Here is a 56,755-nt window from a genome sequence, read left to right as displayed (position 1 = left end):
CACCTTGCCGATCACCCGAGCTTCGCGGAACGCGACCTGTCATCCATGCGGCGTGGCAACCTCTACCCGATCATGGCGCCCGACACCCGTCCGGCCGATCCCGAGCTGCGGCACAACATGCTTGGGCTGACCGAGGCTGGCAGCGTCGTGCTGATCGGCGCCGACGAATCCGACCAGCCCGAGCGGCGGCGGGGGTCCTTCGGCCAACCGGCGCCGGGATTCCAGACCATGATCGTCGACCCGGACACCGCGGGCGTCTGCGCCGTCGGTGAGGTCGGCGAATTGTGGCTGCGGGGGCCATATCTGATGCAGGGGTACTACGGGCGCAGTCGGGAGGACTGCTTCGACGCCGACGGTTGGTTCCACACCGGAGATCTGGTGCGCGCCGACGCCGAGGGTTACCTGTTCTTCGTCGGCCGGCTCAGCGCGATGATCAAGACCGCCGGCGCCAACGTCTCGGCCGCCGAGGTCGAAAAGGCCATCGCCAAGCTGGGACTGGTGGCCCACGTCGTGGGCCTCCCGGACGCGGAGCGCGGCGAGGTGGTGGCCGCCGTCGTCGTCGCGCCCGATCTCGACGCAGCGGCGCTGCGGGAGCGGCTCAAGACCGAGCTGTCCGCCTACAAGATTCCCAGGCGCTACGTCGCCGTGTCCCCGGCGGACGTGCCGCTGCTGTCCAGCGGCAAGGTGGATACCCGGCGACTGAAGATGCTGTTCGATGCCTGACACCATCGACCGGCTGCTGCGACGGCAAGCCGCCCGCCACGGCGCCAAGCCGATGGTCATCGATCCCGCCCACCGTGTCGGCTATCGCGAACTCGATTCGACCACAGCCGATTTGGCGGCCGTGTTCGTCGAGGCCGGTGTGGTCAAGGGCACTCGGGTCGCCTTGATCATGCCCAACAGCACCGAGTGGGTGCAGATCGCGATCGCACTGACCCGCATCGGCGCCGTGCTGGTTCCGTTGAGCACGCTGCTGCGGGCGGGTGAGCTCGTCGCCCAGCTACGGATGGCGGCGGTGCAGGTGCTGGTGAGCGTGCGGGAATTCCGCGGTCACCGTTACCTGGATGATCTCGCGCCGATAAGCCGAGCCGAACTCCCCGCGCTGCGCGAGATCTTGCCGGCCGACCGGATCGCGGGGCTGCCCGCCGGCGACCGCGCACGCGGGGTCGCCGATGCCATGACCGCAACGGTCAGGCCGGCGGACACGTTGGCCATCATGTTCACGTCGGGCAGCAGCGGGGCGCCCAAGGGCGTGGTGCATTCGCATGGCAACGCGCTGGGCGCGGTGCGGTCGGGCCTCGCCGCGCGTTGCATCACGCCCGATACCCGGCTCTATCTGCCAATGCCGTTTTTCTGGGTCGGCGGATTCGGCAGCGGCATCCTGTCCGCTCTGCTGGCGGGCGCCACCCTGGTGACCGAGGAGTCACCGCGACCCGATACGACGTTGCGCCTCTTGGAAGCCGAGCGGGTCACGTTGTTCCGCGGCTGGCCGGATCAGGCGGAAACACTCGCGCGGCAAGCGGCCGGCGCCGATCTCTCGGCACTGCGACCGGGCAGCCTCGAGGCCCTGCTCCCGCTGGATATGCGCTCTCGACCCGGCGCGCGAGCCCGATTATTCGGCATGACAGAGGCGTTCGGCCCATACTGCGGCTACGCCGCCGATACCGACATGCCGTCGACCGCGTGGGGAAGCTGCGGAAAGCCGTTCCCCGGCATGGAGGTTCGCGTCGTCGACGCCGACACCGGCGTCCCCGTTGCGGCGGAAACCGTTGGCACCATCCAAATCCGGGGGCCGCACACGTTGCGCGGCATCTGCCGCCGCACCCGGGAAGACGTGTTCACCGCCGACGGCTTCTACCCCACCGGCGACCTCGGCCGCCTCGACGAGCACGGATTCCTCTTCTACCACGGCCGATCCGACGACATGTTCAAGGTCAGCGGCGCCACCGTCTACCCCGCCGAGGTGGAGCGGGCGCTGCGCGCCATCGACGGCGTCGAGCAGGCCTACGTCACCAATGTGCCCGGCGCCAAGGGGGAACGGGTGGGCGCGGCGGTGGTCTGCCGCATGCCTACCGCCGACCAGCTGCGGGCCGCGGCCCGTGAACTGCTGAGCGCCTTCAAGGTGCCCACGGTGTGGCTGCTGCTCGCCTCCGACGACGACGTACCACGCGGGGGCACCGGCAAGGTCGACGTTCGTCGGTTGCGGGAGATGCTGGCCGAAGTCGGCCAGGAACCACTCACCTGATCCGGGGCAGCGGGACGCGGTCACCGACCTCGCCGTTGTCGTCGCGCAGGGCGGGGCTCGCCAATCCCTCGCGCAGCAACCACCTTGCCAATTCCAGGGTTTCGGCGATTTCGGGCTCCGACAGCCTTAACCCCTCGGGCTGCAGACGCAGCGCGATCACGCCGTTCCACGCTCCCCACAGATAATTGGTCAGGCGTATCGAATCGACCGGGCGCGCCTCTCCGGCCGCGATCGCGTCGTCGATTTGTGCGGCGAACCGGCGCAGCAGCTCACCGACACGGTCGCGGATCGCCGCCTCGGGACCGTCGGCACCGGAAAGCGGTGCCGTGCCCGGATTTCGGTAGGCCAGGAAGTGGAACGCGCCCGGGTGGTCCAGGTGAAAACGCAGGTACGCGTCCCCGCCGGCGAGGACGCGCTGCAACGGCGTCATCGTCGCGTCTTCGCTGCGCGCCATGTATTCGGCGAACAGCTCCAGCGATCGGTCGACGAGGTGCAGGTAGACGCCGCGCTTGCCGTCGAAATGCGTGTAGATCGACCCGACCGACACGTCGGCGGCCGCCGCGATCTCCTCGATCCGCGCACCGTCGTAACCTTCGCGGCTGAACACGACTTCAGCGGCATCCAGGATCACGGCCCGGGTGCGGGCGCGTCGGCGTTCACCACGCGCAGCCGCGCCGGCGCTCGGTGCGGGACGAGGAACGGCGGACACGCGCTCAGGATAGGCCAGCGAGTAGATTGAAAGTCAATTCACAAAATGAACGCTCTTCCAAAATACTCGGCGGCGTGGCATCCTCACCCTATGGACGAGCGCACAGATGTCGTCATCGTCGGGAGCCGCTGCTCGGGAAGCGCCGCGGCCATCGCCTTCTCGCGACGCGGGCGCAATGTCATCGCGCTCGACGGCGCGTCGTTTCCGTCAGACACCCTGTCCACCCATCTGTTCTTCCCTCATCATTGGGCCGAACTGGAAGCGTTGGGCGCGTACGACCGCGTGCGCGAACTCGGCGCGCCCTTGCACACCCGCGCGGGACTCGGGGCTCCCGGAGTGGATGTGGTCGGCCGGTTCGATACGTATCTCGGCCACACCGCGGGCAGTTGCGTTCGCCGGCCCGGGCTGGACCTCGCCCTGGTCGAGACCGCACGCGAGGCCGGAGCCGACGTCCGCGAACGCACCCGGGTCACCGATCTCCTGCATGACGCGAGCGGTCGCGTTACGGGAGTTCGATACCGCCGACGCGACGGCGCCGAGGGCACGATCACGGCCAAGCTGGTCGTCGGTGCCGACGGCAGGCGCTCCACGGTCGCACGGATGGTCGGCACCACCGAGCACCACCGGTGGGACAACCAGCGGATGATGGCGTACGCCTATTTCGAGGATGCGCGCGACGACCTGCGCAACTTGGCCATGCAGTGGCGTTACGGCGACGATCTTGTCACCGTGTTCCCTTGTGACGGAGGGCAATTAATCGCCCTGCTGATGCCGCCCGTCGCCCGCGCCGAGGAGTTCCGCGCCGATTCCGAGGCCGCCTTCCTCGACGCCGTCCGGCGGGTACCGCCGTTCTCCGATCGCTTGCGCGGCTGCGAGCGCGTCGGCAAGGTTCGGGTCTCCTACACGCATCCGTCGTACTTCCGGCACTCACAGGGACCGGGCTGGGCGCTGGCCGGCGACGCGGGCCACTTCAAGGATCCGGTGACCGCGCAGGGCATTCGGGACGCGCTGCGGTTCGGCCGGCTCTTGGGCGTGACGGCGGCGGCCCACCTAGACGAACCCCGCGCCCTCGATGCGGCCCTGGTTGCCTGGGAGAACGATCGCGACGAACAATGCCTGCCGATGTATCAGTGGGCGAACCTGCTCGGCCGCGACGACGCGGTATCCCCGATCGAGGACGCGGCGTACCGGTGGTTCGCCCGGCGGCCTGACGGGGCAACGCAATTGCTCGACGTATTCTCTCGAAACCGGGCACCGACAAGCGTTTTCACGGCGCCGCGGGTCATTCGCTGGGTATTCGCCGCCGCACGGACGCCCGGCGTGGACCGTCGACAGCTCTGGCGCACGGTGCGCAGGGACGTGCGCCGCGAAGTCGACCGCATGGTCGAGCGGCGCTTGTTCGATCGCCGTCGTGCCGCGTCTGCCCGCAAATTCCTGGCGTCGCCAATGCGCGGGACGGTCGCCGACGATCCCATAGCATCGCTGGACGTGCAGTCGGCCTGATCCTTCAGGGCTTCAAGGATTTGTTGAGAATCCCCCAAGGTCTTTCCTCAAGCATTTATCAACCATTCGGCCGCCACGGGCGGCGGCCGCCGCGGAGGAAAGACTTATGTGGACTCGTTTTGTACTCATGCCCGGATGGGCACGTACGCTAGCAGGCGCCTGCGGCTACGGCGTCGTCGACGCCATGGCCTGGCACGGGCCGTCGGTCGACGCGTGGCGCGTCGCGGGCGTCGTGACTTTCGGTCTCCTGCTGGGCTTGTGCACCGACAGCTCGCACATCGTCTGCACCACCGCGCTCGACGGGCTTAGCTCGCAGCAGCGCTCGGCGGCCATCGATGCAAGCCTGCGCGGACCCGCGCCGGCGGACCCGGCCGTGCGCGAAGCGGCCAGCCGCATCGCGGATCGTCGGGCCTATTCGACCGGGTTCTGGAAGTCGAACTGCCTGGCGCTGCTGCTCTTGATGGCCGTCGCCGCCGGCCTCGGTTTGGCGTTGGGCACCTGGCCGCCCGGCCTGGATCGTGACGACTTGATATGGGGGACAACCGTTCTAGGCGTCCTGGCGGCGAGCTGGTACATCGCCCAAGGCGCGAGCCGCCGTCTTCAGATACTCAGGTGACAACTGAATTGGACCTTATCCGGTCATAGGAACCGACGAAGACCTCGACACGGCATTGCCGGACGCTCAGCGGTAACCGTTGAGGCGCATGAGTGTTTCCCTAACGATGGCATCGAGCCTGCGTCGGTGGCCACGAGCCTGCGGTGCGGGCCGGTATTTCTCCATCCGATCCGAAGGCCCTGTGCGCAGTCTCGGTGCGAGATTGCAGTGCCCTACGCCGACTGGCCGCCGTCGGCCACCACGCCACGCGCCGTCAGGTGCCCGATCAGCGGCACCGCGCCGGCCGCGAGATGCTCCGACATGGCGGCGCGGGCGAGCTTGTCGTCGTGTATCTCGAGGGCTGCCAGGATGCGCCGGTGGTCCTTGAGCGACTGGTCGGACCAGCCTTCGATCGCCGGGAACACCGACTCCGGTGCGTAGCGGGTGATTTGGGACATGAGCTGGGCGAGCTTCGGTGAGTCCGCGGCGACGTTGATGGCGCGGTGGAACTCGTGGTTGAGGCGAACGGTGCGCTCTTCGTCGCCGTCGGCGTAGGCCCGCTCCAGCTGGGCCTGAATCTCCTTGAGGCCGTGCAGCTGGTCGTCGGTGATGTTGACGGCGGCCCGGGCGGCCAGCTCGCCGCCGACATGAGCCTGCACGTTCGCGACGTCGGCGAGGTCCCGCTCGGTCACCGGTAGCACCACGAAGCCGCGGTGCGGCTGCTGGGCGATCCAACCTTCGGCCCGCAGCGCGAACAGCGCCTCGCGCACCGGGGTCACGCTGATCCCCAACTCGGCGGCCAACTGGTCCAGCCGAATGTACTGTCCCGCCGCGTAACTGCCGTCGAAGATCCGCTTGCGGACAAAACGCGCGACGTCCTCGGAAAGCTGCGGCCGAGCGGCGAAATCCGGGGCAGGCGGGGTTGCCACGGCGTCACACCCGGTATTCGGCGAGCAGCCGCTTGCTGATGATCTGCTTCTGGATCTCGCTGGTGCCCTCGCCGATCAGCAGGAACGGCGCGTCGCGCATCAACCGCTCGATCTCGTACTCCTTGGAATAGCCGTAACCGCCGTGAATCCGGAAGCTTTGTTGCGTGACCTCCGCGCAGCATTCACTGGCAAGGTATTTCGCCATACCGGCTGCGACGTCGTTGCGCTCGCCGGAATCCTTTAGCCGCGCCGCGTTGACCATCATCAGGTGTGCGGACTCGACCTTGGTTGCCATTTCGGCGAGCTGGAACGCGATGGCCTGGTGCTCGGCGATCGGCTTGCCGAACGTGTGGCGCTGCTGGGCGTAACGCACCGCGAGCTCGAAGGCGCGAATGCCGACCCCACAGGCGCGGGCCGACACGTTGACCCGGCCCACCTCGATGCCGTCCATCATCTGGAAGAAGCCCTGCCCGGGCGCGCCGCCGAGGATGTCGTCACCGTCGGCCTGGTAGCCGTCGAAGATGAGCTCGGTGGTGTCGATGCCCTTGTAGCCCAGCTTGTCGATTTTGCCGGGGATCAGCAGCCCCGGCGCCACCTCGCCGAAACCCGTTGGCTTCTCGATGAGGAAGGCCGTGAGGTTGCGGTGCGGCTTGTCCGCACCCTCGTCGGTGCGCACCAGCACGGCGACCAGCGTCGAACTGCCGCCGTTGGTCAGCCACATCTTCTGGCCGTTGATGGTGTACGTGCCGTCCGGGTTCCGTTGCGCGCGGGTGCGGATCGCGGCGACGTCGGAACCGAGCTCCGGCTCCGACATCGAGAAGGCGCCGCGGCATTCCCCGGTCGCCATCCGCGGCAGGAGGCGCTGCTTCTGCGCGTCGGTGCCGTGCTGGCGCAGCATGTACGCCACGATGAAGTGGGTGTTGATCACCCCGGAGATGCTCATCCAGCCGCGGGCCAACTCCTCGACGCACAGCGCGTACGTGAGCAGCGACTCTCCCAGCCCCCCATACTCTTCCGGAATCATCAGCCCGAACAGACCCATCTCCCGCATCTGGTCGACGATGGCCTGCGGGTAGGTGTCGTGCCGCTCCAGTTCCGGCGCGTTCGGAATGATCTCCTTGTCGACGAATTGCCTTACCGTGGCGATGATCTCGGTCTGAAATTCGGACAGGCCGAGTGTCTGGGCGAGTTTGGTCATGGGCGGTTGCCTCCGATCGTTTTCGCGGCCGACAGGCGCGCGAGGTCGGCGTCGGTCAAGCCCAGGACTTCGGTGAGCACGTCGGCGGTGTCCTGACCCAGCGCGGGCGCGGCGGCGGCGGCGGGATGGACGCCGTCAAAGGCGGTCGGCAGGCCGGGCGCCAGGTAGTCGCCGACACCCGGTTGATGCAGACGGGAGAACAGCGGATTGGCCGTCACTTTCGGGCCGCCGGCCGTGTCCGCGAACGTGCGGTAGCGCTCGAACAGGACGGTGGTGTTCGACAGTGCCGCATCGATCTCGTCGGCCGAATGGTCCGCGAACCACGTGCCGAACAAGCCGGACAGCACGTCGCGATAGCGGTAGCGGTCACCCTCGGAACCGAAGTCCACGCCCAAGGCGTCGGCCAGCGCCTTTACCGCCGCACCGGTGCCGGTGATGTCGACCAGGTCGCGAAAGTGCCGTCGCGTCAGGAGGACAACCATGAATCTGGCCCCGTCCCGGCTGGCGAAGTCCTGCCCGTACTGGCCGTAGATGGAGTTCCCCAACCGCTCGCGCTGGGTCCCGTTCACCTGCGGTTCGGTCAGCAGGCTGAGGTTTCCAGCGGTGGCCAGGGCGACATCCTCCAGCGCCAGGCTGATCCGTGCGCCCGCCCCGGTCTGGTCGCGACGGTGCACGGCGGCGACCACGGCCAGCGCGGCATACAGGCCGCAGGACACGTCCCACGCGGGCAGGACGTGGTTGATCGGGCCCGCATGACTGGCGGGGCCCGTGACGAGCGGGTATCCGATGCCGGCGTTGACCGTGTAGTCCACCCCGGTGGAACCGTCACCGCGGCCCAGCAATTGGACGTGGATGAGGTCGGAACGCTGCGCGGCCAGCAGCTCGTGGCTCAGCCAGGGCAGGACCGCGTTGGTGACGACGATGCCGCCGCCTTGCACGATCAGCCGCTGCACCAACTCCTGACCTTCGGGTGCGCGCAGATCGACGGTAGCCGAACGCTTTCCCTTATTCAGGCCCGTCCAGTAGATCGACGTGCCGTCGGCCGATAACGGCCAGCGCTGGGTGTCCGAGGCGCCCCCGATCGGGTCGATGCGGATCACCTGCGCGCCGAGTTGGCTCAGCGTCATCCCGCACAGCGGAGCGGCGACGAAGCTGGACACCTCGACGACGCTGACCCCGGCCAGCGGTTCCATGTCTAGGAGACCCGCTCGAAGACCGCGGCCAGACCCTGGCCGCCGCCGATGCACATGGTCTCCAACCCGTACCGCGCCTGCCGACGGGTGAGCTCGCGCGCCAACGAAGCCAGCATTCTGCCGCCGGTCGCACCCACCGGATGCCCCATCGAGATGCCAGAGCCATGCACGTTGGTCCGGTCGTGGTCGGCGGCGCCGAAGTTCCACTCCCGCATCACCGCAAGCGCTTGCGCGGCAAAGGCTTCGTTGAGTTCGATGACGTCGATGTCGCTCAGCTGCAGGCCCGCCTTGGCCAGTGCGACCTCCGTCGCGGGCACCGGGCCGATGCCCATGATGTTGGGCGCCACCCCCGCCGACCCCCACGAGACCAGGCGCACCAGCGGCGTCAGGCCGAGCTGTTCCGCCTTCTCCGGCGTCGTCACCACGCACATGGATGCCGCGTCGTTCTGCCCGCTGGCGTTGCCGGCGGTGACCGTCGCCTCCGGATCCTGCTTGGCCAGAACGGGTTTAAGCTTGCTCAGCGACTCCACGGTGGTGTCTGCGCGCGGATGCTCGTCGGTGTCGACGATCTCCTCGCCGTGCCTGGCGGGCACCGCGACCGGAATGATCTCCTCCGCCAGGATGCCGTTCTTCTGCGCGGCCACCGCTCGCTGGTGCGAACGGACCGCGAGTTCGTCCTGCTCCTGACGGGAGATGCCGTACTGGCGGCGCAGATTCTCGGCCGTCTCCAGCATTCCGCCCGGCACGGGATAGTGGCGGCCGCCGGCCGTGGTGCGCCCGCGGGCCAGGCCGTCGTGCACCTGGACACCGGAACGCGCTCCGCCCCAACGCATGTCGGTCGAGTAGAACGCGACGTTGCTCATGCTTTCGCAGCCGCCGGCGATCACCAGGTCGTTGTCGCCACTGGCCACCTGCAGACCGGCCTGGATCACCGCCTGCAGCCCCGAGCCGCACCGACGGTCGACCTGCATGCCCGGAACCGTCACCGGCAGGCCGGCATCCAGGGCAACCACGCGCCCGATCGCCGGCGCCTCACTGCTCGGGTAGCAGTGCCCGAGGATGACGTCCTGCACCGCGTCGGGCGCCAGCCCGGTCCGCTCGAGCAGTCCCTTCAGCGCGGCGACACCAAGGTCGACGGCGGTTTGCGACTTGAACATTCCGCCGTACCGGCCGATCGGCGTCCGGACCGGCTCACAGATGACGACCTCACGCATTTTGGCTCCCTTTGCCGTGCCGAGCAGACGCAAAAGCTCCCCAATTCGGCAGGAATTGGGGACTTTTGCGTCTGCTCGGCGTGAAACTCATAGGTGGCGGCCGCCGGTGATTTCCATGACGGTGCCGGTCATGTACGACGAGAGATCCGACGCCAGGAACAACGCGACGCTGGCGACCTCACTGGGCTCACCGGCCCGCCCCATCGGCACCTCGGCGACCTTCGAGTCCCAAATGCGTTGTGGCATGGCCTCTGTCATCGCCGAGCGGATCAAGCCCGGGGCGATGGCGTTGACCCGGACACCGAGGTGCGCAAGTTCCTTCGCGGCGGCCTTGGTCATCCCGACGATGCCGGCCTTGGCCGCCGAATAGTTCGTCTGCCCGATCATGCCGACCTTGCCCGAGACCGACGACATGTTCACGATCGCGCCGTGCTTCTGCTCGCGCATGATCGCGGCGGCCAACCGGGTCCCGTTCCACGTCCCCTTCAGGTGCACGGCGATCACCTGGTCGAACTGCTCTTCGGTCATCTTTCGCATCGTCGCGTCACGGGTGATGCCGGCGTTGTTGACCATGATGTCCAGGCCGCCGAAGCGGTCGATGGCGGTCTTGATCAGGGCGTCGACCTCGTCGGCCTTGGTCACGTCGCACTGCACGGCGACGGCCACGTCGTCACCGCCGAGTTGCTTGGCTGCGACCTGGGTAGCCTCGAGATTGACATCCCCGAGCACCACCCGCGCGCCCTCGGCGATGAATCGCTCCGCAATGGCGTATCCGAGGCCTTGCGCCCCACCCGTGACGACCGCGGTCTGACCGCTCAACAGAGACATTTGGCTCGCGCACCCCTATCTGTCTTGGCTCCCCGACGGGCACCTCAGTTCGAATATCATATTTCATATAGGATTCTGGGCGGCAACCACCCCATGGATGGAGCAAGTGAATGACGACCGCCGACGCCCGCCCCGATAGCTCCGAAGTCACAGACGACGATTTCCAGGAGATCCTGGCCGCGACCCGGCACTTCGTGCGCGACGTGGTGGTCCCCCGCGAGCAGGAGATTCTGGACGAGGACCGGGTGCCCGACGACCTGCGGGATCACGCCAAGAAGATGGGCCTGTTCGGGTACGCGATTCCGCAGGAGTGGGGCGGCCTCGGGCTGAATCTCATGCAGGACGTGGAACTCGCGATGGAGCTGGGGTACACCTCGCTGGCGCTGCGGTCGATGTTCGGCACGAACAACGGCATCGCCGGGCAGGTTCTCGTCGGGTTCGGCACCGACGAACAGAAGGGGCGTTGGCTGGAGCGCATCGCGTCGGGTGATGTCGTCGCTTCCTTCGCGCTGACCGAACCCGGCGCCGGGTCGAACCCGGCCGGGCTGCGCACGAAAGCCGTTCGCGACGGCCAGGATTGGGTGCTCAACGGCCAGAAGCGATTCATCACCAACGCGCCCGTCGCCGGGCTGTTCGTGGTTTTCGCCCGCACCCGGCCCGCCGACGACGAGGGCCCCGGCATCGCCGTTTTCCTGATTCCCGCGGACGCCGACGGTGTCAGCGTCGCCGCGAAGGACGCCAAGATGGGCCAGGAGGGCGCCTGGACCGCCGACGTCAGCTTCGACGACGTCCGGGTGGGCGACGACGCGCTGGTGGGCGGCAGCGAGGACGTCGGCTACCGGGCTGCGATGACGTCGTTGGCGCGCGGCCGCGTTCACATCGCCGCGCTCGCCGTGGGCGCGGCCCAACGCGCGCTCGACGAGTCCGTGACCTACGCCGCCACCGCGACGCAGGGCGGCGCCCCGATCGGCAGCTTCCAGTTGGTGCAGGCGATGCTCGCCGACCAGCAGACCGGCGTGCTGGCCGGCGGGGCGCTGGTACGCGATGTCGCGCGCAAGTGGGTCACCGGCGAGGATCGCCGGATCGCGCCATCGGCGGCCAAGCTGTTCTGCACCGAGATGGCCGGCCGGGTCGCCGACCTTGCGGTGCAGATCCATGGCGGCAGCGGGTACATGCGGGGCGTCCCCGTGGAGCGCATCTACCGCGACGTTCGGCTGCTGCGGCTATACGAGGGCACCAGCGAGATTCAGCGCCTGATCATCGGGGCGAACCTGGTCAAGTCCGCACAGCGCTGACCGCGGGGTGGATCCGGCGCGATATACGCGCAACCGCGGATGTTTGTGGCCGTTCACGCACGCATGCTGACTAGCATGAGCGAGATCGAGGGCCAGGCGGACCTTCCGTCACTGGACTGGAGCGACGCGGCGATGAACGAGCCCCTGCCGACCGGGACCGTCACATTGCTGCTGGCCGACGTGCAGGGTTCGACGCAGCTGTGGGACTCCCGGCCCGACGAGATGACCGCCGCGATCGCCGTGCAGACCCATCTCACGCATGTCTACGCGAAGCTCGGGGTGACATCGCGGGTGCAGCTGGTCCACGAAGCGCACCGCCACGACTGAACGTCAACCGATCAGGTCGAGTGTGCCCAGATCGCGGATCGCCCGGCAGCCGCGGGTGAGCATGGTCAGCACCATGTCGTCGCCGCGCTCGGTGCCCGCGGCGAACGCGAACCCCAGCGCCGAGATCATCGGTGCCTGCGGCACGCCGAGACGATAATCGCGCCAACAGGTTTCGCGGTCGTAATCCGTTACCCCGTATTCGGTCAGCGCGCGGTGGTACTCGCCGACCAAGCCTGCTTCGACGGATGCCCGCAGCTGCGGATCCAGGCTGGTCGCGGTGAAGTAGGCGAGATCGCGGGCCGGGAGGCCCACGCCGAGCGTCTGCCAGTCGACGATGCTGACCCGCGTCCGTTCGGGGTCAAACAGCATGTTGTCCAGGCGGTAGTCGCCGTGCAGTAGGGCGAACCGGTCCCGCTCGGCGAGCAGCCACGGTGTCACCAAACCCATCGTCGCGGTGAACGTATCCCGGTCTTCGGCGCTCATCCGGTCACCGAGCTTGTCCAGCGTGATGTCGGCGCTCATCTTCGCCACCTCGCCGAGGCCCTTGGCGGAGTCCTCGTCGGGAAGCCCGAACGCGATGGCGGAGAAGTCCAGCCACACTGGATCACGCCAGCTGGGCGCGTGCAGGCCGGCCAGCGCCCGCACCGCGAGCAGCGCCTCCCTTTCGCCGCAGCCCGCGATCTGGTCACCTTGCACGGCCGGCGCCTGGTCGGCGAGCAGCAGCGCGAAGTTCATTGCGTCGTCGCTGATTTCGCAGTAGTAGCACTGCGGCGTCGGCACCTGCACCTTGTCCGCGACGGAGGCGTAGAAGGCGCATTCGCTGCGATACCCGAAGACGACCCGGTCGCGGACCGTGTCGTCCTGCGCGGGCAGCTTGATCACGAACGTCGACGGAAGGTCCCCCGCATCGGTGACGTAGCCGGCGGTCACCCGGTAGGTGGCGCCCGTCTGGCCGGTGCCGATGGGCGCGACGGCGACGTCGGCTACCTCGACCGAGTGGCCTCGCTGGCTGAGCGCCGCCGACAACCACTCGACCGTCACATCGGTGGGGTATCGGGGAATCGACACGACGGCGGACACGGTGCCTCCCAGCCTCGATACGTGGACCCGTGGGCCCGATTCGACGGGTCAACTGTAAGGCATACCGCATCCGCCGTCGGGACGCGACCTCCTGCTATTGCCTATGAGGCCTTCTGCAGTTCGCGCATGGCGGTGCGCAGGCCGCGACGCTTTCCGGTGTCGGGGTCGACGAAGCTCTCCCGCATCCCTTCGCGGACGCGAAACTTCAACTCGGAATGAGTCTCCGGGGCGTCTTCGGACGTCGCCTTGAGCAGCTTGTCGGGCAGGGCGAGTTTCAGGATCGTCCAGAACGACTGCCAGTACTGCCGGCCCAGCGATCCCGTGGTGTACGGCAGGTCGTACTTCTCGCACAGTTCGCGCACCCGCACCGAGATCTCCGCGTAGCGGTTGCTGGGCAGGTCCGGAAAGAGATGGTGCTCGATCTGGTAGCACAGGTTGCCGCTGACGAACGCCATCACCGGGCCGGCGTTGAAGTTCGCCGAACCCAGCATCTGGCGCAGGTACCACTCCCCCTGCGTCTCGTTCTCGAACTCCTCGGCGGTGAATTTCTCTGCGCCGTCGGGGAAGTGGCCGCAGAAGATCACCATGTAGGACCAATAGTTGCGGATCAGGTTGGCGACCGCGTTGGCCTTCAAGGTCCGCTTCCAACCGCGGCCAGCCAAGGCGGGAAACACGATGTAGTCCTTGCCGACCTGTTTGCCGACCTTTTTGCCGATGACGCGCAGGTCCTTACGGACCTCGGCCCACGACTTCTCGTGTTTGCGGACTCTGGAAAGCTCCAAGCCGTGGGCGGCGACCCCCCACTCGAAGAGGGTGCCGAGCAGCATGTTGTAAATCGGGTTGCCCAACATCCACGGCGACCAGGGCTCGTCGCGGGTGACGCGCATGATGCCGTAGCCGACGTCGTCGTCCATGTCGACGACGTTCGTGTACTTGTGGTGGATGAAATTGTGCGACTTCTTCCAGTGGACGCTGGGCGAGGTCGTGTCCCACTCCCATTCGGTGGAGTGGATCTCCGGATCGTTCATCCAGTCCCATTGCCCGTGGGTGATGTTGTGCCCGAGTTCCATGTTCTCGATGATCTTGGCCATGGCGAGCATCCCTGTCCCGGCCAGCCACGCGTACCGGTTCCGGCTGGCGAACAGAGCGGCGCGGCCACCCGCGGCCAGTGCACGCTGCAGCTGGATGGAGCGGCGGATGTAGCGGGAGTCGCGATCCCCGCGGGATTCTTCGATGTCCTCGCGGATCGCGTCCAGCTCACGCGCGAGCTGTTCGACGTCTTCGGTGGTCAGGTGGGCGTATTCCTTGATGTCTGTGATAGCCATCTTGATTCCTCCTCAGATCTTGATGGTGCAGTCGCCGGACGCGGTGGAGATGCAGGTATTGATGCGATCGCCCTCGCCGTGCTCGGTCCCGGACCGGAAGTCGCGCACATGCCCCGATTCGAGCGGTAGCACGCAGGTCTGGCAGATGCCCATCCGGCACCCGAAGGGCATTTGGATGCCGACCTGTTCTCCGGCTTCCAAAAGAGATGTGGCGCCGTCGATTTCGACGGACTTATCGGATATCGAGAAGGTGACGGTACCGCCTTCGCCACCCTTGTCGGTGGCCGCGATGGTGAACCGCTCCAGGTGCAGCTGGTCCTCGAGATCCGCCTCTTTCCAGGACTTTTCGGCGTCATCCAGTAGCGCGGTCGGGCCACACACCCACGCCGGGCGATCGTGCCAGTCGGCGACAATATCTTTCAGTTTGCCGAAGTCGAAGTGGCCGTCGGTTTCGGTCATCTGCAGGTGCAGCCGATAGTTCGGCTTGCCGCTGTCCAGCTCGCGCAGCTCGTCGTGGAAGATCACGTCGTCGGCTTTGGGCGCCGAGTGGATGTGCACGATGTCGGGGTCGTGGCCGCGAGACTTCAGCGTGCGCAGCATCGCCATGACGGGGGTTATCCCGCTGCCCGCGGTGATGAAAAGCACCTTCGCCGGCGGCGGATCGGGCAGCGCGAAGTCCCCCTTGGGAGCCGCCAAGCGCACGATGGTCCCCGGTTTCACACCCTTGACCAAGTGCGTCGACAGAAAGCCCTCGGGGGTGGCTTTGACGGTGATCGTGATGTTCTTGTTGTCGCGCCGCGGGACCGACGTCAGGGAGTACGAACGCCAATGCCACCGACCGTTGACGCGCAACCCGATCCCGACGTACTGCCCCGGGTCATACTTACCGGTAAAGCCCCACCCGGGTTTGATCGTCACAGTCGCGGAGTCTTCAGTTTCCGGGTGTACACCGACGATCAGGCCGCGCAGTTCGCGGGCGGACCACAGCGGGTTGATTAATTTGAGGTAGTCGTCGGGGAGCAGCGGCGTGGTGGCGCGCGCCGCGAGGCCGCGCGGCACGTTAACCCACGGCGTTGACGCAGTTTGGACGCCTTTGGCGGGCGCCTTGCTCCACTGCATGAGGCTGCGAAGTGTCGTACCCATCGTTCTCCAAGCTGTTGGTCGGGGATTGTGTGGCTCGTGTAAAGCACGGTCCCTCACCGGCTTCCCGATTGCACCGTTCGATAAACACTTGTTCGCCGAGTGTGTGCACGCCGCTCACGCAGGCGCGCGCCGACTGCTACGGGTTGTTCTGCATGACGCATTGCACAACGCCGTTGGCGTAGTGCGGTTCGAATCCCATCTGCGCGACTTTGCGAGCCTCTGCGGCTGGCGAAGCGCCATTCTGCAGATCCTGCTCGACTAGTCCGGCCAGGTACTTATTGTTCGGATCGGCGTCGTGGAGCCGCAGTCCCGCCATGTTCACTACGCAGCGGGTGTAGCCGTCATAGTCGGCGTGGGCGGGCGGAGCCCCCGTCAACAAGATCGAAGCGAATGGCAGGGCGGCAAGGGCGGTGGCGTAAACAGGGCGCATGCCCGTGAATACCCAGCGCCGACGTCAATAACTCCTGGCAGACAGAATAAAATGCGGGATTTTTGCCGGTCCCAAAACTAGCCGTTTCAGAGGGACGGCGGGTGCAGGTGCTTACGATAGGCACTCGAAGAAGGGGGAGTCACATGTCCGATCGGGCATCGTTGCGACGGGTCATCGGCGGCCTGGTGTCCGCTGCATTCGTGGTGGGCGGGGCGGCGGCGTTGTCGGCGCTGCAGCCGCCGTCGGCCTGGGCCAACGGCGTGCACTGCATCCAGGTCGCGTACGAACCCGGCCCCTGGGGGTCGGAGCCAGGCATATACAAGAGCTGCACCGATGACGCGGGGCGTTGTGTTGCTCCCCCTGACGGCTCGCACGACGCATGTCCCTACATGCATCGTCCGAGGTAGGGAACGGCTGCGATCGAATAAGTGCGGGCGGAGGGACTCGAACCCTCAAGCTCTTGCGAGCACCGGCACCTAAAGCCGGCATGTTTGCCAATTTCATCACGCCCGCGGCGATGCGATCTTAGCGCGCCGCCCACGCATCGCTTGTCGGCGCCGAAGGCCTGACCGGTACCGTCGTGGGGTGTCCAGTACCCGTCGGCGCAGGCCCGCAATGATCGCGTTGGTGATCGTCGCGGCGTGCGGGTGCCTGGCCCTGGGCTGGTGGCAGTGGACCCGGTACCAGTCGGCGTCGGGTACCTTCCAGAACCTGGGCTACGCGCTGCAGTGGCCGCTGTTCGCGTGGTTCTGCGTCTACGCGTACCGCAAGTTCGTCCGCTACGAAGATGCCGGGCCGCAGCCTGGGCAGAGCGACGCGATCACCGAAATACCCGCCGGGTTGCTGCCCGAACGTCCCAAGCCGGCGCAGCGGCCGACCGACGACCCCGCCCTGCGGGAGTACAACGCCTACCTGGCCGAACTCGCGAGGAACGACTCGGAAAAGGAGAACAGGACCACCGCATGAGCACACCCGAGACGCCGGAGGCAGCCGCGACGGTCTTCCCCGTCGAAAAGATCCGCACCGCGCTGCGCGGCTACCGAATCATGGCGTGGGCGACGGGCATCTGGCTGATCGTGCTGTGCGGCGAGCTCGTGTCGCACCTGGCCTACCACCATGAGGTCCCCTGGATCGGGCTCGTGCACGGCTGGGTGTATTTCGTGTACGTGCTGGCCGCCTTCAACCTTGCGGTCAAGGCACGCTGGCCGATCGGCAAGAGCCTCGGCGTGCTGCTCGCCGGCACCATCCCGCTGTTGGGCATCGTCGTCGAGCACTTCCAGACGCGAAACGTCAAGCAGCAGTTCGGGCTTTAATCGGCCAAAGCCCGACCGCTCGAGGAAGAGGGATTTACAGAGCTAGGCTGTAATGCCTTGCTTGCGGGCTGATCGGAACGAACGGTGTGGCAGGTCGCAGAATCCGGAGGCTGAGGCGCCGTGGCAGTCTCGGCGGCCGCAAACGCCGCGTCGATGATCGCGACGAGATCCCCCTCGTCGGTCTGTGCCCAGGTTTCCAATGCGGTCACAAATACGGCAACTGCGACTGCCGCATGGACGGTCACCACCAAATCGGTTTGGGCTAGACCATTCCGTCGCGCGAGGGAACGCGCGAACAGGTCGCGGGTGTCATCCGTCGTGGATTTCACCTGCCACGCCCGCAGCTCGGGTGTACTCAACATGAGACGAACGCGCGCAAGAATTCTGTGGCGGTCGGTCGGCAGGATGGCTGCGAAACTGGCGGACAGCGCGGCGCCGATCGCGGTGAGTGGTGACTCGTGCGATGGTCGGGCGACGATGAGTTCCTCGATCATCGGGTCGTACTCACGCGTTTGGACGACGTTTTCCTTGCGGGGGAAGTATCGGAAGAACGTCATATGCGACACGCCGGCGGCCGCGGCGATGTCTTCGACCGTTGTGTTGTCGTAGCCGTTTTCGGCGAACAGGCGTAACGCGTGTTCCTGGATCGCCCTGCGGGTGGCCGCTTTCTTGCGGCTGCGCCAGTCGTCGTTCGTCATTGCGCCGACACCGTGTTCACGGCGGTCGGACGCCCGAGAGCGGTGTCGAGCCACGCTGCAAGCAGGCGGGGGTCGGATCCGCGCCACGCGAGATGCCCATCAGGCCGCACCAGAAGGGCGTCGCTGTCATCGAGGTCGTGGCCGGGTAGGACCGCGACGTCACCGAGTCGAGCCTTCGCGACGGCACCCAGCGTGTCTGGGCCGAGCAGGGCCCAACCGGGGCCGAGCAACGTGTACAGCCGCGCCACATCCCCGTTCTCCCCGGTGAATTCGGCGTCCGGCACCCTGTCACCCGGACGAAGTCCAGGCGCGCGCAGTCGCCGCGTGCTTCCGAGCGGCCCCCTGCGATAGGTCACGGACAACTGCGAGGCCTTGTCCGCGATATGCCGCTGCACCCATCGCCGACGCAGCATCGGCAGCATGGCGCGATCGCGGATCAGCCGCGTCATGAGCCCGGTGCCGGCCAGGATTTCGGTGACGTCGGCTGTGCCAGACAACACTTCCGCCGCGATCGGGCGCCGCTCGGCCTGGTAAGTATCGAGCAGTTCCTCATGTGCATGCCCGCTCACTACGAGGGCGAGCTTCCACGCGAGGTTCTCGGCGTCGCCGATTCCGGTGTTCAATCCCTGAGCACCCACGGGACTGTGCACGTGGGCGGCGTCACCGACGAGTAGCAATCGGCCGCGCCGGTACGCGTCGGCCAGCCGGCGGTGTATGCGAAAGGACGACGCCCACGCAACCGATCGGACGACACCGCTCCCGTGCTGCGCCAAGCCGGCCTCGAATTCACCGACGATGTCCTCTGGCGCCGGTTCGGCGAGATCCGCTCCGGCCGCAGGAGCCATCAGCCGCCACACGTCGTCGCCCGGCAGAGGAAAAGCTCCCAGCAGACCCGTCGGACCGGCAAAGAACACCACGGCGTCTCTGGGGCTGTCGAGGTCGGCGCAAACGTCGGCGATGATGAGCCGTTCGGCCATCGGTACGCCCGGGAAGTCGATGCCCGCGGCTTTGCGCACCGCGCTGTGCGCCCCATCGGCGCCTATCACCCAATCGGCATGGATGACCGTTCCATCGGCGAGTTGCACCGAAGCGTGCTCGTCGGCGTCTTCGACACTCACGACGCGCTGGTTCCACTCCACGGTTCCGCCAACATCGGTGAGGCGGTTGCGCAGCGACGCCTCGATGTCCGCCTGCGAGATGATCACCGGGTTGGCGGGCCCTGACCGGCTCGCGTTGACCCACGACAGCTCTGTCGGCCGGCGACCGTTGATCCGAAATATCGAGCGCGACAACGGCACAGCGGTCTCCCGCAAGTTGCCGAGGGCACCGACCCGATCGAGCACCTCGATACCGCGCGGCTGCAAACCCAACGCTCGTGATGTGGTTGCCGGCGCGGGGGCGGCATCGAAGGTCCGGACGTCGACGCCGGCCGCGCGGAGCGCCGATGAGGCCACCAAGCCACTGGGACCCGCGCCGACGACGACGACCGCACACTTCGATTCTCCTAACATGTTATTACGCTAACATGTTAGTAGGATAACATTTAGTGACTTCACGCCTCGGAAAGCTCGGCCAGCGCCCGCAGCGCCGGCACCAGCAGCGCCAGCGCGCGGCCCCGGTGCGATATCGCGTCCTTCTCCTGCGGGCTCAGCTGCGCTGCCGTGCGGTCGTAGCCGTCCGGGACGAAGACGGGGTCATAGCCGAAACCGCCGTCGCCGCGAGCCTCGCGGGCGATCGTGCCCGGCCACTCGCCGCGCACGACGACCTCGCCAGACCCCGACACGAGCGCGCAGGCGGACACGAATGCCGCACCGCGCCGCCCGTCGGGCACGTCACCTAACTGCGCCAACAGCAATGCGGTGTTGGCGGCGTCGTCGCCGTGGCGGCCGGACCAGCGCGCCGACAGCACGCCCGGCATGCCGTTCAGCGCGGCCACCGCCAACCCGGAGTCGTCGGCCACCGTCGCCACACCCGTCGCGGCGAACCCGTCGCGCGCCTTGGCCAGCGCGTTGTCCTCGAAGGTCGCACCCGTCTCGGGCGCCTCGTCGAACGGCGGCACGTCGTCCAGCGACACCAGCGTCAACCCCGACAGGCCCGCGCCGTCGAGCACCCGGCGCAACTCGGCCAGCTTCTTGCGGTTGCGGCTGGCAACCAGCAGCTGAGTGCCCACGATCATCCCCTTTCGTGCCAGCCCGAGCGTAAAGCCCACACGCCGGCCACACCATGCGCCCACGGCGCTAGGCAGGGTGATCACGAGGAGGGGTTCGTGCTCCACTTTCGCTGCGCCGCCGGGGGATAACGGCCCAAATCTCACGGCTATGGAAAGTCATTCCGGATTTGGACACCGAGAGATCTTTCATCGATTCGGTCACCAAAGGGCCGAATGAGAAATCCATTCAGTTCCTATTTCGGAGCGACCAGCGACCTTAGCTTCCGAACGCCTTCGGCGGCGGCGGCCCCTCCGGCAGCACCCCCGGATACGGCAGCTCCAGCGCTTCGCGCTGCGCGACGAACAGCTTGTCGCAGGCCTCGAGCGCCATATCGAGCATCTTGTCCAGCGTCGAACGCGGGAACGTCGCGCCCTCGCCCGTTCCCTGAATCTCTACCAGGGTGCCGGTGTCGGTGGCGACGACGTTCATGTCGACCTCGGCGCGCGAGTCCTCCTCGTAGGGCAGGTCCACGCGCACCCGTCCGCCGACGACGCCGACGCTGACCGCCGCGATCGCGCACGACAACGGCCGGGGGTCCGACAGCTTGCCGGCCGCCGCGAGGTAGGTCACCGCGTCGGCCAACGCGACGTAGGCGCCGGTGATGGCCGCAGTGCGGGTGCCGCCGTCGGCCTGCAGCACGTCGCAGTCGACGGCGATCGTGTTCTCCCCCAATGCCCGCAGGTCGATGCACGCCCGCAGCGACCGGCCGACCAGCCGGCTGATCTCCTGGGTGCGCCCGCCGACGCGGCCCTTCACCGATTCGCGGTCGGACCGGGTGTGGGTGGACGACGGCAGCATCGCGTACTCCGCGGTGAGCCAGCCCAATCCGGATCCCTTCCGCCAGCGCGGCACGCCCTCAGTGACGCTGGCTGTGCACATCACCTTGGTGTGGCCGAATTCGATCAGGACTGAGCCCGCCGGGTGGTCGGTGAAGCCGCGGGTGATGACCACGGGGCGAAGCTCGTCGTCAAGCCGGCCGTCTTCTCGTTTGGACACGAGCCAACCCTAGCGAGGGAACGACGCGTTCAGATGCGCGGGACGTCGAAGGTCTCGCCGCACACCACCGCGTGCACCGGGCCGTCGAATTCCGCCTTGGCCTCGCTGATGACGTCCTCGCGCGAAGTCCACGGCGGGATGTGCGTCAGCAGCAGTTCGCGGACACCCGCGTCCTTGGCGGCGCGGCCCGCCTCGGTGCCCGAAAGATGCAGCGCGGGTGGGCGTTCCGGTGAGTGTGTCCAGGAGGCCTCGCACAGGAAGACGTCTGCGCCGCGCGCCAGGTCGACGACCTGCTCGCAGGCGCCGGTGTCGCCGCTGTAGACGAGCGACGCGCCGCTGGGGTCGGTGATCCGCAGGCCGTACGACTCGGTGGGGTGGGCCACCACCCGCGGCACGATGGTCAGCGCGCCGATGGTCACCGGTTCACCGTCGACCCAGTGGTGCACCTCGAAGATGTCCGAGCAGTCGTCGATCTCGCCGCCGTACGGTGACGACGCCGCGCCCAGCCGCGACCAAGTGTCGCTCGGGCCATACAGCAGCGCCTTGCCGTCGGGCTTCGACGGGTGGTAGCGACGCCATACGAACAGCCCCGGCATGTCGAGGCAGTGGTCGGCGTGCAGGTGCGAGAGAAGCACGTGCACCGAACCCGGGTCGGTGTACCGCTGCAGCGCGCCGAGCACACCCCCGCCGAAGTCGAGAACAAGGGGCGGGGTGTCAGGCGCCCGGACCAGATAACCGGACGCAGGCGAATCCGGACCGACGACGCTACCCGAGCAGCCGAGCACGGTTATTCGCACGGACACTACTGTGCCATGCCCGATACGTGGATAGGGAAAACATGGCCCATTCGGTTTGCAGAATCTCTTCGCAGGGCTTATCCAACCCGTGTGTGATGAACGGGTTGCACGCCCGTCACGGCGGGCCCGAGGAATCGCGCCGCGAGTTTGGTGAACGCCTCGGGGTCGCCGGTCGCTTCGAACACCCTCGTGGCGGGGGACGCGTCATGCGGGCGCAGCAGGTCCCGCTCGGAGAGCACGCGCAGTACCTCTTTGGCGGTCTCCTCGGCGCTGGAGACCAGAGTGACGTTGTCGCCCATTGCCAGTTGGATGAGCCCGGACAGCAGCGGGTAGTGCGTGCATCCCAACACCAACGTGTCGACCTCGGCCCGCTGCAACGGCTCCAGATACCCCTCGGCCAGTCCGAGGACCTGCCGGCCGCTGGTCACGCCGCGCTCGACGAAGTCGACGAACCTGGGGCAGGCCACCGCGGTGATCTCGGTGTCGCGGGCGGCGGCGAACGCGTCCTGGTAGGCGTGCGAGGTGATGGTCGCCTGGGTGCCGATGACGCCGATGCGCCCGTTGCGGGTGGCGGCGACGGCACGGCGCACCGCCGGCAGGATGACTTCGACGACGGGCACGTCGTAGCGCTCGCGCGCGTCCCGCAGGCACGCCGCCGACGCCGAGTTGCACGCGATCACCAGCGCCTTGACGCCGCGGCCGACCAGGTCGTCACCGATGGCCAGGGCGTGCGCGCGGATCTCGGGGATGGTGAGCGGGCCGTACGGTCCGTTGCCGGTGTCGCCGACGTAGACGATGTCCTCGTCGGGCAGTTGGTCGATGATGGCGCGGGCGACGGTCAGTCCGCCGACGCCGGAGTCGAATACCCCGACGGGCGCCAGCGGCGAGGTCATGCCTTCACGGCCCTCTTCCGCTCGCGCGCCTTACGTTCGGGGCCGGACAGTAGATACGCCGCGATCACCCCTGCGATCGCCCCGCACAGGTGGCCCTGCCATGACACGCCACCGCACTGGTGCAGCACGGGCATCGCGCCGAGCAGCACACTGCCGTAGGCGACCAGCACCACTAGTCCGACGACGATGTGTGACAGCTTTCGGACGAACAGCCCGAACACCAGCAGGAAGGTCAGCCAGCCGAAGATTAGGCCGGAGGCCCCGATGTGGTCGGTCGGCCCGCAGCTACTACCCATGTTGCCGATGAGCCAGGTGCCGAAGCCACCGAGGATCCAGATGATCGCGGTGGCCCAGACGAATCGCGACATTCCGAGCAGTGTCATCAGGAACCCGAGCACCAGCATCGGGACGGTATTGGCGATCAGATGTGCCCAGTTGGCGTGCAGCAGCGGCGCGAAGATGATCCCCGACAGACCGTCTTCGGTCAGGGGTTTGATGCCGTTCTCGTCCAGCCGGTATCCGCCGATCTGGTCGATCAGCTCGATGAGGTACAGCAACGCGACGAAGGTGACGATCGTGGCGCCGCCAACCACCCACTGGGGCCGCTTTTGCGTCGCCGGCAGCTTGCCCGACCGATTCATGTGGCGCCGCTCCTGTTCATCGCCCCGCTCGGATCCAGGCTACCTGCACAGACGATGTCCGCCAGGGACCTATGTGCCGCCGAACGCTCCGGGGAGCACACCGCGGTAGGTCGGTATCCCGGCCACGGACTCGGCGGCCAGCACGCCGGCCAGCACCGCGCGGGCCAGGCAGTCGGTGGCCGCCGCGCCCACCGCGGTGACCAGCGCGGTCTCCGGCGACAGCGCGGCCGGCGTCTGGGGCGACGGCGGCACCTCCACAGCGCCGGTCGCGAGCGCGTAGATGGTGTCGCCGTCGAGCGGCGTGTGCGCCGGGCGAATGGTGCGCGCCAGGCCGTCGTGGGCGGCGATCGCGACGCGCCGGCACGCCGCCGGGCTGAGCGCCGCGTCGGTGGCGACCACGCCGATCGTGGTGTTCAGCGCGCTCAGCGGGGACGGCAGCCCGGCGAACGCAGCGATCTGCTCGGCCGGCGGCGGCGTCAGCCCGAACTCGTCGATCAGGTATGCCATCCAGGGCAGGCCGGTGTCCGGGTCGGCGACTTCACCCGCGGCGTTGGCGACGACGACCGCGCCGACGGTGACGCCCGACGGCAGCGTCGTCGACGCCGTCCCCACACCCCCCTTGAGCACGCCGGCCCGCGCGCCCACGCCGGCGCCGACCGTCCCTAGCGCCACGGCCTCATCCGCGGCCTCCGCGGCCGCGTAGCCGAACTCGGCCGTCGGCCGGCAGTCCCAGCCGCCGACGGGCAGGTCGAAAATCACCGCACCCGGCACGATCGGCACCACGCCCGCCCCCATCGCCACGCCGCGGTCGTGTTCCTCCAGCCAGCGCATGACGCCGTCGGCCGCGGCCAGCCCGTAGGCGCTGCCGCCGGAGAGCAACACGGCGTCGACGAAGCGCACGCTGTTCGCCGGGTCGAGCAGGTCGGACTCGCGCGTTCCGGGCGCGCCGCCGCGGCAGTCGACCGCGCCGACGGTCCCCGGCGGTGTCAGCACGACGGTGGTGCCGCAGGCCCAGCCCGCGCCGATGGACGCATCCGGGTCCAGCCGCTGATAGTGGCCGACCCGGATGCCGCCGACGTCAGTGATGGAATTCATCGGGCCGCCATCAGGATCGTCCGCGTCCCATCAGCACCAGGACCAGGTACTCCTGCAACACGGTCAGCCACTGGTAGACGTCGAGGTGCGCCGCCAGCGGATGGTCGGCGGGCAGCCGCTCCGGACCCTGCGGGCCGATCTCGAGCAGCACCCCCAGCGTCAACCGCAGGTCGTTGACCGCCGCGATCCAGGCGTTGGCGGTCTCTTCGGTCAGCTCCAGCCGGCCGCCATTAACGGGAACAGTGTCCAACAGTTGCTGCGCGGCAACGCGTTTAGCGTCGATGATCTCCGGTTCGTGCAAGCTGCGCAGCGCGGAGTTGAGGCTGTCGGGGTCGTCGAGTCCGGTATTCCCGTCGTCGGACTTGTGGAAATCGGGTAGCAGCCGACGCAGCATCGGGTCCGGCGGCGGCTCGGTGTTGCCGGTCTTGATCCCGGTGATCTCCTCGAGTTCGTCTGACGGCGAGGATGATTGGCGTTCGTCGAGCAGGTCGATCATCGCGGTGACCAGGTTCTTCAACAGCGCAGCCTCGTGCGCGGCCAAGGCGGACCGAAAACGGGGACCGTTGGCGGTCTCGACGCGCTTCCATTTGCGCACAGGGAATCCCGGATACCCTCGGATCTACCGGTCCTGCTGCATCGTTGCCCACAACCCGGCGGCATGCAGCTTGGACACGTCAACTTCCATGGACTCTCGACTACCCGCCGACACCACGGCCTTACCCTCGTTGTGCACTTGGAGCATCAACTTGGTGGCATGCGGCTCGCTGTAACCGAACAACTTCTGGAACACGTACGTCACATAGGTCATCAAATTGACCGGGTCGTCCCACACGATCGTGACCCACGGACTGTCCGTGACGTCTACCGGTGCGGCCTCGCGTTGCCCGGTACTGCCCGGCTTCGACTTCGGCTCAGTGGGCGCTGACGCAGCAACCATGGCCCCTAGGATACCGAGCCGCCATCCGCCCCGAAGCGAACCGATACGGTTTGCGGTGTGAACGAGCCGTCCTGGGCGGGTCTGCTGACCGACAAGTACGAGCTGACCATGCTCGCGGCCGCGCTGCGCGACGGCACCGCCGAGCGTCGCACGACGTTCGAGGTGTTCGCCCGCCGCCTGCCCGCCGGTCGGCGGTACGGGGTGGTTGCCGGCACCGGTCGGCTGCTGGAGACGTTGCCGCAGTTCAGGTTCGACGACGAGGCGTGCCAGTTGCTGGCGGACTTCTTGGACCCGGACGCGCTGCATTACCTGCGCGAATTTCGCTTCGGCGGCGACATCGACGGCTACGCCGAGGGCGAGCTGTACTTCCCCGACTCCCCGATCCTGTCCGTGCGCGGCAGCTTCGCCGAGTGCGTGGTGATCGAGACGCTGGTGCTGTCGATCTTCAATCACGACACCGCGATCGCGTCCGCGGCGGCGCGGATGACCAGCGCCGCAGGCGAACGGCCGCTGATCGAGATGGGCTCCCGGCGCACCCATGAACACGCCGCGGTGGCCGCCGCTCGGGCCGCCTACATCGCCGGCTTCGCCGCGTCGTCCAACCTGGAGGCCCAGCGACGCTACGGCGTGCCCGCGGAGGGCACCGCCGCGCACGCGTACACGATGCTGCACACCCATGCGGACGGCCCGGATGAGTTGGCCGCATTTCGCGGACAGGTCGACGCGCTGGGCGCCGGCACCACGCTGCTGGTGGACACCTACGACGTGACCACCGGCGTGGCCAACGCTGTGGCCGCAGCCGGCGCGGCGCTCGGCGCCGTGCGCATCGACTCCGGCGAGTTGGCGGTGCTGGCCCGACAAGTGCGTGCGCAGCTCGACGGCCTGGGGGCGACCGGGACCCGCATCGTGGTGTCCGGAGATCTTGACGAGTTCTCGATCGCCGCGCTGCAGGCCGCGCCGGTAGACACCTACGGGGTCGGCACGTCGCTGGTCACCGGCTCGGGCGCGCCGACCGCCAACATGGTCTACAAGCTGGTCGAGGTCGACGGCATTGCGGTGCAAAAGCGCAGCAGCCACAAGGAATCCCACGGCGGCGCCAAGCAGGCGCTGCGGGTGTCGCGGCCGACGGGGACCGTCACCGAGGAGATCGTGCACCCGGCGGGCCGGCCACCGGACACCGCGGGACAGTGCCGGGTGTTGACGACGCCGCTGGTCCGCGGGGGGCGGGTGGTGGCCGCCGGCGACCTGGCCGCCGCGCGGGAGTTGGTGGCGGCCGGGCTGCGCAGCCTGCCGTGGGAGGGGCTGAAATTGGCGGCCGGCGACCCCGCCATTCCGACGACGACGATTCCGCGCTGACTGGGCTACCGTCAACCTCGTGTCCGGTGCCCAGTCCGTACCGCAGCTGCTGGCCACCGCCGTGGCCGCGCTCGGCGGCAGCGAACGCCGCGGTCAGCAGGAGATGGCCGCCGCGGTGGCCCAGGCTTTCGACACCGGCGAGCACCTGGCCGTGCAGGCCGGCACCGGCACCGGCAAGTCGCTGGCGTATCTGGTTCCCGCGATCGTCCGCGCCGTCAACGACGAGGCGCCGGTGGTCGTGTCGACGGCGACGATCGCGCTGCAGCGCCAGCTCGTCGATCGCGACCTGCCCCGACTGGCCGACGCCCTGGCTGCGGCGCTGCCCCGGCGTCCGCGGTTCGCGCTGCTCAAAGGGCGCCGGAACTACCTGTGCCTGAACAAGATCCACGGCGGTGGGGCCGACGCGGAGGACGACAGGCCGCAGGAGGAGCTGTTCGACCCGGTGGCTGCCACCGCGATGGGCCGCGACGTGCAGCGGATCACCGCCTGGGCGTCGACAACCGAGACCGGTGACCGGGACGACCTGAAGCCCGGGGTGCCGGACCGGTCCTGGTCGCAGGTCAGCGTCTCGGCGCGGGAGTGCATCGGCGTGGCGCGGTGTCCGTATGGCTCCGAATGCTTTTCGGAACGGGCGCGCAGCCGCGCCGGCCGCGTCGACGTCGTCGTCACCAACCACGCGCTGCTGGCCATCGACGCGGTCGCCGACTCGGCGCTGCTGCCCGAGCATGCGCTGCTGGTGGTCGACGAGGCGCACGAGTTGGCGGACCGGGTCACCTCGGTGGCCACCGCGGAGCTGACGTCGGCAACCCTGGGTGCCGTAGCGCGACGCATCACCCGCCTGGTCGGTCCCGAACTGACCCAGCGCCTCGAGGCGGCCTCCACCACCTTCGGCTCGGCGATCCACGACGCCCAGCCCGGCCGCATCGATTACCTCGACGACGAACTCGCGACGTACCTGACCGCGCTGCGCGACGCGGCGAGCGCGGCGCGGTCAGCCGTCAACACCAGCAGCGACTCCCAGGCTGCCGCGGCGCGCGCCGAAGCCGTTGCGGCGCTGGGCGAGATCTCCGATACGGCGGCGCGGATATTGGCGTCGTTCGGCCCCGCCATCCCCGATCGCACCGATGTCGTGTGGCTGGACCACGAGGACAACCGGGGCTCGCCGCGGGCGGTGCTGCGGGTGGCGCCGCTGACGGTGGCCGAGCTGCTCTCCACGCATGTGTTCTCCCGGTCGACGACGGTGCTGACGTCGGCGACTCTGACCATCGGCGGGTCTTTCGACGCGATGGCCGCCGCGTGGGGCCTGACGTCCGACCAACCCTGGCGCGGGCTCGACGTGGGCTCGCCGTTCCAGCACGCCAAGTCGGGAATCCTTTACGTCGCAGCGCATCTTCCGCCGCCGGGCCGTGACGGCACGGGCTCGGCCGAGCAGCTGGACGAGATCGCCGAGCTCGTGACCGCCGCCGGCGGGCGGACCCTGGGGCTGTTCTCGTCGATGCACGCGGCCCGCACCGCCGCCGAGGCCATGCGCGACCGGCTGTCTACCCCGGTGTTGTGCCAGGGCGACGACAGCACCTCGACGCTGGTCGAGCAGTTCACCGAGGACCCCGAGACGTCGCTGTTCGGCACGCTGTCGCTGTGGCAGGGCGTCGACGTGCCCGGACCGTCGCTGTCGTTGGTGCTGATCGACCGCATCCCGTTCCCCCGGCCCGACGACCCGCTGTTGAGCGCACGGCAACGCGCGGTGGCCGCGCGCGGTCAGAACGGCTTCATGGCCGTCGCCGCGAGCCACGCCGCGTTGCTGCTGGCGCAGGGGTCGGGCCGGTTGTTGCGCCGCGTGACCGACCGGGGCGTGATAGCGGTGCTCGACTCCCGTATGGTCACCGCGCGCTACGGCGGCTATCTGCGGGCCTCACTGCCGCCGTTCTGGCAGACCACCAACGCGGCGCAGGTCCGCGCGGCGCTCGAGCGGCTGCGCACCGCCCCCGACTAGCCCCGGCCGCCAGAGTCCTCAAATCGCAGGATATTGCCGTGATTTGGCCCACTTTGGGGCGGCTCACGCTCGGCGGTCAGGCCAGCGTGACCAAACCCAACTCGTTGCTGTCGGCGAGCATCGGATGGCACGGCAGCACCCGCACCGTGTAACCGACCGCCCCGGCCAGCGGCAGCGGCGTCGTCGTCGAAAAGACCTGACTTCCGCCTTCGGCGGTACCCGTGTACGACATCCCCACGGTCACCGGATCCACCAGCGTGTCCCCGGCGTCGACCCGGCCCAGCACCGCCTGCACCGTCACCTCGTCGGGCGCCAGGCCGGCCAGCTGCACGGTGGCGGTCAGCGTCAGCTTCGAACCCAGCAACGGAGTGTCCGGCAGGCCGGTGCTGTCGACGTCGGTGATGTCGATGTTGGGCCACGCTTCCTGCGCGCGGCGGCGATAGGCGGAGAGTTCCCGGGCCGCCGCGAACGCGTCGTCTTCGCCCGGGGCGACGGTGCGGCGCAGCGACTGGGCCGCCGGCAGGTAGTAGTGCTCGACGTAGTCGCGAACCATCCGCGACGCCAGCACTTTCGGCCCGAGCGTCTGCAGCGTGTGCCGCACCATCGCGATCCACCGTGGCGGCAGCCCGTGCTCGTCGCGTTCGTAGAACTTGGGCACTACGGCGTGCTCGAGCAGGTCGTACAGCGCGCTGGACTCCAGGTCGTCACGCCGCGCCTCGTCGGTCACACCGGTGGCCGACGGTATCTCCCAACCGTTTTCGCCGTCGTACCACTCATCCCACCAGCCGTCGCGAATGGACAGGTTGAGCCCGCCGTTGAGCGCGCTCTTCATGCCGGAGGTGCCGCACGCCTCCAGCGGCCGCAGCGGGTTGTTCAGCCAGACGTCGCAGCCCCAGTACAAATGCCGGGCCATGGACATGTCGTAGTTGGGCAGAAAGGCGATGCGGTGGCGCACCTGCGGCCTGTCGGCGAAGCGCACGATCTGCTGAATCAGAGCCTTTCCGCCGTCGTCGGCGGGATGCGACTTCCCGGCGACGATCAGCTGGATCGGCCGCTCGTTGTTGAGCAGTAGCCGTTCCAGCCGGTCGGGATCGCGCAGCATCAGCGTCAGCCGCTTGTACGTCGGCACCCGGCGTGCGAACCCGATGGTGAGCACGTTCGGGTCGAAGGCCTTTGCGATCCAACCCAGTTCGGCGTCCGCAGCGCCGCGCTCGACCCAGGACTCACGCAGCCGCACCCGGACGTCGTCGACCAGCAGCGCTCGCAGCTGCGAGCGGATCCACCACAGGTGGCCGGGGTCGACCTCCTGCAACCGCAGCCAGACGCCGGGATCGGCGAACGAGTCCGAGCCGGCCAGCTCGCGCCCGAGCTGCAGCCACTGCGGCGCCGCCCAGGTGCGCGCGTGGACGCCGTTGGTGATCGATCCGATCGGCACCTCGTCGGGGTCGAACCCGGGCCACAACTCGTTGAACATGACGCGGCTCACCCGGCCATGCAGCAACGAGACGCCGTTGGCCCGCTGCGCGAGCCGCAGGCCCATGTGCGCCATGTTGAACTTGGTCGGATCATCCTCCGCCCCCAGCGCGAGAATTCGGTCGGCCGGCACCCCCGGCAGCAGCGTGGATATCCCGTCGCCGTCGTCGTCGAAATACTCCTGCACCATCTCGAGCGGGAACCGGTCGATGCCGGCGGGCACCGGGGTGTGGGTGGTGAACACGGTGGAAGACCGCACCACCGTCAGCGCAGTGTCGAAATCCAGCCCCGCTTCGGTGATCAGCTCGCGGATCCGCTCCGCGCCCAGGAACCCGGCGTGCCCCTCGTTCATGTGGAATACCTCGGGCGCGGGCAGCCCCTCCAGCGCGGTGTACGCGCGGATCGCCCGCACCCCGCCGACGCCGGCCAGGATCTCCTGGCGGATGCGATGCTCCTGGTCACCGCCGTATAGCCGATCGGTGACGCTGCGCAGGTCGTGCTCGTTCTCGGGCACGTCGGAATCCAGCAGCAGCAGCGGAACCCGACCCACCTGCGCGACCCACACCCGGGCCCGCAGCTGCGCGTCCTCCGGCAGGGTCAACTCGACCAGCACCGGCGCGCCGCCGGCGTCGGTCAGCAACCGCAGCGGCAGGCCCTGCGGGTCCAGGGAGGGGTACGTCTCCTGCTGCCAGCCGTCCGCGGTCAACGACTGGCGAAAGTAGCCGGACCGGTAGTACAGCCCGACCGCGATCAGCGGGACACCCAGATCGGACGCGGACTTCAGATGATCGCCGGCCAGAATCCCAAGCCCGCCTGAGTAATTGGGCAACACCTTGGCGACACCGAACTCCATCGAGAAGTACGCGATGCCGGTGGGCAGGGCGGTCGGAAGCTCGGCCTGCTGCTGGTACCACAGCGGCCGAGTCAGGTAGTCGTTGAGCTCGGCTGCCAGCGCATCGAGGCGACCAAGAAAGCCTTGGTCGAGCGCCAGTTCGTCCAGTCGCGCCGGCTTGACCGCACCCAGCAGCTCGACCGGGTCGAAGCCGCAGCGCGCCCACAGCGCCGGGTCGATGGCCTCGAACAGGTCCTGCGTCGGTTTGTCCCAGGACCATCGCAGGTTGGTGGACAACTGTTCGAGGGCGGCGAGTCGCTCGGGGAGGTGAGAACGGACCGTAAATCGACGGAGGGCTTTCACCGTCATGAGCTTACTGAGAACCCCCGGGCCGGGAAGCCGAACTATCCGCGGTCTACCTCGCGGTGTGTGGCCAGCCACTAGGGTGGGTATCGGTTAGTTGTTGGGTTTCGCGTAGTCAGAGCGGGGGCGCAACGAAGCTTCCCGGCGAGAGGGAGTCCCCTGCCGAGAGGAATTCCCGACGGCAGGAGTTCCCACGGAGTTTCCCGACGAGAGGCAGTCCGCGAGGTAGCACACGCGGCTGGCCCCACACATCGGAACGGAACGGAGTAGTCGGTGCCCGGTCGTGTCGAGATCGATAACGTCGCGCCCGTCGTCTCGTGTGGCGCGTATCCCGCCAAGGCGGTGGTCGGCGAGGTAGTCCCCGTCAGCGCGGCGGTCTGGCGGGAAGGTCATGAGGCGGTGGCGGCGACGCTGGTCGTGCGCTACCACGGGCCGCGCTATCCGCAGGTGGCCGAGATGCGCCGGATCAAGGCGGTGCAGGCTCCGGAGGTGGCTCCGGACGCTGTCGCGCCGGATACGGCGCGGGTGAAGCCGCTGCTGCTGCCGATGACCATGGGTTTGGAGCCGTACGTTTTTCACGGCCAGTTCACACCGGACAGCGTCGGGTTGTGGACCTTCCGGGTCGACGGCTGGGGTGACCCGATCCACACCTGGCGGCACGGGTTGGTGGCCAAGCTGGAGGCCGGTCAGGGCGAGAAGGAGCTGTCCAACGACCTGCTGGTGGGCGCGGCGCTGTTCGAGCGCGCCGCGACGGGTGTGCCCCGCGCGCAGCGCTGGCCGCTGCTCGAGGCCGCGGCGGCGTTGCGCCGGCCCGGGGATCCGGTCACCCGGTCCGCGCCGGCGCTGACGGGCGACGTCGACGAGATCCTGACCGCCTATCCGCTGCGCGACCTGGTCACCCGGGGCGAGCAGTTCGGCGTCTGGGTGGATCGGCCGCTGGCCAGTTTCGGCTCGTGGTACGAGATGTTTCCGCGGTCGACCGGCGGCTGGGACGCCGACGGCAACCCGGTGCACGGTACGTTCGCCACCGCAACCGCGGAGCTGACGCGGATCGCCGAGATGGGCTTCGACGTGGTGTACCTGCCGCCGATCCATCCGATCGGTAAGGTGCACCGCAAGGGTCGCAACAACAACCCCACCGCCGAGCCCGGGGATGTCGGCTCGCCCTGGGCGATCGGCAGCGACGAGGGCGGCCACGATGCCGTGCATCCGCGCCTGGGCACCATCGACGACTTCGACGACTTCGTCGCGGCGGCGCGCGCTCTCGGCATGGAAGTGTCCCTGGACTTGGCGCTGCAGTGCGCCCCCGACCACCCGTGGGCCCGCGATCACCGGCAGTGGTTCACCGAACTGCCGGACGGCACCATCGCCTACGCGGAGAACCCGCCGAAGAAGTACCAGGACATCTACCCGCTCAACTTCGACAACGATCCGGCGGGCCTCTACGACGAGGTGCTGCGCGTGGTGCGGCACTGGATTGACCACGGCGTCAAGTTCTTTCGCGTCGACAATCCGCACACCAAACCGCCCGACTTCTGGGCCTGGCTGATCGGTCAGGTGAAAGCCGTCGACCCCGACGTGCTGTTCCTCTCCGAGGCCTTCACCCCGCCGGCCCGCCAGTACGGCCTGGCCAAGCTCGGCTTCACGCAGTCCTACAGCTACTTCACCTGGCGGACGGCCAAGTGGGAGCTCACCGAATTCGGCAACGACATCGCGGCGCTGGCCGACTTCCGGCGGCCGAACCTGTTCGTCAACACCCCCGACATCCTGCACGAAGTGCTCCAGCACGGCGGCCCGGGCATGTTCGCCATCCGCGCAGTGCTGGCGGCGACCATGAGCCCCGCTTGGGGGGTCTACTCCGGCTACGAGCTCTTCGAGCACCGCGCCGTGCGGGAAGGCAGCGAGGAGTACCTGGACTCGGAGAAGTACGAACTGCGGCCCCGCGACTTCGCCGGCGCGCTCGCCGAGGGCAGGTCACTGGAGCCTTTCATCACCAGGCTCAACGCAATTCGCCGCCTGCATCCCGCCCTGCAGCAGTTGCGCACGATCCATTTTCACGGCGTGGACAACGACGCGCTGCTGGCCTACAGCAAGTTCGACCCGGCCACCGGCGACTGCGTGTTGGTGGTGGTCACCCTCAACGCGTTCGGACCCGAGGAGGCCACGCTGTGGTTGGACATGGAGGCTTTGGGTATGGAGCCCTACGAACGGTTCTGGGTGCGTGACGAAATCACCGGCGAGGAATACCAATGGGGGCAATCCAATTACGTTCGTCTGGACCCGGGGCGTGCCGTCGCGCACGTCATCAACATGCCATTAATACCGGAAGAATCCCGAATCACGCTGCTGCGCAGGAGGTGAAGGCACCATGAGCAGAACTGACCAACTCGCCGGGACGCACCTGGCGCCGGAACCCGGCGACGTGGCGCGTCTGGCGGCCGGCGCGCACCACAATCCGCACGGCATCCTGGGCGCCCACGAGTACGGGGACCACACCGTCATCCGGGCCTACCGGCCGCACGCGGTCGACGTCGTCGCCCTGGTCGGTGACGAGCGATTCTCGTTGCAGCACATCGAATCCGGGCTGTTCGCCGTGGCGCTGCCGTTCGTCGACCTGATCGACTACCGCCTGGAAGTGCGCTACGAGGGCGCCCCCGCGCACGTCGTCGCGGACCCCTACCGATTCCTGCCCACCATGGGCGAGGTCGACCTGCACCTGTTCGCCGAGGGTCGCCACGAGCGGCTCTGGGAGGTGCTGGGCGCGCATCCCCGGTCGTTCGAGACGCCCGACGGCGTGGTCACCGGTGTCTCGTTCGCCGTGTGGGCGCCGAACGCCAAGGGCGTCAGTCTGATCGGCGAGTTCAACGGCTGGACCGGCAACGAGGCCCCGATGCGGGTGCTGGGCTCCTCCGGCGTCTGGGAGCTGTTCTGGCCGGGCTTCCCCACCGACGGCCTGTACAAGTTCCGGGTGCACGGCGCCGACGGCGTGGTCACCGAACGGGCCGACCCGTTCGCCTTCGGCACCGAGGTGCCGCCGCAGACCGCGTCGCGGGTGACGGTGAGCGACTACACCTGGGCCGACGACGGCTGGCTGGCGCGACGCGCGCGGGGCAACCCCGTCTTCGAGCCGATGAGCACCTACGAAGTCCACCTCGGCTCGTGGCGACCAGGCCTGAGCTACCGCCAACTCGCCCGTGAACTGACGGATTACGTTGCCGAGCAGGGATTTACCCACGTCGAGCTGTTGCCCGTCGCCGAGCACCCCTTCGGCGGGTCGTGGGGCTACCAGGTCACGTCGTACTACGCGCCCTCGTCCCGGTTCGGCACACCCGACGAGTTCCGGGCGTTGGTTGACGCCCTGCACCAGGCCGGCATCGGGGTGATCGTGGACTGGGTGCCCGCGCACTTCCCGAAGGACGCATGGGCGCTGGGCCGGTTCGACGGCACCCCGCTCTACGAGCACTCCGACCCCAAGCGCGGGGAGCAGTTGGACTGGGGCACTTACGTGTTCGACTTCGGCCGCCCGGAGGTGCGCAACTTTCTGGTGGCCAACGCCCTGTACTGGCTTGAGGAGTTCCACATCGACGGCCTGCGGGTGGATGCGGTGGCGTCGATGCTCTACCTGGACTATTCGCGGCCAGAAGGCGGCTGGACGCCGAACATCTACGGCGGCCGGGAAAACCTGGAGGCGGTGCAGTTCCTGCAGGAGATGAACGCCACCGCCCACAAGGCGGCACCCGGCATCGTCACCATCGCCGAGGAGTCGACGTCGTGGCCCGGGGTGACCCGCCCGACCAACCTTGGCGGCCTTGGCTTTTCGATGAAGTGGAACATGGGCTGGATGCACGACACGCTCGACTACGTCAGCCGCGATCCGATCCACCGCAGCTACCACCATCACGAGATGACCTTCTCGATGCTCTACGCCTTCAGCGAGAACTATGTGCTGCCGCTCAGCCACGACGAGGTGGTGCACGGCAAGGGCACGCTGTGGGGGCGGATGCCGGGCAATAACCACGCCAAGGCCGCCGGCCTGCGCAGTCTGCTCGCCTACCAGTGGGCGCACCCGGGCAAGCAGCTGCTGTTCATGGGCCAGGAGTTCGGCCAGCGGGCCGAGTGGTCCGAGGAGCGTGGCCTGGACTGGTTCCAGCTCGACGAACACGGTTTCTCCAACGGGGTGCAGCGACTGGTGCGCGACATCAACGGCATCTACGGCAGCCACCCGGCGCTGTGGAGTCAGGACACCACGCCGGAGGGCTATTCCTGGATCGACGCCAACGATTCCGGCAACAACGTGCTGAGCTTCCTGCGGCATGGCAGTGACGGCTCGGTGCTGGCCTGCGTGTTCAACTTCTCCGGCGCCGAGCACAGCGGCTACCGGCTCGGCCTGCCGCTTGCGGGCCGTTGGCGCGAGGTGCTCAACACCGACGCCACGGACTACAACGGCTCGGGGATCGGCAACCTCGGCGGCGTCGACGCGACCGCGGACCCCTGGCATGGCCGTCCGGCATCGGCGGTGCTGGTGCTGCCCCCGACGTCGGCGCTGTGGCTCGAGCCCGAGTAACGCCGGCGATCCCCGCGAGCAGACGCGAAAGCCCCTCATTTTCCGCACGAAATGGGGGCTTTTGCGTCTGTTGGCGCTAGTAAAGCGCGTTGGCGAGGTTGCGGCGACCGACGATGACCTCGGGATCGGCGGGGTCGAACAGCTCGAACAGCTCGATCAGGCGGGTCCGCACCCGGGTGCGGTCGTCGCCGGATGTGCTGCGCACCAACGTCGTCAGCCGCTCGAAGGCGGCCGTCACATCCTGATTGAGGATCTGCACGTCGGCGGCGGCGAACGCGGCCTCGATGTCGTTCGGCGCGGCGTCGGCGACCACGACGGCATCGGGGCGCTGCGAGGTCGCGCGCGTGAGGAATTCGATCTGCCGGATCGCGCCCTTGGCCTCCACGCTGCCCGGGTTGGCGTCCAGAATGGCCTGATACGACACTCGCGCGGCCTCGAAGTCGCCGACCTCGAGCTGCTGGCGGGCCTGGGCGAGCTCGGGGTCGACCTCCGCCGCGTCCTCGTCCCCACCCGGGCCCCGGAGCTTGCCGGCCGTCGCCGACAGCAGCGAGTCCAGCCAGCGTCGCAGCTGCTCGGCGGGCTGCACACCCTGGAAACTCGATACGGGCTGACCGGCGGCCAGCGCCACGACCGTCGGCACCGCGTCGACACCGAAGATCCGCGCCACCCTGGGCGCCTCGTCGACGTTGACGGTCGCCAGCGACCAGCTGCCGTTGTCCTCGGCGGCCAGGCCCGACAGCGTGTCAACCAGGTCCACGCACGCATCGCTGCGCGGCGACCACAGCGCCACCACGACCGGCACTTCGTCCGACCGCATCAGCACTTCCGCTTCGAAGTTGGCTTCGGTGACCTCGGTGGTCTGCGGGCCTGCCGGCTGCGCCGACGCTGCCCGGGCGGCAGGGGCACTCGCCGTAGCATTCTGCTGGGCTCGCTGCTTGAGGCCGGACAGATCGACCGCACCGGCCATCGCAGGCCCGATCGGGGGTCGCGGACGCGTCACGTGCTCAAGTCTGTCACGTCGCGCCGCCGCGCGATCCACCCGGTGGCGCCGAGGCCAGCGAGCCTCCGCAGCCGCGCGAAAGCCGCTGCTCAAGCGCCGGATATGACCGAAATCACAAACGTCTCGCGACGTCCGTTCGCAGCAAAGTTACCGGCCGGAAAGTTACCGACGAGTTCGAAATCGCTTAGCCCGCGCGCAGAATCAGCGCGTCGCCCTGGCCGCCGGCCCCGCACAGCGCGGCGACGCCGTAGCCTGACCCGCGGCGCGCCAACTCGAGTGCCACGTGCAGCGTGATCCTGGCCCCCGACATGCCGATTGGATGCCCGACGGCGATCGCGCCGCCGTTGACGTTGACGAGGTCGGGGTTGATGCCGAGCTCGCGGGTGGAGGCCAGCGCGACGGCCGCGAACGCCTCGTTGATCTCCACGACATCGAGCTGGTCGACCGAGATCCCCTCGCGTCCCAGCGCCTTCTTGATCGCGTTGGCGGGCTGCGACTGCAGCGTGGAGTCCGGTCCGGCGACGACGCCGTGCGCACCGATCTCGGCCAGCCACGTCAGCCCCAGTTCCTGGGCCTTCTGCTTGTTCATCACCAGCACCGCGGCGGCGCCGTCGGAGATCTGGGAGGCCGACCCCGCCGTGATTGTGCCGTCCTTGCGGAACGCGGGCTTGAGTCCGGCCAGTGACTCCGCTGTGGTGTTCGCCCGGATCCCCTCGTCCTCGGTGAACTGCAACGGATCCCCCTTGCGCTGTGGGATGTTCACCGGCACCACCTCGTCAGCGAAGACGCCGTCCTTCCACGCCGCGGCCGCTTTCTGGTGCGATCCGGCGGCGTATTCGTCCTGCTCGGCGCGGGTGAACTTGTCCGCGTCGTTGCGCTGCTCGGTCAGGGCGCCCATCGGCTGGTCGGTGAACACGTCGTGCAGCCCGTCATAGGCCATGTGGTCCAAAACCTTGACGTCGCCGTACTTGTAGCCCGCGCGGCTGTCCATCAACAGGTGCGGCGCCTTGGTCATCGATTCCTGGCCACCGGCGACCACCACGTCGAATTCGCCCGCCCGAATCAGCTGGTCAGCCAGGGCAATCGAGTCGATTCCGGACAGGCACATCTTGTTGATGGTCAGCGCCGGCACGTCCCAGCCGATGCCTGCCGCGACCGCCGACTGCCGGGCCGGCATCTGGCCGGCCCCCGCGGTCAGCACCTGGCCCATGATCACGTACTCGACCAAATCGGCGGCCACTCCCGCCTTTTCCAGCGCCCCCGCAATCGCGATCGCGCCGAGGTCGCTGGCCGAGAAATCTTTGAGGGAGCCCATCAATTTCCCTATCGGGGTGCGTGCCCCAGCAACGATCACCGACGTCGTCATGACTACCTCCTAGGCTCGTGCGGAAGGCGGATTCGACCTACCGGAGAAGCGCAATCTCGATCGCCAGGTTACCGTTGTGTGATGACGACCGATCAAGTTGACGCCCGTCACGTGCTTGCCACCTCTTTGGTCACCGGGCTCGATCACGTCGGGATCGCGGTCGCCGACCTCGACGCTTCCATCGAGTGGTACCACGACCACCTCGGCATGATCCTGGTCCACGAAGAAGTCAACGACGACCAGGGCATCCGCGAGGCCATGCTGTCCGTGCCGGGCACCTCGGCGCAGATCCAGCTGATGGCCCCGCTCGACGAGTCGTCCGTGATAGCAAAGTTCTTGGACAAGCGCGGTCCGGGCATCCAGCAGCTGGCCTGCAGGGTCAGCGATCTCGACGCCCTCTGCCGGCAATTGCGCTCGCAGGGTGTCCGCCTGGTGTACGACGCCCCGCGGCGCGGCACCGCCAACTCACGGATCAACTTCATCCACCCCAAGGACGCCGGCGGGGTCCTGATCGAGTTGGTCGAGCCGGCTCGCTAAGACCACCGTCGCGTCGGGCCGCGGTTAGCGCGATTCGTCCAGCACGGCGTGTGCCAGTGCCGCCGGTCATCTGCGGCCTCCGGCGACTCCGTTGGCCAGACCACCACATGCGCGATGCCGGAACGAATCTCGTGGTCGCAGCCCGGGCAGCGATAGGTCTTTACGGCGCGGGCCGCGGCGATCGGGCGCACTTCGTACTCGAAGCCGTCGGGTCCGGTTTCCAGCCGACGCACGCCCAGCGACAGCGGCGCGGGCGGCGTCCCGCGGGGCGGTCTGCGGCGCCGGGGCATCCGGCAAGTTTAGGGCTTCACCCGGCGCGCCCTACGCGAGGGCGCGCGCGGCTCAGAACAGCCGGTACTCGTCGCTGTCCATCCCGCGCATCTTGTCGTAATCCAGTGTCAGGCAACGGATCCCGCGGTCGGTGGCCAGCGTGCGGGCCTGCGGCTTGATCTGCTGAGCGGCGAACACGCCCTTGACCGGCGCGAGCACGCTGTCGCGGTTGAGCAGCTCGAGGTAGCGGGTGAGCTGTTCCACCCCGTCGATCTCGCCGCGCCGCTTGATCTCCACCGCGACGGAGCCGCCTTGTTCATCGCGGCACAACAGGTCGACGGGCCCGATCGCGGTCATGTACTCGCGGCGCACCAGCGTGTAGCCCTCGCCCAGCAGCTGGACGTGCTCGGCCAGCAGCGCCTGCAGGTGCGCCTCGACGCCGTCTTTGACCAGCCCCGGGTCCACGCCCAGGTCATGGCTGGAGTCGTGCTCGATCTGCTCGACGGTGATGCGCAGCTGCTCGCCCGCCCTGTTCTCCACCACCCAGACCGGCGCGGACTCGCCGGGCTCTTCGGTGGTCCAGCACGGCGGGCTCATCCAGTTCAACGGCTTGTAGGCGCGGTCGTCGGCGTGCACGCTGACCGACCCGTCGGCCTTGAAAAGCAAGAGCCGGCGCGCGGAAGGCAGGTGCGCGGTCAGCCGGCCGACGTAATCAACGGTGCATTGGGCGATCACTAGACGCACCCGACTCACCTTAGAGCGTGCGAAACGAATTAGGCTGACGCCACAATGTCGGCGAAACAATCGGCCGCCAAGAGGACGTCTGCCAAGAAGTCCGTGGCGCAACGCTTGGGCCGGGTGCTCGAAAGGGTCACCCGTCAGAGCGGCCGACTGCCGGAAACCCCGGCGTACGGCTCGTGGCTGCTCGGACGGGTGTCGGAAGACCAACAAAGCCGGCGGGTGCGCATCCAGAGCATCATGACCGTTCTGATCGTGGCCGCGAATCTGATCGGCATCGCGGTCAACGTGCTGCTGGTGACGGTCGCCATCCCCCAGCCGAGCGTGTTCACCGACGCCCCGAAGTGGCTCACGTTCGGCGTCGGACCGGGTTACATGCTCCTCGCGTTGGTGCTGGGCGCGTATTGGATCACCAGGCAGACCGTGGAGGCCCTGCGCTGGGCGATCGAGGAACGCCCACCGACGCCCGACGACGAGCGCAACACCTTTATGGCGGCATGGCGCGTGGCGTTCGGCGACCTCATCCTGTGGGGTATCGGGGCGGTGCTGCTGACCACCCTCTACGGCATGGTCAATTACCAGTTCATCCCGCGATTCCTGATCACGGTGAGTTTCAGCGGCCTGCTGGTCTCCACCAGCAGTTACCTGCTCACCGAGTTCGCGCTGCGCCCGGTGGCCGCGCAGGCGCTCGAGGCCGGGCCGCCGCCGCGCAGGCTCGCGCCGGGAATCATGGGCCGGACCATGATGGTGTGGCTGATGGGTTCGGGGGTTCCCGTCATCGGCATCGCGCTGCTGGCCATCTTCCAGATCTCGATGCAGAACCTCACCGAGACCGAGTTCGCGGTCGGCGTGTTGATCGTGGCGGCCGCGACGTTCATCTTCGGCTTCATCCTGATGTGGATCATGTCCTGGCTGACGGCGACCCCGGTGCGGGTGGTGCGCGCGGCGCTCAAGCGCGTCGAGCAGGGCGACCTGCGCGGCGATCTGGTGGTGTTCGACGGGACCGAACTCGGTGAGCTGCAACGCGGTTTCAACGCGATGGTCGACGGCCTGCGCGAGCGCGAACGCGTGCGCGATCTGTTCGGCCGGCACGTCGGACGCGAAGTCGCCGCGGCGGCCGAACGCGAGAAACCGAAACTCGGCGGGGAGGAGCGTCACGTCGCCGTGTTGTTCATCGACATCGTCGGGTCCACCAAGCTGGTAACCAGCCAACCGCCGTCCGAGGTAGTCCAGTTACTGAACCGGTTCTTCGCGATCGTCGTCGAAGAGATCGACCGCCACCACGGATTCGTGAACAAGTTCGAGGGCGACGCCTCCCTCGCGATCTTCGGCGCCCCGAACCACCTGGACTCCCCCGAGGACGCGGCGCTGGGCGCTGCGCGGGCCATCGCCGACCGACTGGCCGACGAAATGCCCGATTGCCAGGCCGGCATCGGGGTAGCGGCCGGCCAGGTCGTCGCCGGCAACGTGGGGGCCAGGGAACGCTTCGAATACACCGTCATCGGCGAGCCGGTCAACGAGGCGGCCCGGCTGTGCGAATTGGCCAAGTCCCGGCCCGGCAAGCTGCTCACTTCGGCGCAGACCCTGGAAGGCGCGAGCGAAAGTGAGCGCGAGCACTGGACTTTGGGCAGACACGTCCGGCTCCGTGGGCACGATCAACGCACCCGGATTGCCTCTCCGGCCGAGCCGGCGACACCGCGCAAGCAGGACGCCTGAGGTTATTGGCTTAACGCCAGTCCCCTCACCATCGAGACTGCGCTAGAGGGCCCCGACCCGCGCCGGACCAGACCCTGGACGCAGTCTGAACGCCGCCACCACAGACTCGACACCCCGCGGACGGGCCCCACATAGGTTTCTAACCGAATGCCTTGACCATGGTCCCCATGTCGAAGTAGTCGCGCCACGCGGTGATCTGGTCGTCGGCGACCTCGAACACGCCGGTGACCGGCAGCTCGATGACCTTACCGGCCTTGGTACGGATGATGTCCGTCCGCTCGTTGAAGACCAGATTCCCTTCGCTGACCTGGCGGTGTACGACAAATTCGATGCCGTCCATCGTCGTCAAGAAGTTCTCGATGAAGGCGCGAATCGCCTCCCGGCCCTGCACCGGATCCATCGGAATATTGTGATAGACAGCATCTTCGGCCATGTTCGCGGTGATAGCGGCGACGTCTTGCTTCGACCACAACGCACAGAATTCAGTTACCAGCTCACCGGGTGAACGTGACATTCGATCTCCTTCGACCAAGCCGCCGGGCAGACTTCAGCGTGACAGTGCGCCACTACTTTGTAAAGGTCGTCGGCCCTAGTCACCCGCGAACTACTTTCTTCCGGACTCGGGGATGAGTACGAACAACATGGGTCCAGGGTCGCCGGGCAGCTGCAATCCCTCGAAACTGAATTCCATCGGGCCGAGATCGGGATGGCACATCACTTTGGATCTGACGAGATATTCGGCGATATCGTGGGCGGCCCATAGCGTCCGGAAGTCATCGCTACGGGTGGACAACTCACCGACGAGACCAGATAGACGCTCGTGACCTCGTCGACATTGATGTCGTTTTTCCGCCAGTCTTGTCGGTGGGCAGGTGTAACTGTGGAACCCGTGCATGAAGATTTCGAGCGCTGCTACCGGGCCGTCCAGTCCAAGGACGCCCGGTTCGACGGCTGGTTCGTCACCGCGGTGCTGACGACGCGGATCTATTGCCGTCCCAGTTGCCCCGTGCGGCCGCCGTTCGCGCGCAACGTACGTTTCCTGCCGACCGCGGCGGCCGCCCAACGGGAGGGCTTCCGGGCGTGCAAGCGGTGCCGTCCCGACGCATCGCCGGGCTCCCCCGAGTGGAATGTGCGCGGGGATGTGGTGGCCCGCGCGATGCGGCTCATCGCCGACGGCACGGTGGACCGCGAGGGCGTCGGCGGGCTCGCGGCGCACGTCGGCTACACCACGCGCCAGCTGGAGCGACTGTTGCAGGCCGAGGTGGGTGCCGGCCCGCTCGCGCTGGCCCGCGCGCAGCGGACGCAGACCGCGCGGGTCCTGATCGAGACCACCGACCTGGCGTTCGCCGATGTCGCCTTCGCCGCGGGTTTCTCCAGCATTCGCCAGTTCAACGACACCGTGCGACTGGTATTCGAGAACACGCCGACGGCGCTGCGCCGGCGCGCCGCGGTCCGGTTCGGGTCCGAGGCGCCGTCACCGGGGGCCGTGTCGCTGCGGCTGCCGGTACGCACCCCGTTCTCCTACGAGGGCGTCTTCGGCCACCTGGCCGCCGGGACGGTGCCGGGCTGCGAGGAGGTCCGGGCCGGTGCGTACCGCCGCAGCCTGCGGCTGCCCTACGGCAACGCCGTGGTCAGCCTCACGCCGGCGGTGGATCACATCGGCTGTCAGTTAGCCCTCGACGACTTCCGCGACCTCACCACCGCGATCGCCCGGTGCCGGCGCCTCCTGGACCTCGACGCCGACCCCGAAGCGGTGGTCGAGGCGCTCAGCGCCGATCCGGATCTGGCCCCGGTGGTAGCCAAGGCTCCGGGGCAACGCATCCCCCGCACCGTCGACGAAGCGGAACTCGCCGTGCGCGCCGTGCTGGGTCAGCAGGTGTCGACCAAGGCCGCCCGCACGCACCTGGGCAGGCTGGTTGCCGCCTACGGGCGGCCCGTCCACGATCCCGCGGGCGCGATCACCCACACCTTCCCGTCGGTCGAACAGCTCGCAGAGATCGACCCGGTACATCTCGCCGTCCCGAAGGCCCGGCAACGCACGCTGAGCGCTCTGGTTGCCGGACTTGCCGACGGCAGCATCGCCCTGGACGCCGGCTGCGACTGGGAAAGCGCCCGTGGACAATTGCTGAACGTGCCCGGGATCGGGCCCTGGACGGCGGAGGTGATCGCGATGCGAGGCCTCGGCGATCCAGACGCCTTCCCGGCCAGCGACCTCGGCCTGAGGCTGGCCGCGGAGCGACTCGGCCTCCCCGCCCGCGAGCGGACGCTCACCGAACGCAGCGCACGCTGGCGGCCCTGGCGCTCCTACGCGGTCCAGCATTTGTGGACCACTCTCGATCATCCGGTAAACCAATGGCCCCAGGAGGTCGCATGATTCATTACCGCACCATCGACAGCCCGATCGGCCCCCTCACCCTGGCCGGCCGGGGCCGCACGCTGACGAATTTGAGGATGGTCGACCAGACCTATGAACCGAGCCGCGCCGACTGGGCTCTGGATGACGGGGTGTTCGACGACGCCGTCGCGCAACTCGACGCGTACTTCGCCGGCGAGCTCACCGACTTCGATGTCGAACTCGACATGCGCGGCAGCGAATTTCAGCGACGGGTCTGGCAGGCGCTGCTGACCATCCCGTACGGCGAAACCCGCTCCTACGGAGAAATCGCCGAACAGGTCGGCGCACCCGGCGCCGCGCGTGCGGTCGGACTGGCCAACGGGCACAATCCCATCGCGATCATCGTCCCGTGCCACCGCGTCATCGGCGCGAGCGGCAGCCTCACCGGCTACGGCGGCGGCCTGGACCGCAAGAGGACGCTGCTCGCCTTGGAAAAGAAGCGCGCGCCGGCGGACCTGACGCTGTTCGACTAGCGGCATGCCCGCGGCACGCCCGCGCGCGTAACGGCACCGCGAAAAATCAGCCCCTGAATTCGCAGGCAGGTTACGCCCGCGAGGGCCGATCGAGAATGCAAAAACACCCCCTTTGCAGGGGGTGTTTTTGTATATGTTCGGCGGTGTCCGACTCTTCCACCCGAATAGGGCAGTACCATTGGCGCTGACAGGCTTAGCTTCCGGGTTCGGGATGGGACCGGGCGTTTCCCTGTCGCTGTGGCCGCCGTAACTCTATTTATTTTTCCATTCAAGTGTATTGATGGGGGGTGTGGTGTCTCACGACGAATGTCGTGAGTACCGAATAGTGGTTGCGATTTGTGTTGGTAAGTTTTCGGCCGGTTAGTGCCAGTTCCCTTCGCCCATTGCTGGAACTTCCAGGTCTGGCCTATCGATCCCGTAGTCTGCGGGGGGCCTTATCTCTCTAAAAGAGTGAGAAGCCTGATCTTGGAGAAGGTTTCCCGCTTAGATGCTTTCAGCGGTTATCCTGTCCGAACGTAGCTATCCAGCCGTGCTCCTGGTGGAACAACTGGTGCACTAGAGGTTCGTCCGTCCCGGTCCTCTCGTACTAGGGACAGGTTTCCTCAAGCTTCTGACGCGCGCGGCGGATAGAGACCGAACTGTCTCACGACGTTCTAAACCCAGCTCGCGTGCCGCTTTAATGGGCGAACAGCCCAACCCTTGGGACCTGCTCCAGCCCCAGGATGCGACGAGCCGACATCGAGGTGCCAAACCATCCCGTCGATATGGACTCTTGGGGAAGATCAGCCTGTTATCCCCGGGGTACCTTTTATCCGTTGAGCGACACCCCTTCCACTCAGAGGTGCCGGATCACTAATCCCGACTTTCGTCCCTGCTTGACTTGTAAGTCTCGCAGTCAAGCTCCCTTGTGCATTTACACTCAACACCTGATTGCCGTCCAGGTTGAGGGAACCTTTGGGCGCCTCCGTTACATTTTAGGAGGCAACCGCCCCAGTTAAACTACCCACCAGGCACTGTCCGTGAACCGGATATACGGTTCGACGTTAGGTATCCAATACGATCAGAGTGGTATTTCAACAACGACTCCACCCCAACTAGCGTCGAGGTTTCACAGTCTCCCACCTATCCTACACAAACCGTACCGAACACCAATACCAAGCTATAGTGAAGGTCCCGGGGTCTTTTCGTCCTGCCGCGCGTAACGAGCATCTTTACTCGTAATGCAATTTCGCCGAGTCTATGGTTGAGACAGTTGAGAAGTCGTTACGCCATTCGTGCAGGTCGGAACTTACCCGACAAGGAATTTCGCTACCTTAGGATGGTTATAGTTACCACCGCCGTTTACTGGGGCTTAAATTCTCCGCTTCACCCTTACGAGTTAACGGGTCCTCTTAACCTTCCAGCACCGGGCAGGCGTCAGTCCGTATACATCGTCTTGCGACTTCGCACGGACCTGTGTTTTTAGTAAACAGTCGCTTCTCACTGGTTTCTGCGACCGAATCCCGCTTCCACCGCAAGGGTGTTCACGGTATTTCGGTCCCCCTTCTCCCGAAGTTACGGGGGCATTTTGCCGAGTTCCTTAACCATAGTTATCTCGTACGCCTTGGTATGCTCTACCTGACCACCTGTGTCGGTTTGGGGTACGGGCCGTGTGTGTGCTCGCTAGAGGCTTTTCTTGGCAGCAGAGGATCACCGAATTCGCCTCAACCGGCTATGCATCACCTCTCAGGATTAGTGAGCGACGGATTTACCTATCGCTCTCCCTACAGGCTTACCCCAGTATTACCACTGACTGGTACGGCTACCTTCCTGCGTCACCCCATCGCTTGACTACTACCAACCCGGGTCCCACGCAGCCGGCGATCCTCGCACCCCGAAGGGTTTGATAGACCACCATTTGGGTGGTTAGCAGAGTTGATTCATCACGGGCGCCCACACACGGGTACGGGAATATCAACCCGTTGTCCATCGACTACGCCTGTCGGCCTCGCCTTAGGTCCCGACTCACCCTGGGCGGACTGGCCTGGCCCAGGAACCCTTGGTCTTACGGCGGGCAAGGTTCTCACTTGCCTTATCGCTACTCATGCCTGCATTCTCACTCCCCCATCCTCCACCATCGGTCACCCAATGGCTTCGCAGAAAGGGGGACGCTCCCCTACCCAACCTTACGGTTGCCGCGGCTTCGGCGGTGTGCTTGAGCCCCGCTACATTATCGGCGCACAATCACTTGACCAGTGAGCTATTACGCACTCTTTCAAGGGTGGCTGCTTCTAAGCCAACCTCCTGGTTGTCTCTGCGACTGCACATCCTTTCCCACTTAGCACACGCTTAGGGGCCTTAGCCGGCGATCTGGGCTGTTTCCCTTTCGACGTACGGAGCTTATCCCCCGCCGTCTCACTGCCACGCTGTACACCACGGCATTCGGAGTTTGGCTGACGTCAGTAACCTAGTAGGGCCCATCGGCCATCCAGTAGCTCTACCTCCGTGGTGAATCACGCAACGCTGCACCTAAATGCATTTCGGGGAGAACCAGCTATCACGGAGTTTGATTGGCCTTTCACCCCTACCCACAACTCATCCCCTCAGTCTTCAACCTAAGTGGGTTCGGGCCTCCACGCGGTCTTACCCGCGCTTCACCCTGGCCATGGGTAGATCACTCCGCTTCGGGTCCAGAACACGCCACTACACCCCAAAAGGGGATACGCCCTATTCAGACTCGCTTTCGCTGCGGCTACCCCACACGGGTTAACCTCGCGACATGTCCCTGACTCGCAGGCTCATTCTTCAAAAGGCACGCCATCACCCCACGAGGAGGCTCTGACGGATTGTAGGCACACGGTTTCAGGTACTCTTTCACTCCCCTCCCGGGGTACTTTTCACCATTCCCTCACGGTACTAATCCGCTATCGGTCATCGAGTAGTATTTAGGCTTACCGGGTGGTCCCGGCAGATTCACAGCAGATTCCACGGGCCCGCTGCTACTCGGGAGTTGATACAAGGTAGGTGTCGGGTTTTCGCGTACCGGGCTCTCACCGTCTGCGGCGGACCGTCCCAGGCCACTTCCGCTAACCACGACACTTTCTGACTACCCCTCAGCCAGGTAGAGCTGAGATGTATCAATCCCACAACCCCGCACACACAACCCCTACCCGGTTACACATGCATGCGGTTTAGCCATGTTCCGCGTTCGCTCGCCACTACTAGCGGAATCACAATTGTTTTCTTTTCCTACGGGTACTGAGATGTTTCACTTCCCCGCGTTACCTCTCGCAACCTATATATTCAGAAGCGAGTAACACGACATCACTCGTGCTGGGTTTCCCCATTCGGAAATCCTCGGATCAACGCTCGGTTGACAGCTCCCCGAGGCATATCGCAGCCTCCCACGTCCTTCATCGGCTCTCGATGCCAAGGCATCCACCATGCGCCCTTATTCACTTACAAACACAAAAAACCAAAGAAAAATTACATTTATGAACACGCTACCGCTAAGCAGCGCATCCATTAGATGCTCGCAACCACTATCCAATAGTCAAACACCACACCCCACCACCAAGATGGTGGGACAACACCTGAGTGTTGCCTCAGGACCCAATAGTGTGTCTGGCTTGCTTGTTGTTGTGCACCCGGCTTCCGTCCACTACAGACGAGAACCCCTCACGGCTCGCACCCCACCAATTGGAGTGCTTTTCGTGGTGCTCCTTAGAAAGGAGGTGATCCAGCCGCACCTTCCGGTACGGCTACCTTGTTACGACTTCGTCCCAATCGCCGATCCCACCTTCGACAGCTCCCTCCCAAAGGGTTAGGCCACTGGCTTCGGGTGTTACCGACTTTCATGACGTGACGGGCGGTGTGTACAAGGCCCGGGAACGTATTCACCGCAGCGTTGCTGATCTGCGATTACTAGCGACTCCGACTTCACGGGGTCGAGTTGCAGACCCCGATCCGAACTGAGACCGGCTTTAAAAGGATTCGCTTAACCTTGCGGTATCGCAGCCCTTTGTACCGGCCATTGTAGCATGTGTGAAGCCCTGGACATAAGGGGCATGATGACTTGACGTCATCCCCACCTTCCTCCGAGTTGACCCCGGCAGTCTCTCACGAGTCCCCGGCATTACCCGCTGGCAACATGAGACAAGGGTTGCGCTCGTTGCGGGACTTAACCCAACATCTCACGACACGAGCTGACGACAGCCATGCACCACCTGCACACAGGCCACAAGGGAACGCCTATCTCTAGACGCGTCCTGTGCATGTCAAACCCAGGTAAGGTTCTTCGCGTTGCATCGAATTAATCCACATGCTCCGCCGCTTGTGCGGGCCCCCGTCAATTCCTTTGAGTTTTAGCCTTGCGGCCGTACTCCCCAGGCGGGGTACTTAATGCGTTAGCTACGGCACGGATCCCAAGGAAGGAAACCCACACCTAGTACCCACCGTTTACGGCGTGGACTACCAGGGTATCTAATCCTGTTCGCTCCCCACGCTTTCGCTCCTCAGCGTCAGTTACTGCCCAGAGACCCGCCTTCGCCACCGGTGTTCCTCCTGATATCTGCGCATTCCACCGCTACACCAGGAATTCCAGTCTCCCCTGCAGTACTCCAGTCTGCCCGTATCGCCCGCACGCTCACAGTTAAGCCGTGAGATTTCACGAACAACGCGACAAACCACCTACGAGCTCTTTACGCCCAGTAATTCCGGACAACGCTCGCACCCTACGTATTACCGCGGCTGCTGGCACGTAGTTGGCCGGTGCTTCTTCTGCAGGTACCGTCACTTGCGCTTCGTCCCTGCTGAAAGAGGTTTACAACCCGAAGGCCGTCATCCCCCACGCGGCGTCGCTGCATCAGGCTTGCGCCCATTGTGCAATATTCCCCACTGCTGCCTCCCGTAGGAGTCTGGGCCGTATCTCAGTCCCAGTGTGGCCGGACACCCTCTCAGGCCGGCTACCCGTCGTCGCCTTGGTAGGCCATCACCCCACCAACAAGCTGATAGGCCGCGGGCCCATCCCACACCGCAAAAGCTTTCCACCAGAGGACATGCGTCCCGAGGTCATATCCGGTATTAGACCCAGTTTCCCAGGCTTATCCCGATGTGCAGGGCAGATTACCCACGTGTTACTCACCCGTTCGCCACTCGAGTATCTCCGAAGAGACCTTTCCGTTCGACTTGCATGTGTTAAGCACGCCGCCAGCGTTCGTCCTGAGCCAGGATCAAACTCTCCAAACAAAAACTCCTCGCAAGGCGAGGTGAATTCAAATCAGAGAAAATCTGACCTAACAAAAAGACACCAATTAACTGGCATCAAAAAACGACCATACCCACACACGGGGGGCGTAAGTATGGTCAAAAAACAACAACAAACAAAAACACCAAACACACTATTGAGTTCTCAAACAACACTTCTTGCTTGTTTCTCGCCCGCTTCGGGGCAACCCTGCCAGCTTAATACGGATCCGGCAGTGGAGTCAAGCCCCGGTTTTTGGCGATCTGTGCGAGACGCTCCCCGAGGGGGGCGGTCGAGCACGCGCCCTACTCTACCCTCTCGATCTCCGCTCCCAAAAACGCCAGGTTCTCGACGAACAACGGGTAGCCGCGATCGATGTGAAAAACGTCGTGGACCTCGGTTTCTCCGTCCGCGACCAGTCCCGCGAGCACCAGCCCGGCGCCGGCCCGAATGTCCGAGCACCAGACCGGCGCGCTGGACAGTTGCGGCAGGCCCCGCACCACGGCGTGGTGTCCGTCGGTACGGGCGTCGGCGCCGAGCCGGATCATCTCCTCGACGAACCGGAACCGCGCCTCGAACACGTTTTCCGTGATCATCGACGTGCCGTCGGCGATCGAAGCCAGCGCGATGGCCATCGGCTGCAGATCGGTCGGAAACCCCGGGAACGGCAACGTCGCAACGTTGACGGCCTTAGGCCGCTCGTACTGGGCCACCCGGAAACTGTCATCCGTTTGGGTGACGGTGGCACCTGCGTCGTGCAGCTTGTGCAGGACCAACTGCAGATGCAGCGGATCTATTCCCGTGACCGTGATGTCGCCGCGCGTCATCGCGGCGGCAATGCCCCAGGTGGCGGCCACGATGCGGTCCCCGATCACGCGGTGCTCGGTCGGATAGAGCCGCGGAACACCGGTGATCGTCATCGTCGGTGAACCCGCGCCTTCGACCTGGGCGCCCATCTGGTTCAGCATCGTGCACAGGTCGACGACGTCGGGCTCGCGCGCGGCGTTGTGGATCGTGGTGACGCCTTCGGCGAGGACGGCGGCCATCAGGATGTTCTCGGTGGCGCCCACCGAAGGGAACTCCAATTGAATCTCCGCGCCGCGCAAGGTGTCCGCCTGCGCCACGACGCAGCCGTGCTCGATGTTGCAGTGCGCGCCGAGCTGTCTGAGGCCTGCCTGGTGCATGTCTAACGGGCGCGACCCGATCGCGTCGCCGCCCGGCAGCGCCACCCTGGCACGCTTGCACCGCCCCACCAGGGGGCCCAGCACGCAGACCGAGGCGCGGAACTGCCGCACCGCGGCGAAATCGGCGTCGTACTTGGGCTCGTCGGGCGAGGTGATCCGGGCGACGTCGCCGTCGAGCTCGACGGTGGCACCCAGGCCTCGCAGCACCTCCGCCATCAGCGGCACGTCGAGGATGTCGGGACAGTTGGTGATGGTGCTGGTGCCTTCGGCCAGCAACGTGGCGGCCATGAGCTTGAGCACGCTGTTCTTCGCGCCCCCGACTGCGACTCGGCCGGACAACCGGTTGCCGCCGGTCACCATGAATCGCTCAGCCACCCGCGTCAGTCTAGTGAAGCGGTATCGCCTTGTCAGTCAGCCAAGGGGGTCTGCCCGGTACCGTTTTGGTCATGGCAGTACACCTGACCCGCATCTATACGCGCACCGGCGACGACGGAACCACGGGATTGAGCGATTTCTCACGCGTGTCCAAGAACGACGCTCGGCTGGCGGCGTATGCCGACTGCGACGAGGCCAACTCCGCGATCGGCGTGGCTATCGAGCTGGGCGGTCCCGAACCGGAGATCGCGGACGCGCTGCGGCAGATTCAGAACGATCTGTTCGATGCGGGCGCGGATCTGTCGACGCCCGTGGTGGAGAACCCGAAGTATCCTCCGCTGCGAGTCAGCCAGCCGTATATCGACCGGCTGGAGGGCTGGTGTGACCGTTACAACGAAGACCTGCCTGCGCTGAATTCCTTTGTGCTGCCCGGTGGTTCGCCTCTGTCGGCGCTGTTGCACGTCGCCCGCACAGTGGTCCGCAGAGCGGAGCGCTCGGCCTGGGCGGCCGTCGACGCGCACCCGGACGGCGTCAGCGTCTTGCCGGCGAAGTACCTGAACCGGCTGTCGGATCTGCTGTTCATCCTGGCGCGGGTGGCCAACGGGGGCAACGACGTGCTGTGGCGCCCGGGCGGCGGCGCGGCGAGTTAGCGGCCGGCCCTCACACGCTGCGGCCGCGCGCGCGGGGCGAAGGCCGAGACTCCAACCACGACAAGAACGCCGTCAGCGCGCCCTGGTCGAGCGCGATCTCGTAACCCGACCGTCGATCCTGCGTGCTGTCGCGCAGTTCCAGGACGACGATCTCGTCGGTCATGATGTCGTACTCGTCGCCGCGGGGCCCGCGCCGGGCGATGATCTCCACACCGCGCCGGCTGAGCCGGCGATCCGGCCATAGCCGCAGGCTGGACAACCGATAGAAGGCGGCCTCGCCGCCGCGGTACCGGATGACGCCGTGCCGCCAGCCGTGACCCCCGACGGCGGGGATGTCCCGCATGATCCCGGCCGTCCCGCCCTGACGCAGCTTCCACAGCCGGTAGCTCAGCGCCAGGACGGCGACCCCCAAGACGATGGTGAGCACGGCCATGACGACCACGGGCGCGCTCATCTAATGGCCCGAGGCGGTCAGTCGAGCGCGCCGAGGGCGCGCAATCTGGCGCGGCCCCTGGCGGCGGTCTTCGGGTCGTCAGACTCGGAATCCTCTTTGGCGGCGCTCTCGTTGATGTCCTTTTCGAACTCCGCAGACTCGGCGAGAACGGTGACACCCTCTTCGGTCACCGATATGAAGCCGCCATCCACCGCGACACGGAGATCGTCTCCGTCTTCCCGCTCGACGCGCACCATGGCATCGTCGACGAGTTGCGCCACCAGTGGGATGTGGTGCGGAAGGATTCCGATCTCGCCGACGGTGGTGCGGGTGAACAGAAACGTTGCCTCTCCCGACCAGATCTTGCGATCGACAGCGACGATTTCAACGTTCAATTCGGCCATGCCACACCACCTTTCAGCGCTCTTTCAGGCCCGCTGGGCTCGATCACAATTTGACGTCGAAGGTCTCGGCCTTCTTGGCCAAGTCGTCGAGGCCCCCGATCAGGAAGAACGCCTGCTCGGGTACGTGGTCGAAGTCGCCCTTGGCCAGCTTGTCGAATGCCTCGATGGTCTCCTTGACGGGGACGGTGGAACCCGGCTGACCCGTGAACTGCTCGGCCGCCATCATGTTCTGCGACAGGAATCGCTCGATCCGACGGGCCCGGTTGACCAGCTGCTTGTCCTCTTCGGACAGTTCGTCGATACCGAGGATGGCGATGATGTCCTGGAGGTCCTTGTAGCGCTGCAGGATTCGGATGACTTCCTGCGCCACGCGGTAGTGCTCGTCGCCCACGACGCTGGGGTCCAGGATGGTCGAGCTCGACGCCAGCGGGTCCACCGCCGGGAAGATGCCCTTCGAGAAAACGTTTCGGGACAGCTCGGTGGTGGCGTCGAGGTGAGCGAAGGTGGTCGCCGGCGCCGGGTCGGTGTAGTCGTCAGCTGGCACGTAGACGGCCTGCATGGACGTGATCGAACGGCCTCGGGTCGAAGTGATGCGTTCCTGCAGCTCACCCATCTCGTCGGCTAGCGTCGGCTGGTATCCCACCGCGGACGGCATACGGCCGAGCAGCGTCGACACCTCCGAACCGGCCTGGGTGAACCGGAAGATGTTGTCGATGAACAGCAGCACGTCCTGGCCCGCCTCGTCGCGGAACCACTCCGCCATCGTCAGCGCCGACAACGCCACGCGCATACGGGTGCCGGGCGGCTCGTCCATCTGACCGAACACCAGCGCGGTGTCCTTGAGCACGTCGGCTTCCTTGAGCTCCACCCACAGGTCGTTGCCCTCACGGGTGCGCTCCCCCACGCCGGCGAACACCGAAGTGCCACCGAAGTTTCGGGCGATGCGGTTGATCATTTCCTGGATGAGCACGGTCTTGCCCACGCCGGCACCGCCGAACAGGGCGATCTTGCCGCCACGCACATACGGAGTGAGCAGGTCGACGACCTTGAGGCCGGTTTCCAGCATTTCGGTGCGGGGTTCGAGGTCCTCGAACTTCGGCGGCTTGCGGTGAATCGACCAGTGGTCGAAGTCTTCGCCGTAGCCGGGCTTGTCCAGGCAGTAGCCCAGCGCGTTGAAGACGTGGCCCTTGACTTCCTCGCCGACCGGCACAGAGATCGAGTTACCGGTGTCGGTCACCTCGACGCCGCGCACCAGTCCGTCGGTGGGTTGCATCGAGATGGTGCGCACCAGGTTGTCGCCGAGGTGCTGCGCGACCTCCAACGTCAGGGTCTTGGCGAGTTCCTCGTATTTGATCTCGGCATGCAGGGCGTTGAAAAGCTCCGGTACCGAACCCCGCGGGAATTCGACGTCCACGACCGGCCCAGTGATCCGAACCACGCGGCCGCTGGTCTCGGAGCCTTTCGAGTTGCCGGTCTTTGTTTCCGATGTAGCAGTCATGTCTTCTTCGCTTCCTCGTGGACTACTTCGCGGCGTCAGCGAGCGCGTTTGCGCCGCCGACGATTTCGCTGATTTCCTGGGTGATCTGAGCCTGCCGCTCACGGTTTGCTTCCAGCGTCAGAGCCTTGATGAGGTCGTCTGCGTTGTCGGTAGCCGACTTCATGGCCCGCTGACGCGACGCCAACTCCGATGCCGCGGATTCCAGCAATGCCGCATACACACGCGTGGTCAGGTAGCGCGGCAGTAGCGCGTCGAACAGCGTCGTCGCATCCGGCTCGAACGAGTACAGCGTGTGTAGCCCCTGATCTTCCTCGACGTACTCCACCAGCAAAGGCGCGATGCGGTGGGCCACCGCCGTCTGCGACATCATCGACTTGAATTCCGAATAGACGATGTGCAATTCGTCCACGCCCTGACCGTCTTCGGACTCGTCGTCGCCACTACCCCGCATGAATGCGTCGACCAACGCCGTACCGATTTCAGCCGCGTCCTCGTATTTCGGTTGCTCCGAGAAGCCCGTCCACGATTCGGTGATGTCCCAGTTCCGGAACCTGAAGTAGTTCTGCGCCTTACGCCCGACGGTGTAGAGAACCGGTTGCTTTCCTTCCTCCCTCAGCAGGGAGAACAGTTCCTCGGAGCGGCGGAAGATGCTCGAGTTGTACGCGCCGCACAAACCCCGGTCAGAAGACGCCACCAGCACGCCGGCCCGCTTAGGCTCCGCGCGCTCGACGAGCAGCGGATGGTCCAGGGCGGCTTCGGCGGACAGGGTGGTCAGCATCCGGGTGATCTCGAACGCGTAAGGCCTGGCTGCTTCCAGCCGGGTTTGCGCCTTACCGATGCGCGAGGTCGCGATCAACTCCTGGGCCTTGGTGATCTTCTTGATCGACCCCGCCGAGCGGATCCGTCCGCGCAATTCGCGAAGTGTGGCAGCCATTGTTAGCTACTTCTTGTCCTTCTTGCCGCCCTTGGACTCCTTCTTGTCCTTGGGCTTTTCCTTCTTGACTTGCACGGATTCCTTGCCCAGGTCCTCTTCGTCAAGGGCATCGACGTGCTCGTCGGGGACCACCGACCCGCCACCCGTGGCCGCGAAGCCCTTCTTGAAGTGGTTGATGATGTCGGTCAGCTTCTCTTCGGATTCCTCGCCCAGCTTCTGGCTCTCGCGGATCCCCTCGAGGAACTTCTCCTCGGAAGCCCGGATGTGTTCCAGGAGTTCGGCTTCGAAACGCTTGACGTCTTCCACCGGCACCGAGTCCAGGTGTCCGCCGGTGCCCAGGAAGATCGAAATTACCTGCTCCTCAACGGGCATCGGCGCGAACTGCGGTTGCTTGAGCAGCTCGACCAGCCGCTCGCCGCGCTCCAGCTGCTTTTTCGACGTCTCGTCGAGGTCGGAGGCGAAGGCAGCGAAGGACTCCAGCTCGCGGTATTGCGACAGGTCCAGACGGAGGCTTCCGGCCACCTCCTTCATCGCCTTGATCTGCGCAGCACCACCGACACGCGACACCGACACGCCCACGTTGATGGCCGGTCGCACGCCCTGGTTGAACAGGTCGGTCTCCAGGAAGCACTGGCCGTCGGTGATCGAGATGACGTTGGTCGGAATGTAGGCCGAGATGTCGTTGGCCTTGGTCTCGATGATCGGCAGCCCGGTCAGCGATCCGCCGCCGAGGTCATCGGACAGCTTGGCGCAGCGCTCGAGGAGCCGCGAGTGCAGATAGAACACGTCGCCCGGGTATGCCTCGCGGCCGGGCGGACGGCGCAGCAGCAGCGAGATGGCGCGGTAGGCCTCGGCCTGCTTGGTCAGGTCGTCGAAGACGATCAGCACGTGCTTGCCGTCGTACATCCAGTGCTGGGCGATCGCCGAACCGGTATAGGGCGCAAGCCATTTGAAGCCAGCCGAGTCCGAGGCGGGAGCGGCGACGATGGTGGTGTAGTCCATGGCGCCGCCCTCGTCGAGCGCGCGGCGCACCGAAGCGATCGTGGTGCCCTTCTGCCCGATGGCCACGTAGACGCAGCGCACCTGCTTCTTCTCGTCGCCGGTCTCCCAGTTCTGCCGCTGGTTGAGGATGGTGTCCACACACACCGCGGTCTTGCCGGTCTTGCGGTCGCCGATGATCAGCTGGCGCTGGCCGCGGCCGATCGGGGTCATCGCGTCGATGGCCTTGATGCCGGTCTGCAGGGGTTCGCTCACGCTTTGCCGCTGCACCACCGACGGCGCCTGCAACTCCAGCGCACGCCGCGTGTCGGTGTCGATGTCGCCGCCGCCGTCGATCGGCTGGCCGAGCGGATTGACGACACGTCCCAGGAAGGCGTCACCCAC

Annotated in this window: 50 protein-coding genes, 1 tRNA gene, 3 rRNA genes and 2 pseudogenes (2 of these 56 only partly in view); 19 read left to right on the top strand and 37 right to left on the bottom strand. The window is 66.5% G+C overall.

Annotated elements, in window-relative coordinates; genetic code table 11:
• Together AC5Y5V_RS03460 and AC5Y5V_RS03455 are read left to right on the top strand one after the other, a co-directional pair.
• Positions 1-723, top strand: the end of a protein-coding gene (locus AC5Y5V_RS03460) for a class I adenylate-forming enzyme family protein (RefSeq protein ID WP_499931212.1). Its footprint begins 810 nt before the window's first position; only the last 723 of its 1,533 coding nucleotides appear in the window; the start codon falls outside the window, past its left edge; the stop codon is at positions 721-723.
• Positions 716-2,245 carry a class I adenylate-forming enzyme family protein gene (locus tag AC5Y5V_RS03455; protein ID WP_499931211.1) on the top strand — a complete coding sequence of 510 codons (1,530 nt, stop codon included), beginning with the start codon at positions 716-718 and terminating at the stop codon, positions 2,243-2,245. Before AC5Y5V_RS03460 ends, AC5Y5V_RS03455 begins: the two co-directional genes overlap by 8 nt.
• Here the strand turns inward: AC5Y5V_RS03455 and AC5Y5V_RS03450 are convergent.
• Entirely contained in the window at positions 2,238-2,954 is a 717-nt protein-coding gene (locus AC5Y5V_RS03450) for a TetR/AcrR family transcriptional regulator (protein ID WP_499931210.1), read from the bottom strand. The two genes, AC5Y5V_RS03455 and AC5Y5V_RS03450, sit on opposite strands and share 8 nt — an antisense overlap.
• Before the next feature lie 90 nt (positions 2,955-3,044).
• On the opposite strand from AC5Y5V_RS03450, the gene AC5Y5V_RS03445 reads away from it, so the two are divergent.
• Together AC5Y5V_RS03445 and AC5Y5V_RS03440 are read left to right on the top strand one after the other, a co-directional pair.
• Entirely contained in the window at positions 3,045-4,457 is a 1,413-nt protein-coding gene (locus AC5Y5V_RS03445; protein ID WP_499931209.1) for an NAD(P)/FAD-dependent oxidoreductase, read from the top strand.
• Between the two features lie 127 nt (positions 4,458-4,584).
• Positions 4,585-5,073 (top strand): hypothetical protein, encoded by a 489-nt coding sequence (locus AC5Y5V_RS03440; RefSeq protein ID WP_499931208.1) that lies wholly within the window; start codon positions 4,585-4,587, stop codon positions 5,071-5,073.
• 212 nt (positions 5,074-5,285) lie between these two features.
• Here the strand turns inward: AC5Y5V_RS03440 and AC5Y5V_RS03435 are convergent, their stop codons facing one another.
• The 5 genes from AC5Y5V_RS03435 to fabG all read right to left on the bottom strand — a co-directional run bounded on the left by AC5Y5V_RS03435 (position 5,286) and on the right by fabG (position 10,414).
• Entirely contained in the window at positions 5,286-5,981 is a 696-nt protein-coding gene (locus tag AC5Y5V_RS03435; protein ID WP_499931207.1) for a GntR family transcriptional regulator, read from the bottom strand.
• 4 nt (positions 5,982-5,985) lie between these two features.
• Complete coding sequence (locus AC5Y5V_RS03430; protein ID WP_499931206.1) at positions 5,986-7,179, bottom strand: acyl-CoA dehydrogenase family protein; 1,194 nt, start codon at positions 7,177-7,179, stop codon at positions 5,986-5,988.
• Positions 7,176-8,372 carry a CoA transferase gene (locus AC5Y5V_RS03425; protein ID WP_499931205.1) on the bottom strand — a complete coding sequence of 399 codons (1,197 nt, stop codon included), beginning with the start codon at positions 8,370-8,372 and terminating at the stop codon, positions 7,176-7,178. The genes AC5Y5V_RS03430 and AC5Y5V_RS03425 overlap by 4 nt, the downstream gene beginning before the upstream one ends.
• 2 nt (positions 8,373-8,374) lie before the next feature.
• Entirely contained in the window at positions 8,375-9,586 is a 1,212-nt protein-coding gene (locus tag AC5Y5V_RS03420) for an acetyl-CoA C-acetyltransferase (RefSeq protein WP_499931204.1), read from the bottom strand.
• 87 nt (positions 9,587-9,673) lie between these two features.
• The gene (fabG, locus tag AC5Y5V_RS03415; RefSeq protein WP_499931203.1) at positions 9,674-10,414 is read right to left on the bottom strand and encodes a 3-oxoacyl-ACP reductase FabG; all 741 of its coding nucleotides are present in this window, start codon (positions 10,412-10,414) and stop codon (positions 9,674-9,676) included.
• 110 nt (positions 10,415-10,524) lie between these two features.
• On the opposite strand from fabG, the gene AC5Y5V_RS03410 reads away from it, so the two are divergent.
• From AC5Y5V_RS03410 to AC5Y5V_RS03400, 3 genes and pseudogenes are all read left to right on the top strand, one after another.
• On the top strand, positions 10,525-11,709 hold the full coding sequence (locus AC5Y5V_RS03410) for an acyl-CoA dehydrogenase family protein (protein ID WP_499931202.1): 1,185 nt from the start codon (positions 10,525-10,527) through the stop codon (positions 11,707-11,709).
• 132 nt (positions 11,710-11,841) lie between these two features.
• Positions 11,842-11,949: pseudogene (locus AC5Y5V_RS03405) on the top strand (hypothetical protein); the annotation flags it as partial.
• Positions 11,950-12,036, top strand: a pseudogene (locus AC5Y5V_RS03400) (LuxR C-terminal-related transcriptional regulator); the annotation flags it as partial.
• A 3-nt stretch (positions 12,037-12,039) separates the two neighbouring features.
• On the opposite strand, the gene AC5Y5V_RS03395 reads toward AC5Y5V_RS03400, so the two are convergent.
• The 4 genes from AC5Y5V_RS03395 to AC5Y5V_RS03380 all read right to left on the bottom strand — a co-directional run bounded on the left by AC5Y5V_RS03395 (position 12,040) and on the right by AC5Y5V_RS03380 (position 16,014).
• On the bottom strand, positions 12,040-13,116 hold the full coding sequence (locus AC5Y5V_RS03395; protein ID WP_499931201.1) for a phosphotransferase family protein: 1,077 nt from the start codon (positions 13,114-13,116) through the stop codon (positions 12,040-12,042).
• 101 nt (positions 13,117-13,217) lie between these two features.
• Positions 13,218-14,441, bottom strand: coding sequence for a fatty acid desaturase family protein (locus AC5Y5V_RS03390; RefSeq protein ID WP_499931200.1), 1,224 nt, complete (start codon positions 14,439-14,441; stop codon positions 13,218-13,220).
• 12 nt (positions 14,442-14,453) lie between these two features.
• Positions 14,454-15,584 carry a ferredoxin reductase gene (locus AC5Y5V_RS03385; RefSeq protein ID WP_499931199.1) on the bottom strand — a complete coding sequence of 377 codons (1,131 nt, stop codon included), beginning with the start codon at positions 15,582-15,584 and terminating at the stop codon, positions 14,454-14,456.
• 136 nt (positions 15,585-15,720) lie between these two features.
• Positions 15,721-16,014 (bottom strand): hypothetical protein, encoded by a 294-nt coding sequence (locus AC5Y5V_RS03380; protein ID WP_499931198.1) that lies wholly within the window; start codon positions 16,012-16,014, stop codon positions 15,721-15,723.
• A gap of 143 nt (positions 16,015-16,157) precedes the next feature.
• On the opposite strand from AC5Y5V_RS03380, the gene AC5Y5V_RS03375 reads away from it, so the two are divergent.
• Complete coding sequence (locus tag AC5Y5V_RS03375) at positions 16,158-16,421, top strand: hypothetical protein (RefSeq protein ID WP_499931197.1); 264 nt, start codon at positions 16,158-16,160, stop codon at positions 16,419-16,421.
• A gap of 22 nt (positions 16,422-16,443) precedes the next feature.
• Here AC5Y5V_RS03375 and AC5Y5V_RS03370 read toward each other — a convergent pair.
• Positions 16,444-16,527, bottom strand: a tRNA-Leu gene (locus AC5Y5V_RS03370).
• A 72-nt stretch (positions 16,528-16,599) separates the two neighbouring features.
• On the opposite strand from AC5Y5V_RS03370, the gene AC5Y5V_RS03365 reads away from it, so the two are divergent.
• Together AC5Y5V_RS03365 and AC5Y5V_RS03360 are read left to right on the top strand one after the other, a co-directional pair.
• Complete coding sequence (locus AC5Y5V_RS03365) at positions 16,600-16,980, top strand: hypothetical protein (RefSeq protein ID WP_499931196.1); 381 nt, start codon at positions 16,600-16,602, stop codon at positions 16,978-16,980.
• The gene (locus tag AC5Y5V_RS03360) at positions 16,977-17,327 is read left to right on the top strand and encodes a DUF3817 domain-containing protein (protein ID WP_499931195.1); all 351 of its coding nucleotides are present in this window, start codon (positions 16,977-16,979) and stop codon (positions 17,325-17,327) included. The genes AC5Y5V_RS03365 and AC5Y5V_RS03360 overlap by 4 nt, the downstream gene beginning before the upstream one ends.
• Here the strand turns inward: AC5Y5V_RS03360 and AC5Y5V_RS03355 are convergent.
• The 10 genes from AC5Y5V_RS03355 to clpS all read right to left on the bottom strand — a co-directional run bounded on the left by AC5Y5V_RS03355 (position 17,324) and on the right by clpS (position 25,594).
• The gene (locus tag AC5Y5V_RS03355) at positions 17,324-18,025 is read right to left on the bottom strand and encodes an acyl-CoA-like ligand-binding transcription factor (RefSeq protein ID WP_499931194.1); all 702 of its coding nucleotides are present in this window, start codon (positions 18,023-18,025) and stop codon (positions 17,324-17,326) included. The two genes, AC5Y5V_RS03360 and AC5Y5V_RS03355, sit on opposite strands and share 4 nt — an antisense overlap.
• Entirely contained in the window at positions 18,022-19,536 is a 1,515-nt protein-coding gene (locus tag AC5Y5V_RS03350; RefSeq protein ID WP_499931193.1) for an FAD-dependent monooxygenase, read from the bottom strand. The genes AC5Y5V_RS03355 and AC5Y5V_RS03350 overlap by 4 nt, the downstream gene beginning before the upstream one ends.
• A gap of 41 nt (positions 19,537-19,577) precedes the next feature.
• The gene (gene rdgB / locus AC5Y5V_RS03345; RefSeq protein ID WP_499931192.1) at positions 19,578-20,201 is read right to left on the bottom strand and encodes an RdgB/HAM1 family non-canonical purine NTP pyrophosphatase; all 624 of its coding nucleotides are present in this window, start codon (positions 20,199-20,201) and stop codon (positions 19,578-19,580) included.
• Between the two features lie 250 nt (positions 20,202-20,451).
• Positions 20,452-21,231 carry a ribonuclease PH gene (gene rph, locus AC5Y5V_RS03340; RefSeq protein ID WP_499931191.1) on the bottom strand — a complete coding sequence of 260 codons (780 nt, stop codon included), beginning with the start codon at positions 21,229-21,231 and terminating at the stop codon, positions 20,452-20,454.
• 29 nt (positions 21,232-21,260) lie between these two features.
• The gene (locus AC5Y5V_RS03335; protein ID WP_499931190.1) at positions 21,261-22,034 is read right to left on the bottom strand and encodes a cyclic nucleotide-degrading phosphodiesterase; all 774 of its coding nucleotides are present in this window, start codon (positions 22,032-22,034) and stop codon (positions 21,261-21,263) included.
• A 71-nt stretch (positions 22,035-22,105) separates the two neighbouring features.
• The gene (murI, locus tag AC5Y5V_RS03330; protein WP_499931189.1) at positions 22,106-22,921 is read right to left on the bottom strand and encodes a glutamate racemase; all 816 of its coding nucleotides are present in this window, start codon (positions 22,919-22,921) and stop codon (positions 22,106-22,108) included.
• Complete coding sequence (locus AC5Y5V_RS03325; RefSeq protein ID WP_499931188.1) at positions 22,918-23,562, bottom strand: rhomboid family intramembrane serine protease; 645 nt, start codon at positions 23,560-23,562, stop codon at positions 22,918-22,920. The genes murI and AC5Y5V_RS03325 overlap by 4 nt, the downstream gene beginning before the upstream one ends.
• A 69-nt stretch (positions 23,563-23,631) precedes the next feature.
• Positions 23,632-24,657: a P1 family peptidase gene (locus tag AC5Y5V_RS03320; RefSeq protein WP_499931187.1), complete on the bottom strand. Its 1,026-nt coding sequence runs from the start codon at positions 24,655-24,657 to the stop codon at positions 23,632-23,634.
• Positions 24,658-24,667: 10 nt separating this feature from the next.
• Entirely contained in the window at positions 24,668-25,252 is a 585-nt protein-coding gene (gene aosR / locus AC5Y5V_RS03315; protein ID WP_499931186.1) for an oxidative stress transcriptional regulator AosR, read from the bottom strand.
• 24 nt (positions 25,253-25,276) lie between these two features.
• Positions 25,277-25,594: an ATP-dependent Clp protease adapter ClpS gene (gene clpS / locus AC5Y5V_RS03310; protein ID WP_499931185.1), complete on the bottom strand. Its 318-nt coding sequence runs from the start codon at positions 25,592-25,594 to the stop codon at positions 25,277-25,279.
• 57 nt (positions 25,595-25,651) lie between these two features.
• Here clpS and AC5Y5V_RS03305 point away from each other — a divergent pair, with 57 nt between their 5' ends.
• Positions 25,652-26,950, top strand: coding sequence for a nicotinate phosphoribosyltransferase (locus AC5Y5V_RS03305; RefSeq protein WP_499931184.1), 1,299 nt, complete (start codon positions 25,652-25,654; stop codon positions 26,948-26,950).
• 19 nt (positions 26,951-26,969) lie between these two features.
• The gene (locus AC5Y5V_RS03300) at positions 26,970-28,943 is read left to right on the top strand and encodes an ATP-dependent DNA helicase (protein WP_499931183.1); all 1,974 of its coding nucleotides are present in this window, start codon (positions 26,970-26,972) and stop codon (positions 28,941-28,943) included.
• A gap of 76 nt (positions 28,944-29,019) precedes the next feature.
• Here the strand turns inward: AC5Y5V_RS03300 and AC5Y5V_RS03295 are convergent, their stop codons facing one another.
• Positions 29,020-31,611 (bottom strand): glycosyltransferase family 1 protein, encoded by a 2,592-nt coding sequence (locus tag AC5Y5V_RS03295; RefSeq protein ID WP_499931182.1) that lies wholly within the window; start codon positions 31,609-31,611, stop codon positions 29,020-29,022.
• 273 nt (positions 31,612-31,884) lie between these two features.
• On the opposite strand from AC5Y5V_RS03295, the gene AC5Y5V_RS03290 reads away from it, so the two are divergent.
• Positions 31,885-33,972: an alpha-1,4-glucan--maltose-1-phosphate maltosyltransferase gene (locus tag AC5Y5V_RS03290; protein WP_499931181.1), complete on the top strand. Its 2,088-nt coding sequence runs from the start codon at positions 31,885-31,887 to the stop codon at positions 33,970-33,972.
• Between the two features lie 7 nt (positions 33,973-33,979).
• The gene (gene glgB / locus AC5Y5V_RS03285) at positions 33,980-36,175 is read left to right on the top strand and encodes a 1,4-alpha-glucan branching protein GlgB (protein ID WP_499931180.1); all 2,196 of its coding nucleotides are present in this window, start codon (positions 33,980-33,982) and stop codon (positions 36,173-36,175) included.
• Between the two features lie 76 nt (positions 36,176-36,251).
• Here glgB and AC5Y5V_RS03280 read toward each other — a convergent pair whose 3' ends face one another.
• A complete protein-coding gene (locus AC5Y5V_RS03280; protein WP_499931179.1) occupies positions 36,252-37,175 on the bottom strand; it encodes a tetratricopeptide repeat protein in 924 nt (307 codons plus the stop codon).
• A gap of 184 nt (positions 37,176-37,359) precedes the next feature.
• Positions 37,360-38,541 (bottom strand): acetyl-CoA C-acetyltransferase, encoded by a 1,182-nt coding sequence (locus AC5Y5V_RS03275; RefSeq protein WP_499931178.1) that lies wholly within the window; start codon positions 38,539-38,541, stop codon positions 37,360-37,362.
• A 78-nt stretch (positions 38,542-38,619) separates the two neighbouring features.
• Between AC5Y5V_RS03275 and mce the strand changes: the two genes are divergently transcribed.
• Positions 38,620-39,078, top strand: coding sequence for a methylmalonyl-CoA epimerase (gene mce / locus AC5Y5V_RS03270; RefSeq protein WP_499931177.1), 459 nt, complete (start codon positions 38,620-38,622; stop codon positions 39,076-39,078).
• Here the strand turns inward: mce and AC5Y5V_RS03265 are convergent.
• Both AC5Y5V_RS03265 and nucS read right to left on the bottom strand, forming a co-directional pair.
• Positions 39,075-39,368: an Rv1322 family protein gene (locus AC5Y5V_RS03265; protein WP_499931176.1), complete on the bottom strand. Its 294-nt coding sequence runs from the start codon at positions 39,366-39,368 to the stop codon at positions 39,075-39,077. The two genes, mce and AC5Y5V_RS03265, sit on opposite strands and share 4 nt — an antisense overlap.
• A 52-nt stretch (positions 39,369-39,420) precedes the next feature.
• Positions 39,421-40,092, bottom strand: coding sequence for an endonuclease NucS (gene nucS / locus AC5Y5V_RS03260; protein ID WP_499931175.1), 672 nt, complete (start codon positions 40,090-40,092; stop codon positions 39,421-39,423).
• Between the two features lie 45 nt (positions 40,093-40,137).
• On the opposite strand from nucS, the gene AC5Y5V_RS03255 reads away from it, so the two are divergent.
• Positions 40,138-41,802 (top strand): adenylate/guanylate cyclase domain-containing protein, encoded by a 1,665-nt coding sequence (locus AC5Y5V_RS03255; RefSeq protein WP_499931174.1) that lies wholly within the window; start codon positions 40,138-40,140, stop codon positions 41,800-41,802.
• A 139-nt stretch (positions 41,803-41,941) separates the two neighbouring features.
• On the opposite strand, the gene AC5Y5V_RS03250 is transcribed toward AC5Y5V_RS03255, so the two are convergent.
• Positions 41,942-42,316 carry a limonene-1,2-epoxide hydrolase family protein gene (locus AC5Y5V_RS03250; RefSeq protein WP_499931173.1) on the bottom strand — a complete coding sequence of 125 codons (375 nt, stop codon included), beginning with the start codon at positions 42,314-42,316 and terminating at the stop codon, positions 41,942-41,944.
• Positions 42,317-42,406: 90 nt separating this feature from the next.
• Positions 42,407-42,697 (bottom strand): MmyB family transcriptional regulator, encoded by a 291-nt coding sequence (locus AC5Y5V_RS03245; RefSeq protein WP_499931172.1) that lies wholly within the window; start codon positions 42,695-42,697, stop codon positions 42,407-42,409.
• Here AC5Y5V_RS03245 and AC5Y5V_RS03240 point away from each other — a divergent pair.
• Complete coding sequence (locus AC5Y5V_RS03240; protein WP_499931171.1) at positions 42,692-44,176, top strand: AlkA N-terminal domain-containing protein; 1,485 nt, start codon at positions 42,692-42,694, stop codon at positions 44,174-44,176. The genes AC5Y5V_RS03245 and AC5Y5V_RS03240 overlap by 6 nt on opposite strands.
• The gene (locus AC5Y5V_RS03235; RefSeq protein ID WP_499931170.1) at positions 44,173-44,670 is read left to right on the top strand and encodes a methylated-DNA--[protein]-cysteine S-methyltransferase; all 498 of its coding nucleotides are present in this window, start codon (positions 44,173-44,175) and stop codon (positions 44,668-44,670) included. Before AC5Y5V_RS03240 ends, AC5Y5V_RS03235 begins: the two co-directional genes overlap by 4 nt.
• A gap of 135 nt (positions 44,671-44,805) precedes the next feature.
• On the opposite strand, the gene rrf is transcribed toward AC5Y5V_RS03235, so the two are convergent.
• The 4 genes from rrf to murA form a co-directional block, all read right to left on the bottom strand.
• Positions 44,806-44,919: ribosomal RNA gene (gene rrf / locus AC5Y5V_RS03230) — 5S ribosomal RNA — on the bottom strand.
• 91 nt (positions 44,920-45,010) lie between these two features.
• Positions 45,011-48,114: ribosomal RNA gene (locus AC5Y5V_RS03225) — 23S ribosomal RNA — on the bottom strand.
• 262 nt (positions 48,115-48,376) lie between these two features.
• Positions 48,377-49,896: ribosomal RNA gene (locus AC5Y5V_RS03220) — 16S ribosomal RNA — on the bottom strand.
• The 16S, 23S and 5S rRNA genes sit together here, the layout of an rRNA operon.
• A gap of 303 nt (positions 49,897-50,199) precedes the next feature.
• A complete protein-coding gene (gene murA / locus AC5Y5V_RS03215) occupies positions 50,200-51,453 on the bottom strand; it encodes a UDP-N-acetylglucosamine 1-carboxyvinyltransferase (protein ID WP_499931169.1) in 1,254 nt (417 codons plus the stop codon).
• Positions 51,454-51,524: 71 nt separating this feature from the next.
• Between murA and AC5Y5V_RS03210 the strand changes: the two genes are divergently transcribed.
• Positions 51,525-52,103 (top strand): cob(I)yrinic acid a,c-diamide adenosyltransferase, encoded by a 579-nt coding sequence (locus AC5Y5V_RS03210; RefSeq protein WP_499931168.1) that lies wholly within the window; start codon positions 51,525-51,527, stop codon positions 52,101-52,103.
• A gap of 10 nt (positions 52,104-52,113) precedes the next feature.
• On the opposite strand, the gene AC5Y5V_RS03205 is transcribed toward AC5Y5V_RS03210, so the two are convergent.
• The 5 genes in view from AC5Y5V_RS03205 to atpA are tightly spaced (at most 43 nt apart) and all read right to left on the bottom strand, a layout consistent with a single transcriptional unit that may run on beyond the window.
• Positions 52,114-52,557 carry a DUF2550 domain-containing protein gene (locus AC5Y5V_RS03205; protein WP_499931167.1) on the bottom strand — a complete coding sequence of 148 codons (444 nt, stop codon included), beginning with the start codon at positions 52,555-52,557 and terminating at the stop codon, positions 52,114-52,116.
• 17 nt (positions 52,558-52,574) lie between these two features.
• Positions 52,575-52,940 carry a F0F1 ATP synthase subunit epsilon gene (locus AC5Y5V_RS03200; protein WP_499931166.1) on the bottom strand — a complete coding sequence of 122 codons (366 nt, stop codon included), beginning with the start codon at positions 52,938-52,940 and terminating at the stop codon, positions 52,575-52,577.
• Between the two features lie 43 nt (positions 52,941-52,983).
• The gene (gene atpD, locus AC5Y5V_RS03195; RefSeq protein WP_499931165.1) at positions 52,984-54,438 is read right to left on the bottom strand and encodes a F0F1 ATP synthase subunit beta; all 1,455 of its coding nucleotides are present in this window, start codon (positions 54,436-54,438) and stop codon (positions 52,984-52,986) included.
• A gap of 22 nt (positions 54,439-54,460) precedes the next feature.
• On the bottom strand, positions 54,461-55,372 hold the full coding sequence (locus AC5Y5V_RS03190; RefSeq protein ID WP_499931164.1) for a F0F1 ATP synthase subunit gamma: 912 nt from the start codon (positions 55,370-55,372) through the stop codon (positions 54,461-54,463).
• A gap of 6 nt (positions 55,373-55,378) precedes the next feature.
• On the bottom strand, positions 55,379-56,755 hold the 3' portion of the coding sequence (gene atpA / locus AC5Y5V_RS03185) for a F0F1 ATP synthase subunit alpha (RefSeq protein ID WP_499931163.1). Its footprint extends 303 nt past the window's final position; only the last 1,377 of its 1,680 coding nucleotides appear in the window; its start codon lies off the right edge, out of view; its stop codon occupies positions 55,379-55,381.

The organism is Mycobacterium sp. NGS68 (assembly GCF_059812195.1).
The sequence above is the reverse complement of the archived record's forward strand: the minus strand, read 5'-3'. Positions and strand labels throughout refer to the sequence as shown.

Excerpts from the sequence above, each read along its gene's own strand:
- AC5Y5V_RS03455 (WP_499931211.1), top strand. The coding sequence starts at position 716 with ATGCCTGACACCATCGACCGGCTGCTGCGACGGCAAGCCGCCCGCCAC.
- AC5Y5V_RS03445 (WP_499931209.1), top strand. The coding sequence starts at position 3,045 with ATGGACGAGCGCACAGATGTCGTCATCGTCGGGAGCCGCTGCTCGGGA.
- AC5Y5V_RS03440 (WP_499931208.1), top strand. The coding sequence starts at position 4,585 with ATGCCCGGATGGGCACGTACGCTAGCAGGCGCCTGCGGCTACGGCGTC.
- AC5Y5V_RS03430 (WP_499931206.1), bottom strand. The coding sequence starts at position 7,179 with ATGACCAAACTCGCCCAGACACTCGGCCTGTCCGAATTTCAGACCGAG.
- AC5Y5V_RS03425 (WP_499931205.1), bottom strand. The coding sequence starts at position 8,372 with ATGGAACCGCTGGCCGGGGTCAGCGTCGTCGAGGTGTCCAGCTTCGTC.
- AC5Y5V_RS03420 (WP_499931204.1), bottom strand. The coding sequence starts at position 9,586 with ATGCGTGAGGTCGTCATCTGTGAGCCGGTCCGGACGCCGATCGGCCGG.
- fabG (WP_499931203.1), bottom strand. The coding sequence starts at position 10,414 with ATGTCTCTGTTGAGCGGTCAGACCGCGGTCGTCACGGGTGGGGCGCAA.
- AC5Y5V_RS03410 (WP_499931202.1), top strand. The coding sequence starts at position 10,525 with ATGACGACCGCCGACGCCCGCCCCGATAGCTCCGAAGTCACAGACGAC.
- AC5Y5V_RS03390 (WP_499931200.1), bottom strand. The coding sequence starts at position 14,441 with ATGGCTATCACAGACATCAAGGAATACGCCCACCTGACCACCGAAGAC.
- AC5Y5V_RS03385 (WP_499931199.1), bottom strand. The coding sequence starts at position 15,584 with ATGGGTACGACACTTCGCAGCCTCATGCAGTGGAGCAAGGCGCCCGCC.
- AC5Y5V_RS03380 (WP_499931198.1), bottom strand. The coding sequence starts at position 16,014 with ATGCGCCCTGTTTACGCCACCGCCCTTGCCGCCCTGCCATTCGCTTCG.
- AC5Y5V_RS03375 (WP_499931197.1), top strand. The coding sequence starts at position 16,158 with ATGTCCGATCGGGCATCGTTGCGACGGGTCATCGGCGGCCTGGTGTCC.
- AC5Y5V_RS03360 (WP_499931195.1), top strand. The coding sequence starts at position 16,977 with ATGAGCACACCCGAGACGCCGGAGGCAGCCGCGACGGTCTTCCCCGTC.
- AC5Y5V_RS03355 (WP_499931194.1), bottom strand. The coding sequence starts at position 18,025 with ATGACGAACGACGACTGGCGCAGCCGCAAGAAAGCGGCCACCCGCAGG.
- AC5Y5V_RS03350 (WP_499931193.1), bottom strand. The coding sequence starts at position 19,536 with ATGTTAGGAGAATCGAAGTGTGCGGTCGTCGTCGTCGGCGCGGGTCCC.
- rdgB (WP_499931192.1), bottom strand. The coding sequence starts at position 20,201 with ATGATCGTGGGCACTCAGCTGCTGGTTGCCAGCCGCAACCGCAAGAAG.
- murI (WP_499931189.1), bottom strand. The coding sequence starts at position 22,921 with ATGACCTCGCCGCTGGCGCCCGTCGGGGTATTCGACTCCGGCGTCGGC.
- AC5Y5V_RS03325 (WP_499931188.1), bottom strand. The coding sequence starts at position 23,562 with ATGAATCGGTCGGGCAAGCTGCCGGCGACGCAAAAGCGGCCCCAGTGG.
- AC5Y5V_RS03320 (WP_499931187.1), bottom strand. The coding sequence starts at position 24,657 with ATGAATTCCATCACTGACGTCGGCGGCATCCGGGTCGGCCACTATCAG.
- clpS (WP_499931185.1), bottom strand. The coding sequence starts at position 25,594 with ATGGTTGCTGCGTCAGCGCCCACTGAGCCGAAGTCGAAGCCGGGCAGT.
- glgB (WP_499931180.1), top strand. The coding sequence starts at position 33,980 with ATGAGCAGAACTGACCAACTCGCCGGGACGCACCTGGCGCCGGAACCC.
- AC5Y5V_RS03275 (WP_499931178.1), bottom strand. The coding sequence starts at position 38,541 with ATGACGACGTCGGTGATCGTTGCTGGGGCACGCACCCCGATAGGGAAA.
- AC5Y5V_RS03265 (WP_499931176.1), bottom strand. The coding sequence starts at position 39,368 with ATGCCCCGGCGCCGCAGACCGCCCCGCGGGACGCCGCCCGCGCCGCTG.
- AC5Y5V_RS03255 (WP_499931174.1), top strand. The coding sequence starts at position 40,138 with ATGTCGGCGAAACAATCGGCCGCCAAGAGGACGTCTGCCAAGAAGTCC.
- AC5Y5V_RS03250 (WP_499931173.1), bottom strand. The coding sequence starts at position 42,316 with ATGTCACGTTCACCCGGTGAGCTGGTAACTGAATTCTGTGCGTTGTGG.
- AC5Y5V_RS03245 (WP_499931172.1), bottom strand. The coding sequence starts at position 42,697 with ATGCACGGGTTCCACAGTTACACCTGCCCACCGACAAGACTGGCGGAA.
- AC5Y5V_RS03235 (WP_499931170.1), top strand. The coding sequence starts at position 44,173 with ATGATTCATTACCGCACCATCGACAGCCCGATCGGCCCCCTCACCCTG.
- AC5Y5V_RS03210 (WP_499931168.1), top strand. The coding sequence starts at position 51,525 with ATGGCAGTACACCTGACCCGCATCTATACGCGCACCGGCGACGACGGA.
- AC5Y5V_RS03205 (WP_499931167.1), bottom strand. The coding sequence starts at position 52,557 with ATGAGCGCGCCCGTGGTCGTCATGGCCGTGCTCACCATCGTCTTGGGG.
- AC5Y5V_RS03200 (WP_499931166.1), bottom strand. The coding sequence starts at position 52,940 with ATGGCCGAATTGAACGTTGAAATCGTCGCTGTCGATCGCAAGATCTGG.
- atpD (WP_499931165.1), bottom strand. The coding sequence starts at position 54,438 with ATGACTGCTACATCGGAAACAAAGACCGGCAACTCGAAAGGCTCCGAG.
- AC5Y5V_RS03190 (WP_499931164.1), bottom strand. The coding sequence starts at position 55,372 with ATGGCTGCCACACTTCGCGAATTGCGCGGACGGATCCGCTCGGCGGGG.